We start from the raw sequence: 56087 nt of genomic DNA, 5'->3' as shown, positions 1-56087 counted from the left end.
GGTGACCACCAGGTCGGGCTCACCGGCCAGTCCGGCGTCGTGGACGGCGCCGCGTCCGCCCTCGCCGCGCACACCCAGTCCGTGCGCTTCGTCGACCACGAGCACCGCGTTCCGTCGCCGGCACACCGCGTAGAGCTCGGTCAGCGGGGCCAGATCTCCGTCCGCGCTGAACACCGAGTCGGTCACCACCAGTGCCCGCGTCTCAGTGCGTTCACGAAGAAGTCGATCGACGTGCTCTGGATCGCAGTGTCGTGCGACGACCACCCGCGCCCGAGACAGTCGGCACGCGTCGATCAGCGATGCGTGCGATGCGGCGTCCGAGACCACCAGCGCATCTCGGCCCGTCAGCGCCGTCACGATCCCGAGATTGGCGGTGTAGCCGGAGGAGAACACCAGCCCGGACTCGAACCCGAGGAAATCGGCGAGTTCTTCCTCGAGGCGCTCGTGCGCGGTTGTCGTCCCGGTGACCAGCCGCGATCCGGTGGACCCACCTCCCCACCGGCGGACGGCCGCGCAGGCCCCGTCGAGGACGGCCGGATGCCGAGCCAGACCGAGGTAGTCGTTCGACGCCAGATCGAGGACGGTGTCCCCGGCCCTCCGAGCAACGACGACGCGCTCGAGGCCCGCCGTGCGTCGGTCGTGCGCGGCGGCGTCGAGCCACTCCAGAGCGGTCATGCCAGCACCATACTTGAACAGTGTTCAAGTATGGTTCCGGGCCACCGCCACCATGGCCCCAGCGATAGCCGCCACATCGTCGGCGGTGCACACGTACGGCGGCATCGCATAGACGAGCCGACCGAACGGCCGCAGCCACACCCCTGCGTCGACGGCTGCAGCGGTCGCCCGTGCCATGTTCACCGGATCACGCATCTCGACCACACCGATGCCGCCGAGGACGCGAACGTCCGCGACTCCCGGCAGGGACCGGGCCGGTGCGAGGCCGTCGGCCAACCCCGATGCCAGACCGGCGACCTCGGCGCGCCACTCGCGCGAGAGCAACAGCTCCACCGAGGCCACCGCGATGGCGCATGCGAGCGGATTGCCCATGAACGTCGGCCCGTGCATCAGCCCGCCGGCCTCACCGCCCGACACCGTCTCCGCCACGTCGGTGGTGCACAGCGTCGCCGCCAGGGTCAGATAACCGCCGGTCAGCGCCTTCCCAACGCACATGATGTCCGGTGCAACCCCGGCATGGTCGGCGGCGAACAGCTCCCCGGTCCGGCCGAAGCCGGTCGCGATCTCGTCGAAGATCAGCAGGACGCCGTACTCGTCCGCCAGACGGCGTAGTTCCGTGAGATAGCGCGCGTCGTGAAACCGCATCCCTCCCGCACCCTGCACGATCGGCTCGACGATGATCGCCGCCAGTTCGCTCGCATGCTCGTTCAATATCGACTCGAAGTCGGCGACGTAGCCGGCGTCGAACTCCGCCGGCGGAGCCGGAGCGAACACCTGTTTCGCCAGCACATCGGTCCACAGCGCGTGCATGCCGCCGTCCGGATCGCACACGCTCATCGGCGCGAACGTGTCTCCGTGGTAACCCCCGCGCCAGGTCAACAACCGTGTGCGACGGCTCTCGCCGCGCGCACGCCAGTACTGCAGGGCCATCTTCACCGCTACCTCGACCGAGACCGATCCGGAATCGGCAAGAAACACCTTGTCGAGTCCCGCGGGGGTGATCTCGACCAACAGCTCCGCCAACCTGGCTGCCGGAGCGTGCGTCAGGCCGCCGAACATCACGTGACTCATGCGGCCCATCTGATCGTGGGCGGCGGCGTCGAGCACCGGGTGCCGGTAGCCGTGCACCGCAGCCCACCAGGAGCTCATGCCGTCGATGAGTTGCCTGCCGTCGGCCAGCGTCAGCCGCACCCCGGATGCACTGTCGACCACCAGCGCGGTCGCGCTCGCGGGAAACCGACTGTAGGGGTGCCACAGATGATCACGGTCGATTCGACGGATGTCCTCGGAAGTCAACACGCCACAGCACCCTGCCACAGCGACCCGGCGCTTCCGACTCTGTCGCCGCTCGAGGTGAAATGTCCGAATCCGTTAGCATCGCAGAATGATCATGCCGCGCACCAGGACGAGATTCGCAGTCGTTGCCCTGGTGGCAACCCTGGCACTCTCCGCCTGTGGCGGCACGGCCACAAGACCGACGACCACCACCTCGACACCCGACTTCGCCATCGACACGTCGACTCCTCTCGGCGCACTGAACGACCGGATCTTGCAGTGGATCAACAGCGACAGCGCGCCCGATGCAGCGGCCGTCGACGCCGTCACCGGCCCCGAACTCGCCGAGGCCGTCGCACCGCTGGGCGGACTCGTCGCTCCCCTCGAACAGCTGAGAGCAGGCGCGCCGAACGTGGCGACGGGCTTCGAATCCGGTGCCCAGACCGGCGTACTGAGCATCACCACAGGGGGTATACCCGCGACGATCTCGACATCGATCGACGCCGACGGCACGCTCAACGGCTTCCTGGCCAAGCCCGACACACCCCAGATCTCGTCGTTCGACGACCTCGACGCAGCACTGTCGAAGGTTGCTCCGACTTACTCCTACAGCGCGTCTCGTCTCAACGGCGGCGACTGCGAGGCCGTGTACTCCACCAATGCGGACTCGGTGCTTCCGTTGGGTTCGGTATTCAAGTTGTACGTCCTCGGCGCGCTCACCGACGAGATCGAGGCGGGCAGAGTCCGGTGGGACGATCGGCTCACCATCCGGGACGAGACCAAGAGTGCGCCGTCCGGCGAACTGCAGAATCTGCCCGACGGCACCGCGGTGTCGGTTCGCGAGGCCGCCGAGAAGATGATCTCGTTGTCCGACAACACCGCAACGGATCTGCTGATGGAACGCCTGGGCCACGACCGCATCGAACGCCAACTCGGCGTCATGGGCCATCACGACCCGTCGATCATGACGCCGATGATGGACACCCGGCAGTTCTTCGTCATCGGATTCGGCGATCCGAACCTGCGATCCGAATGGGCCGATGCGGACCCCGACGGACGCGAGAAGCTCCTCGAGCAAGCGGACGCACGGCCGCTCGAGATCGACTTCGAGAACTTCCTCGACAATCCGGCGTCCGCCAACGGTGTCGAATGGTTCGCAAATGCGCAGGACGTATGTGCCGCGATGGCATACCTGGCCTCGAGTTCGGCAGGGGAGGAGAACCGCCGGATCCTGGCGATCACCCCGGGCGTGCACCTCGATGCGGCGCAGTGGCCGTATTCGGGTTTCAAGGGCGGGAGTGCGCCCGGCGATCTGGCCGGCGCATTTCTGGCAACCGACGAGGCGGGTCAGGACTGGATCGTCACCGAGCAGTTCCAGAGCGGTGAAGCGATCGATCTGATCCCGTCCAGCTACGCGTTTCTCGTCGCCCAAGAGGCGTTCGCGCTCTTGAACTAGGTGTGATTTGTAACATCCGTGTTACCGCTGCATTACACTCGGCGTCGTGGAGGCACAACACGAACCAGCCCAGAACGCGTGGCCGTCGGGCTTCAAAGAGTTCCTGGTCAGCGAATTCACCGACTTCAGCCCCCTGGTCACCCGGGCGCTGGAGGACAACTGTGCGTCGCTGTTCCACGACGGTCCGTACGCGAAAACGGGCTTCTGGCGCTCGTGCAGAGCGGTGTTCAAAGAATTCCTCTGGCCGGTCTGACCTTCCGGCACTCACGCGCGGCGGCAAAAGGTTACCGTCGAGTATGGCAACCACAACTGATCACCTTCGGAACACTCTGGACGGCCGCTGGCGAGATGTGAAGAACCAAGCGCGTCAGCAACTTGCACGCGAAGAGTTCCGGCCGCACTACACGCCGAACACCGTTATCGCCCGCACCAAGGCCATGGAGCAGATGAAGCTGCTCGCCGCTGCCGGTGCTGCAGACAACGGCTTCAAGAAGGAACACGGCGGCACCGGCGACGTCGGCGCAGCGGTGACGATGATCGAGATGCTCGCGATGAGCGATCTGTCGCTGATGGTCAAGGCCGGCGTCCAGTGGGGGCTGTTCGGCGGTGCCATCGAGAACCTCGGCACCGAACGCCACCACGAGGCGTACGTCCCCAAGATCATCAACCTCGAACTGCTCGGCTGTTTCGCCATGACCGAAACCGGCCACGGCAGCGATGTGCAGTCGCTCGAGACCACGGCCACGTACGACCCGAAGACGGACGAGTTCGTCATCAACTCGCCGACGCCGTCCTCGCGTAAGGACTACATCGGCGGCGCCGCCGAAACCGCGACCGTTGCCGCGGTGTTCGCTCAGCTCATCACTGCGGGCCCGGGCGAGGAGCCCGAGAGCCACGGCGTGCACTGCTTCTTCGTTCCGCTGCGCGACGAGAACGGCGACGACCTGCCCGGTGTCACCACCTCGGACTGCCAGTACAAGGGCGGCTTGCCCGGAGTCGACAACGGTCGCCTGATGTTCGATCACGTCCGCATCCCGCGCGACAATCTGCTCAACAAGTACGCCGATGTGTCCGACGACGGTACGTACTCCTCCCCCATCGAGAACAAGTCTCGACGGTTCTTCACGATGCTCGGCACGCTGATCCGGGGCCGTGTCACGGTCGGCGGCAGTGCGGCCGCGGCGGCACGGGTCGCTCTCGACATCGCAACGCGATACGCATTGCAGCGCAGGCAGTTCGCCGCACCGGATTCCGATCAGGAAGTGCTGATCATGGACTACCTGGTGCATCAGCGTCGGCTGTTCCCCTTGATCGCCAAATCGTACGCCTTGCAGTTCGCGCAGAACGAACTCGTGTCCAAGATGCACGAGTTGCAGACCGCCGACAGCCCCGACGCCGAGGAGCAGCGCGAACTCGAGGCGCGTGCAGCCGGACTCAAGGCTGCGAACACCTGGCATGCGACCGCCGCGATTCAGGAAGCCCGGGAAGCATGCGGCGGCGCAGGCTATCTGGCCGAGAACCGGCTGATCTCACTCAAGGCCGACACCGACGTGTTCACCACGTTCGAGGGCGACAACCATGTGCTCACGCAGCTGGTGGCCAAGGAACTGCTCACCGCGTACGCCGACGACGTCAAGTCCATGAGCCCGGTCGAATGGGTCAAGTTCGCCGCCGACATGGTGGGCGATCGAGTGGTCAAACGCACTGCAGCACAGGCGATCATGCAGACCATCCTGGATCGCCGTCAGGACAACGAGGAAGAGGGTTCGCTGTTCAACCGCGGCACCCAGGTCAAGATGTTCGAGGATCGCGAGGAGTACCTGCTCTCCACGGTCGCTCGCCGCTTGCAGTCGAAGTCCAAGGAAACCAGCCCGTTCGAGGCGTTCAATGCTGTGCAGGATCACGTGCTGCACGCGGCGAGTGCGCACATCGATCGAATCATCTTCGAGGCCTTCATCGCAGGCATCGAATCGTGTGAGGATCCGGCCACCCAGGATCTGCTGCACGAGGTCTGCGACCTGTACGCCCTGTCGGTGATCGAGAAGGACAAGGCCTGGTTCATCGAACACCGGTACCTGTCCACCGAGCGGTCCAAGGCCGTCACTCGCGCGATCAACGAGCGGTGCCGCACACTGCGTCCGCACGCAGAGTTGCTCGTCGACGGTTTCGGGGTGCCCGACGCGTTGGTCGGGGCGGCAATGCTCGGCGAGCCGGGAGCGGGAACCGAGGAGGAGCCCGCCGCCAACCCCAGTCACGCGCACTGACACCAGTCGAGACGATCGATGAGGTGCGGGCCCCGACTCGGGGCCCGCACCTTCGTCAGTTCACGCCCGGTGTGACGAGCAGAACCTTGTCGTTCGATCCGTTGTCGGTGGTGACCAAGAATGCGCCGTCGTCGCCGAAGCTGGTGAGCGAGCGCAGTCGGCCGTACGTACCCACCAGGGCATCTGCCTCGTCGACGTATTCGGTGCCGTCATCGGACAGCTTCAGAAACAGCAGTTTCTCGCCCTGCTGACTCGAGATCACCGCGGCACCGTTCCACGAACCCCATCCCGCGCCGTCGGCAAAAGTGAGACCGGGTGTCGCGATGGCGGGGCTACCCGAGCTCCACACCGCCTCGATGGCACCCGGCACGCGGGTCGGATCGGTCATCGGTACCGACTCGTCGTAGATGAACGGGAGTCGATCGGGGCGGTACCCGTAGTTTCCGCCCGGCTCGAGCAGGTTCAGCTCGTCGTCCCGGCTGGTTCCCTGCTCCACCTCGTAGATCTGCCCGGTGCCCGGCCTGATCGCCAGGCCCTGCACGTTCCGATGGCCGAGGGTGAAAATGCGATCCGGCGAACCCGCAGCTGCCGAACCGTCGGCATCGATGTGCAGAACCTTGCCGCCCAGCGAGTTTCGACTCTGCGGAACGCTGGGTGACGCGGTGTCGCCCGTGCCGACGTACAGGGTGCCGTCGGGGTGGGCGAGAATTCGGCAGCCGCCGTGTCGTCCGCCGTCGGCAAAAGGGATGTCGTCGATGAGCGTGCCGGTACGCGTCAGAGCGGTCCACTCGGGGTCCACGGTCCACGACACGACGGCGATGTGGTTGTCGCTGCCACCGCCCCCGGCGCTCCCGGTCCCACCGCTACCGGTGCCTGCTCCGCCACCCTGCACGCCCTGGCACGTGTAGATCGTTCTGGAGGTGCGGAAATCCGTCGCCAGCTCGATGCCCATCAGACCGGTCTCGCCCGACGCATACAGATCGTCGAGGTCCGCGTCGAGCTCGCGGGTGGTCCCGTCGACGTCGCGGATGACGAACCTGCCCGATCGTTCTCCGGTCAGCACCGTTCCGTCCGGCGCGACCACCGCGTCCCACGGTTTCGCGAGCCCCTCGAGCACCGTGGTGACATTCAGGTTGGGTAGAGGATCGTCCTGCGCCGTCGCGGTCGTCGTACCCGCGAGCGTCAGGAAGACGCTGGCGGCAATGACTCCGGAACTGGACACCAGCTTGTTCATCCACTCTCCTGACGACGGTTCGCAACCGGATCGATATGACCGATATCACATGATCTTAATCACATGCAGGGGAGCCTCGCCCGACTCTAGTCGTGGCGAACTTTGCGTCAGCCGACCTCGGGCGTGACGAGCAGAACTTGATCGTCGGATCCGTTGTCGGTGGTGAGAAGGAACGCACCGTCCGTTCCGACGCTGGTGAGCGAGCGCAACCGGCCGTACGTGCCCTCCAACGCTTCCGCGTCGGCGACGTACTCGGTTCCGTCCTGCGAGAGCATGAGGAAGACCAGCTTCTCGCCCTGCTGACTCGAAATCACTGCGGCACCGTTCCACGAGCCCCATTGCTCACCGTCGACGAACGTGACGTCGGGGGTGGCGATGGTCGGATCACCCGAACTCCACACCGCGGGCAGGGCACCCGGTACCCGTTCGGGGTCGGTCATGGGCACCGATTCGTCGTAGACCGAAGGCCGTCGATCAGGGCTGTAGCCGTAGTTGCCGCCCGCCTCGAGCAGGTTCAGCTCGTCGTCGCGGCTCGTCCCCTGTTCCACCTCGTAGATCTGCCCGGTGTCGGGTCGGATCGCCAGGCCCTGCACGTTGCGATGGCCGAGCGTGAAGATGCGATCCGGCGCATCTGCCGCGGCGCTACCGTCGGCGTTGACATGTAACACCTTGCCGCCCAGGGAGTTTCGATCCTGCGGAACGGTGGGGCTCGCGGTGTCCCCGGTACCGATGTACAGCGTGCCGTCGGGGTGAGCCAGGATGCGGCACCCACCGTGACGCCCGCCGTCGGCGACGGGAATGTCGTCGACGAGCGTCCCGGTGCGTGAGAGCTGCGTCCATCCCGGATCGACGGTCCACGACATCACCGCGATGCGATTACCTGCGTCGCCGCGCACTCCCTGGCACGTGTAGACCGTCCTCGACGCAGCGAAGTCGGTGGCCAGCGCAATGCCCATCAGTCCGGTCTCGCCGGACGCGTAGAGATCGCCCAGGTCGGCATCGAGCTCACGCGTGTCGCCGCCGGGATCGCGGACGACGAATCGACCCGACCGCTCACCGGTCAACACCGTGCCGTCCGGTGCCATCACCGCGTCCCACGGCTTGTCGAGGCCGTCGATCAGGGTGGTGACGGACAGCGATGGCAGCGGTCCGGGTTCGGCGGATTCGGTGGGTTCGGTGCTCGCAGCGCTGGCACCGGCCGTGGATGCGCCCGTTTGCGGTGCCCCCGTCTGGGATGACTCGGCCTGCTGCACCGATTCGCCGGACGAACAGGCCGCCAGCACGCAGGCAGTCGCGGCAACGATTCCGACTGTGGACACCAACTTCACGAGCAACTCCTGACGGCGGGGACGAGCGGTCCGGTTTCTCCGGTATCTCCGTTTTACCCGGATCCGAACCACGCGCGCCGGCTACGACGCGAGGCGGTACCCAGCCTCTGTGACCGCGGCGTTCACCGTCGCGGTATCGAGCGCCGAATCGCTGGTCACCACAACCGAACCGGCGTCGACGTCGACATCGACCCCGGTGACCCCCGCGATCTCGGACACTTCTTCCCTCACCGATGCGGCGCAGTGTGCGCACGTCATGCCCTCGACCGAATATGTCGTCTGCATCGTCGACTCCTTCTCTGTCGTCAGGAGCGAACGAGGCGCGCAATGGCCTCGGACGCTTCTTTCACTTTCGCGTCTGCTTCCGGCCCGCCTTGCCGCGCGGCCTCGACCACACAGCCGGCGAGGTGAGCATCGAGCAGCTTCAGCGAGACGGACTGCAGCGCTTTCGTCACGGCGGAGACCTGGGTGAGAACGTCGATGCAGTAGCGGTCGTCGGCGACCATCCGGGAGATGCCGGCCACTTGGCCCTCGACACGACGCAATCGCTTCAGCAGGTCGTCCTGCTCGGCGCTGTAGCTGCTCATGTCGCCACCATACCCCTACCCGGTATGGGCTAGCTACCGTGTCCGGAGTCGGCGCACGCCGTCGACGGTCAGCAGACCCGCGACGGAGACGGCCAGGGCCGCCAACGCGATCCAGGACCCCGAGTAGAACGTCCCCGAATACGCCGGCGACACGTCGGGAACCGCAGGGAAGTCGGTGGTACGCACACCCGCGTTCCAGCACGCCACCGCTCCGATCACCGCCAACAACGCAGTCAGGAGCTCCGCCCAACCGAAATACCTCACAGGTACTCCCGCTTCGCCGTTTCCAGAGCCGCACGCAGCCCGTCGTCGTCCTTGGCCCACGCCTGCACCAGTCCACCGCCCACCAGCCGCAATCCGATGCCGTAGCGCTTGCGCGGCACCCCGGACAGCTCTCCGAGCACCCGCGCGGTCTCCCACTTCTTCGGTTCGTAGTCGCCGTCGGCGTACTCGGCGGGCGGCAGAATCTCGTCGATCTCGTCCAGGTCGACGGTCTCGGTTCCCTGACGCAGCCGCCGGTTGGTCAGTTCGACGCTCACGTGCATTCGGGCCGCACGGAGCTGTACGTACGTCAGACCGACGAGGATCAGCGAGAACAGCGCCAGGGCGAACCAATGAATCACCGGCCCCGATGCGAGCTCGACCGCGAGGACCACGAGGCAGAACACCGGGCCCCACGCCAACATGCGCCACCGACCACCGGGCTCGTGGAACAGTACGGTTTCCTCGACGGGCGTCTCACTGCTCACGATGGAACCACTCCCGCGTCGACGGCCGGTAGACGAGAACAGCCGCGACGACCAGCGCGATGGTGATCACCAACAGCACGAACGGAAACACCAGCGCAGCGAACGTCAACAGCAATGCCGCGGCCCCGGACAGCGCAACCAGGGCCCGCCGAAATCTCCGGTCTCCGTTGCGGACGGGGCCCGACATCAGGCCGATCACCAGGCCTACGACCCCGAAGATCACGCCGAGGCCGCGAAACACTGTCAAGAACGAATCGATCTGCTCGTCGGTCGCTCCGCCCGTGGTGAACGAGGCACGGATCTGTTCGGCGGGCAGCGTCAAGGCGATCATGCAGACGACGATCAAGAGAACGGCCGACACCAACCACAGCCAGTAGGCGGCCGAGACCACACTCGGACGGACGATCGGTGCGTCGGTGTCTGCGCTCACGCCAGACATCCTGCCACCGTGGGGTGGACGACGGTTCGGCCGGCAGAACTTCCGCTCCGACGCGGCGCAATCAGCCTGCAGAAATGCCCAATGCCATGATGGCGATTGCGGCCGAGACGGCGAGGAGCAGCCCGAGCAGCGCCCAACCGGGCCGGCCGCTCTCCTCGACACAGGGCTCGCGGCTCTCTGCCGATACGACTGCCGGCGGGGTGGCGCTCACTGCTGCAGGGGTGTTCTCTGCCATGTCAGATCCGATCACTCGAATAGATATCGAGAGTGATGCTAGTCACAGAGTTGGTTCGACAGCCGGGAACGCGCCCGAAATTACTGCTTTCTGGACGAGACGAAGTACTCGTTGGATTCCCGACGATGCATCAGGTAGATCGCGCCGGCGGCCAACACGCCTTGGCCGATACCGAGGACGCTCATGACGATGTTCATCGCGCCTGCGCTCGAGGCGATGGCGAACAGCTCGAGGATCGTGGTGAACACCGTGAACGACCCGATGACGGTCAGCAGCATCCGGGCCCACATCTTGCCCACGCGCATCCGTTCGACCCAGAACAAGAACAGCGCCCCGAAACCGATCACGACGAAGATGGTCACGACCAGCATCACCGTGACCATGGACTGAGTGGACTCGACGGTCATATCCGCTGCCGCATCCTGAGCGGCGAGCTCGTCGAGCAGAGACTGCGCGAACTCCGTGCGGGCCCCGAACAATGTCCACACCGAATACAGCGCCGACAGGGCCCCGATAAGCGCGACTCCCCACCACAGATGGCGAGCGGTCTCGACGTCGACAGGAGCCGGCCGCGGAGTCGGCTCGCGCTCCGGACCCGACTGCGGGAATCCGTGCTCGAGCTCCCAGCGCTGCCAATCCGGTTGCGAAGGTGGATTGTTGGGCATGTTGCTGTCCGGGTTGTTGCCCGGAGGAAAATCGTTCACAGCCAGCCCGCCACTTCGGTAGCCCAATAGGTCAGTACGACGTCTGCACCGGCGCGCCGAATACCGACGAGAGATTCCAGTATTGCCGCGTCACGATCGATCCACCCGTTCTGCGCGGCGGCCGTGATCATGGCATATTCCCCGGAGATCTGATACGCCGCAACCGGAACCGGTGACATCTCGGCAACATCGCGAAGAATGTCGAGATACGACATCGCCGGCTTGACCATCACCATGTCGGCGCCCTCGGCGAGATCGAGCTCCACCTCGTGGGTGGCCTCGCGGCGGTTGCGGGCGTCCTGCTGATACGTCCGGCGATCACCCTGCAGAGAGGACCCGACTGCTTCACGGAACGGACCGTAGAAGGCCGAGGCGTATTTCGCGGAGTACGCCAGCTGCCCCACCTCGACGTGGCCGGCGGCGTCGAGACCGGCGCGGATCGCACCGACCTGTCCGTCCATCATTCCGCTGGGCCCGAGCAGATGAGCGCCGGCCTCCGCTTGCGCGACGGCCATGTCGACGTAGCGCAGCAGGGTCGCGTCGTTGTCGATCGACCCGTTCTCGCCCAGGACACCGCAGTGGCCGTGAGAGGTGAACTCGTCCAGGCAGGTATCGGCCATGATGACCGTCGAATCCCCGAGGTCGGCCTTCAGACGGGCCAGGCCACGGTTGAGAATCCCGTTCGGATCGGTTGCGCCCGAACCGTTCTCGTCCTTGTCCTCGACCTTGGGGACACCGAACAGCATGATGCCCCCGACGCCTGCCGCGACGGCTTCGGTGGCCGCAGCGCTCAGCGAATCCAGCGTGTGCTGGAACACCCCGGGCATCGAGCTGATCTCCCGTGGCTCCGAGATGCCGTCGGCCACGAACATCGGTAGCACCAGATGCCGTGCCTCGAGCGAGGTCTCGGCTACGAGCCGACGCAGCGCCGGGGTGCGGCGCAGGCGTCGGGGACGGTCGGTGGGGAACAACGTCGAACCAGCCTCACTTCGTTCGTGTCGTGCGCGTTGTGCGTACCTCTGGCTACGCACAACGCGCACGAGGCGCGTCAGCGCCTACGTGACTTCTTGCGCGGCGGGGGCAGTGCACCCTCGGCACGCAAGCGAGCGGCGTGCTCGGCCAGCGCCTCGACCAGAGGTCCCACCTGGGCGGATTCGGGCTGCACGTCCACGCGCAGACCGAATTCGACGGCCGTCTCGGCGGTCTTGGGGCCGATGCATGCAACGAGTGTGCGAGCGTGCGGCTTGCCTGCGATGCCGACCAGGTTCCGGACGGTGGAGCTCGACGTGAAGCACACGGCGTCGAAGCCGCCGGTCTTGATCATCTCGCGGGTCTCGGCGGGGGGCGGCGCGGCCCGGACGGTGCGGTAGGCGGTGACGTCGTCGATCTCCCAGCCGCGCTCGCGCAGACCCTCGGCGAGCGTTTCGGTCGCGATGTCGGCACGCGGCAACAGAACTCGGTTGACCGGATCGAACACCTCGTCGTAGGGCGGGAAGTCCTCGAGCAGTCCGAGCGAGCTCTGCTCACCCGACGGAACGAGTTCGGGGTTGATGCCGAACGAGCGCACCTTCGCCGCGGTTGCCTCACCGACACACGCGATCTTGACGCCGGAGAACGCGCGAGCGTCCAGACCGAACTCCTCGAACTTCTCCCACACGGCGCGAACGGCATTGGTGGAGGTGAAGACGACCCACTGGTAGCGGCCGTCGACCAGGCCCTTGACGGAGCGTTCCATCTGGGCCGGGCTGCGCGGGGGCTCGACGGCGATCGTCGGAACCTCGATGGGGATAGCACCGTGCGTGACGAGGCGATCGCTCATCTCGCCTGCCTGATCCTTGGTGCGCGGCACCAGCACGGTCCAGCCGTACAGTGCGCGAGACTCCCACCAGGACATCTTGTTTCGGCCGGAGACGACCTTGCCCACGGTGACGACGAGAGATCCGACGAGCTCGGATCCCGCGTCGTTGAGGGTCGCGAGAGTGGCCTCGACGGTGCGCTGCTGACGAGTGGTCCCGCGGACGGTGATGGCTGCGGGCGTCTGCGGCGCCAGGCCGTGTTCGACGAGGGCGCTGGCGGTTTCGGCCAGGTGCCCCGAGGTCGCGTGCAGCACGAGCGGGCCGGGAGCAGCCGCGAGCGCCGACCAGTCGACCTCGCCGCGGACGTCGGCCTCGGTGTGACCCGAGCCCAGTGCCATGCCGGCGTAGCTGGGCACCGCGGATCCCGCGGGCAGGCCGGGGAGTACCTCGAACGGCACGTGCGTACGAGCGACGGCACTGACCTCTGCGATCACCGAATCGGTGGTGAGCGGGTCACCGGAGACGAGGCGAACCACGTCGTGGCCGTTCTTCGCCTCGGCGAGAAGGGTTTTGGCGACCTCGGCCGGTTCACCGAGTGCCGGACGGACCTCGACACCGTTCTCGCCCGTCTCGGCGTCCCGCGGGACGTCGGCACCGACGAGTGCGGTGACGCCCTTGTCGACGTCGGGGTCGGTGAAAGCGAGCTCGGCTGCTCCGAGCACTTCCCGTGCCCGGACCGTGAGCAGAGCCGGGTCACCGGGCCCGGATCCCACGAACAGGATCCGTCCGTTGGTGTTCTTGCGGACTGGGCTCATCGGTTGTTCTCCAGTGCTGTCTTGTGTGGGTACTGCAGTTCTATCGGGGTTGCCGCGCCCCGCTTCGGAATGAGTCGAGCGGTGGCGATCGACTCTCTTCGTACGACCGGACGGGTCGCCGTGCGTTTGGCGCGTCCGCGGACGGGTGCCGTTATGGCCCTAGACATGAGATCCACCCTGTACTGGTTCGGTGACTGAAACGAGTTCGCGAGCACCGAGATCGAGCAGTTCGCGGGCCAATTCTCGGCCCAGCTCCTCGGCGCGGTCGGGTGATCCGACGATGGACGCGCGGATGGTGTCGCTGCCGTCGATGGCGGCGACGCAACCACGCAACGACAGTTCGTCGAAGATGCGGCCGTCCTCGTCGATGGACTCGACGACCTCCGCGATCGCGCCGACCGGAGCGGTGCAGCCGGCCTCGAGCTCGGCCAGCAGTCCGCGCTCGGCTGCCACCGAGGCGCGTGCGTGTGCGTCGTCGAGGGTGGCGATGGCCGCCGCGAGATCGGTGTCACCGACACGACATTCGACGGCGAGCGCGCCCTGGGCGGGTGCCGGCAGCAACTGCACCGGGTCGAGTGCTTCGGTGACGACGTCGAGTCGGCCGATACGGGACAGTCCGGCCCGGGCGACGATGACTGCATCGAGCTCGCCCGAAGCCACCTTTCCGATCCTGGTGTCGAGGTTGCCTCGCAGCGGTCGGACGTCCAATCCCTGTCCGAGAGCACGTAATTGAGCGATACGGCGGGGCGCGGAGGTACCGACCTTCGCGTCCGCAGGCAGTTCGCCGAGTACCAGTCCGTCGCGAGCAACCAGGGCGTCACGCGGATCCTCGCGGACTGGAATCGCTGCGATGACGAATCGTTCGTCGGCTGCCGTCGGTAGATCCTTGTACGAGTGCACGGCGATGTCGACGGTGCCGTCGGCCAACGCCTCACGCAGCGCTGCCGTGAAGACACCGACTCCGATGGTCTGGACCGGTGCGGCAGACAGATCACCCGCCGTCTTGACGATCACCAGTTCCGCTTCCACTCCTGCTGCAGCAAGGGCCACGCGGACTGTGTCGGCCTGGGTGGTCGCGAGAAGACTTCCGCGAGTGCCGATCTTGACGACGCCGGTCATTCCTTGTCCCCCTCCGCAGTGGTGCCGGGACGACGATCGGTACGGCTTGCCGTGAAGTCGTCGACCAACTCCAGGGAGCCGATCTCCATCGGGGTCGCAACGGCCTCGACCGAGCCGGGGCTGAGCTCGAACAACTCGCGCAGCGCAGCTGCGTAGGAGTCTCCACCGGGCGTGCTGGCGAGCTGCTTGACCCGCACGGTGGGCGAGTGCAGCAGCTTGTCCACGACGCGGCGCACGGTGCGCGCCACCTCGTCGCGCTGCGGCGAATCGAGACCGGGGAGCCGCGATTCGAGACGCAGCAGTTCCCCCTCGACCACCTCGGCAGCGCGCTGACGCAGTGCCGTGACGGTCGGGGTGACCTCGGCAAGTCGTTGTCCCGCAAGGTAACCCGAGAGCTCACTGGAGACGATCTCGCGAGCGGCCGACGCGTCGTCGGCGGCAGCACCGGCAGCAGGATCGCGCTGGAGCGATTCCATGTCGAACACGGTGATGCCCGGTAGTTGCGCTACCGCGGCATCGACGTCACGGGGCAGTCCGAGGTCGCAGATCACCAGGGGGTGCTCGGCGTCGCGGCCGACGAGGGCGAGGTGTGCATCGGCAATGGAGACCACGGCCCCCACCGCACCGGTACAGGTGACGAGGATGTCGCACTCGGCCACCGCGTCGGACAGATTCTCGAGGGCGACCGAGGTTGCCGTGATGCCGTTGGAGACGGCGTTCTCGGCCAAGTGGTCGGCGCGTTCGCGGGTGCGGTTGACGACGGTCAGCTCGCCGATGCCTGCGCGGCCGAGATGAGCGACGGCGAGGCCGCCCATGGCTCCGGCTCCCAGGACGACGGCCTTGCGACCGGCGAGGGAGCCGCTGAACATGTCGGCTGCGCGATCGAGGGCCACCGAGACCACCGAGGCCCCGGCGGCGTCGATTCCGGTTTCGCTGTGCACACGCTTGCCGACGCGCAGGGCCTGCTGGGCCAGTTCGTGCATCACCCGGCCCGATGCCTGCTGACCGTCCGAAGCGGCGTAGGCCGAACGAATCTGGCCCAGGATCTGCTGCTCGCCGATGACCATGGAGTCCAGGCCGCTGGCCACTGCGAAGAGATGCTCGACGGCAGCCTCGCTGTATCGGACGTAGGCGTGCTTGGTGAGATCCGCGATCTCGAGTCCGGAGTGTTCTCCGAGGACCTCGCCGACAGCGGTCAACGCGCCGTGGAAGGCGTCCACGACGGCGTAGATCTCGACGCGGTTGCATGTGGACACCACCATGACCTCGGAGATGTTTCCGCTGGCCATCAGTTTGTCGGTCAGTTTCGGGCGATCGGTGTCCGTGATGGCGACACGCTCGAGGACTGCGACGGGAGCGCTACGGTGCGATATCCCGACGAGAAGGACACTCACGGTGCAATCACCGATCCGTTTCTTGTCGAACTGTTGACTGGGCTTGGATTACCGGCGATGCGAGGGCCGTGACTGCGGCCGAGACGCGCCGTGGACGTGAGCGGCGGCGAGACCGGAGACGGCACCGGAGCCGTCACGATCGTCGGACCGGACACGTTGCGCGAGCTGTTGAAGGAGAGCACCTGCATCTCGACGGCCAGGTCCACACGGCGTACCTCGACGTGATCGGGGACGTCGAGCACCATCGGCGAGAAGCTGAGGATGCATTCGACTCCGCCGGCGACGAGCTTTTCGGCGACGACGTGCACCGCGTCGTCGGGGGTGGCGATGACGCCGATCGTCGCTTCCAGTTCGCGGCAGGCCCTGTCCAGCTCGTCGACGTGCCGGACGGTCAGTCCGTCGACGTCGGTGCCCACTCGCGCCGGGTCGCGGTCGAAGAGGCCGACCATCGTGAAGCCGCGACGAGCGAATCCGCCGTACCCGGCCAGCGCCTGGCCCAGATTGCCCACTCCGGCGAGCACGACGCGGTGGCCGCGATCGAGTCCGAGGGCGCTCTCGATCTTCGCGCGCAGGCGAGCGACGTCGTAGCCGACTCCGCGAACGCCGTTGGGCCCGAGGAAGGAAAGATCCTTACGTAATTTGGCCGATCCGACGCCCGCTGCGGTGGCCAACTCTTCACTGGACACGATCAGAACGCCCTCGTCCGCGAGGATGGAGAGGACCCGCAGGTACGTCGCCAGACGGGTGACCGTAGCCTGAGGGATGACCCGCTCTACGCCGCTGGGCGACGGGCGCTCTTCGGTCACGTCTGGGGCTCCTCGTCCGAACGGCGTCGATGCCGGTCTTCACGCTGATCCTGCGTTCGTGTCTATTTCACGAATGCTGTTCACACCACGGTAACCGCTTGTGAACGAATGAACAAAGTTGCGCAGACAGGCCCTCACCTGCACACGGAGACGAATCACACGTTCTTAGGGTGCCCTGCCCGAGCGAGATCGGCCCGTAACCGAGGCACGTCGACCTCCCAGTAACTGTGCTCGATGCCGTCGAGCAGTACCACCGGTACTCGGTCCCCGTACTCCGCACGCAGGTCAGGCGATTCCGCTGCCGCCTCGTCGACGTCGACGACCGTGACGGCCACCTCGAATTCGCTGCACACCCGGTTCAACACGTCGAGCGCGTGGGTGCACGAATGGCATCCTGCGCGGGTGAGAAGAGCCACGCCGGGAAGAGTCGTCTGCATTCGTCCACTCTGGCACGGCCAAGATCGAGACGAACGTCACAGACCGGCCCCACCGAGCCGCCGTCTCGACCGGCTTCGCTCGTCCCCCGCCGTCTCTGTCGGACCCACGGCTAGGCTGACGGAGTGACCGGCGGGGCTGCACGAGGTAACCGATCGGGCAGAATTCGGTACTCGAGCAGGCTGCTCTCGGTATCCGAGCGGGCTGTGACGGGTACTCGACTGGGAGGTGGACGTAAGTGAGCGACGGGGGAACCGACCTGCCGATCGAGGACTCGCCCGATATCGACATGGTCGATACCGAGGATCCGAGCGAGGACAAGCAGTTCAAGCGGCGAATTCGCAGGATTCGCAATCCCTTCGGTCCGTCCGATGCCGAGGTACGCGCCAACGTGGCCGGCCAGGCCAGCGCCGACGCCGCTCTTGCGCTGCAGGCCGAGTCCGAGGGTGCCATTCCGCGGGACCTCACCGCTGCGGCGTTCTTCGACGTGGACAACACCATGGTGCAGGGCGCATCGATCATTCACTTCGCTCGCGGGCTGGCTGCCCGCAAATACTTCACCAGCGGCGATCTGGCCCAATTCGCTTGGCAGCAAGTCAAATTCAGGGTGAGCGGCAAGGAGAACAGCGAGGACGTCGCCAGCGGCCGCGAGAAAGCGCTCTCGTTCATCAAGGGCCGTCCCACCTCCGAGCTGACTGCGCTCGGCGAGGAGATCTACGACGAGGTCATCGCCGACAAGATCTGGGCAGGCACTCGCGCTCTCGCCCAGATGCACCTCGACGCCGGCCAGCAAGTGTGGCTCGTGACCGCCACTCCCCTCGAACTGGCCCAGATCATCGCCAAGAAGCTCGGGCTCACCGGCGCTCTCGGTACCGTCGCCGAGAGTACGGACGGGGTGTTCACCGGCCGTCTCGTCGGCGACATTCTGCACGGCCTCGGCAAGGCGCACGCGGTGCGTTCGCTGGCCGTGCGTGAAGGCCTCAATCTCAAGCGTTGCACCGCCTATTCGGACAGCCACAACGATGTTCCGATGCTCTCGCTCGTCGGCACGGCCGTGGCGATCAATCCCGATCCCGATCTACGTGAGCTGGCGAAGAACCGAGGCTGGGAAATACGGGACTACCGCACCGGACGCAAGGCCGCCAAGATCGGTGTTCCGACTGCGCTGGCGTTGGGCGCAGTGGGTGGCGGACTTGCCGCGGTGATCGGCCGCCGCAAGGAGTGACCTGCCTGACGGCTCACAGCGTGAGCTGCATCAGGGTCAGGTCCAGCCATCGACCGAACTTCACCCCCACCTCCGGCATCTGCCCGACGGTCACGAAGCCGAATTTCTCGTGCAGCGCGATCGACGTGGTGTTCTCGGATTCGATGAACCCCACCAACACGTGCACGTCGCCGGCCCTGGCCCGCTCGATCAGCTCGCTCAGCAGCGCACTGGCCAGGCCTCGCCGATAGAAGTCGCGGTGGATGTACACCGAGTGCTCCACCGAGTGTCGGTAACCGCTCTTGACCCGCCACTGCCCGTACGACGCGTAGCCGGCGACCCGGCCGTCCACCTCGGCGGTGAGGACGGGGTAGCCGGCAGCGAGGCGACCGTCGAACCAGGCCGTGCGGTCGGCGAGGTCGACCGCTTCCTCGTCCCAGATGGCGGTGGTGTTGGCAACGGCATCGTTGTGGATTTCGAGAATTTCGGGCAGGTCTTCGGTGGTGGTGTCGCGAATGTGCACGGGCACAGGGTAACCCGTGCGGTCACCCAAGGAAGACGTTGCGCCTCTTGGCCAGGAGTCGATACAGCGTGTGCTGAATGGTCTCGCGAACGTGGTCGGTCAACTCGAAGAGCACCATCGGATCCTCGAACGCGGTGGCGTCGTACGAGTCGGTATGAATCGGCTTACCGAATTCGATGTACCACTTGGACGGCAACGGGATCAGACCCAGCGGGCCGAAGTGTGGAAAGAGCGGCGTGACCGGAAAGTAGGGCATGCCCATCAGACGTGCGAGTGGGGCGATGTCGCCGATCTTGGGGTAGATCTCCTCGGAGCCGACGATGGAGCAGGGGATGATCGGCGCCCCCGTCCGCAGTGCTGCCGACACGAACCCGCCGCGGCCGAATCGCTGCAATTTGTAGCGCTCGCTGAACGGCTTGCCGATGCCTTTGAACCCCTCCGGAAACACCGCTGCCAGTTCGCCGGTGCGCAGGAGCCGCTCTGCATCGGGGTTGCACGCCAGCGTGTGCCCGGCCTTGCGGGCGATGGTACCGACGCCCGGCATCTCGAATGCCATGTCGGCAGCCAACATTCGCAGCGGTCGGTGGGCCGGATGGTGATCTCGTACCGCAACCGACGTCATCAGTGCGTCGACGGGTACGACGCCTGCGTGGTTGGCGACGACCAGCGCCCCGCCATCGGACGGGATGTTCTCGATGCCCTTGACTTCGACGCGGAACCACTTCTCGAACAGCGGCCGCAGCAACGGAAGCCAGACGGCGTCGGCGAAGTGCGGGTCGTAACCGAACTCGTCGACGGTGTAGTCGCCGGCCAGCCGTCTGCGCACGAACTCGGAGACGGCGGAGATCTGATCGACGACGGCGGTCTTGGTGTCGTCGATCATCGACAACAACGGAGTCGGGATCGCTGCCGCCGGTGCCACGGTGGGGGTCGGGTCGAGCAGCGGCGTCGGCTCTCGTGGCTCGGTGTAGGCGGAGGGATGCCGTTCGCGTGAACCCTGCGCTGCACGGACCGAGCGGCCACCGTGCAGCGGAATCACTTTGGCCACTTCACTCACCCGTCCCTCCCGAACTTCGCCCTGTTTGCGATGTGACTGTTTCCGACGTGACCGGTTCCGAACTGCGTAGTGCGGCCAGTGTGCGCGCAGCGGACGCACCGGTGTCGACGGCCGACAGCAGACGATCCTCGATGCTGTCCACCCACTCGGTCCTGATCACCGGGCGCAACGCAGCACCACGGACGAAGTCGTCGAATGCCTGAACCGTAGTCCACCGCGGCTCGAAGCCCAGGACCGAACGCATGCGGGTGGTGTCGAGGCCGCAGCCGAAGTGGAAGTAATCGAGCTGTTCGGTGGTGAATTCGCGCATCATGCCGCCCATGAGGGCGCGCCCGACGCTCTTGAACAACGGGAACGGGACCGGCACCTGGACGCGTCCGGCACGGCGTATCGCCTGCGACAGCATGATCGTGCCGTCGGCTCCGATGTTGAACGTGCCGGCCGGACCACCGATGGTTGCGCGCTCGAGCGCGGCGAGGGCGTCTTCCTCGTGGAGCAACTGCATGCGCGCGTCGCGACCGACGATGCTCGGGATCAGCGGCGAGGTCATGTATCGCGAGATGGTGCCGTTCAATCGCGGACCGATCAGCGGTGCCATCCGCAGAATCGAGACGGCGATGTCCTGTCGTCGACGGCCCAGACCGCGGATGTATCCCTCGATGTCGATGGTGTCTCGTGCATACGCGCCACTCGGAGGGCGTCGCGCACTCATCTCCTCGGTGAACTTGACGGGGTCCTTCGCGCTGCAGCCGTACACCGAGGACGACGAGCGCAGTACCACCTTCTCCACCGTCGGCGACTTCTGGCACACCGCGAACAGCTGCATCGCGCCGATGACGTTGAGGTCTTTCATCGTGGCGCGGCCACCGGATCTGGGGGGCTTGGCCACGGTGGCGGCATGCACGACGGTGTCCACGCCGGCATTGCGAATCACTTTGCCGATCAGCGGGTTTCGGATGTCCGCGCGCACGAATTCGGCGCGGCCCATGCGTCGAAGCAGATCCTTGCTCGGCGACTTCGCATCGACGGCGATGACCCGTTCGATCTGCGGGTTCTGAGCCAACCTGGTGACGAGGTATCCGCCGAGAAATCGACTGGCTCCGGTCACCAGGACCACTCGGGGCGCGGCAACACCACGATCGCTCGGACTCACTGCGCACCCCCACCTTCGGCTCCGCTGCAAAGCCTACTGGATCGGTGCACTTACGCGAGGGCGAGAAGCAAAGCCCGCGCTCTCACGCCGGCAGGCCCGCCACCGATGGTGACGGGCCTGCTGGTGAAAACTGTGTCGGCAGAATTACTTACCGAGTTTCCTGCGCTGCACGCGGGTACGACGAAGCAGCTTGCGGTGCTTCTTCTTCGACATGCGCTTGCGACGCTTCTTGATCACTGAACCCATGCGGGTGTCCTCACGTTCTTCTCTGGCGTTTTCGCGCACGCCGTTTGCGTGCGCCTACCTGACAACCGAGCCCTGAGGCTGCGGTCACCGAGCTGGCGCTGGGGCCGCGTACTCGCCCACGGCTGCACACCGGCTGGCTGGCACGACGAGCGCCAATCCTACCGGTCCGAACCGGCACTTACGAAACCGGCCCCGCGTGCACTACTAGCCTGCGTCGAAGTACGAGGTCTCGAGATAGTCGTGGACCGCCTTGGCGTGCACACGAAAAGATCGACCCACTCGTACAGCGGGCAATTCTCCGCCGTGCACCAGCCGGTACACGGTCATTTTCGAAACCCTCATCAGCGTCGCCACTTCGGCGACCGTGAGGAACTGCGTTCCGGCCAGAGCCGGTTGACCATCCGGGGACGAACCCTTGGACGGCTTGTTTATAGACGCCATCAATCCACATACCTCCGGCACGTCTCATGCGGCAGGCTTCCCCTCCTGCCGAACAGACACGCACGTGCTGCCCCCGAGCCTATAGGGACAGATGGGGTTACTGCGACGGGAGTGGGGAAAAGATTTTTCAATCTGCTGTGATGCCCATCTCAATCGATCGGGCGTTGGCAGCACCAAGAGCATCGAAAAACGCTGCTCGGAGGCCATTTCGTTCCAATTCTCGCACTGCTGCGGCCGTAGTACCGCCGGGCGAGGTCACGGCATACCGAAGTTCGGTGGCGCTCTCGTCGGACCGATCCAGCATCGCCCCGGCTCCCACCATCGTCTGATTCACGAGCGCCGACGCCACGTCCCGAGACAGTCCCAGGCCCACTCCCGCGTCGATCATGGCCTCGGCCACCAGGAAGAAATAGGCCGGACCGGACCCGGAGACGGCGGTCACCGCATCGAGCTGATTCTCCTTGACCACGACGACCTTGCCGACGGACGACAGGATCGAGCGGACCAGTTCGAGGTGCTCGGCGCGGGCGTACTTCCCCGGGGCCAGCACGCTGATCCCCTCACCCACGAGCATCGGGGTGTTGGGCATGACCCGTACGACGGGGAAACCGGCGGGAAGCTTGGGCTCGAACTTGGTGGTGGGCACGCCTGCGGCGAGCGAGACGATGAGTTGTTCGCGGTCGCCGTCGAGCTCGACCTTGGTGATCTGACCCAATGCGCCCTCGACGTCGGCCGGCTTGACGGCCAGCACGATGACGTCGGCTCCCTCGGCTGCGTCGGCGACCGTGGCGGTGAGCACCCCGAACTCTTTCGCGATCTCTTTCGCGCGCGGCTCGGACTTCTCGGCGACCACGAGGTCGCGTACGGCATGGCCGGCCTCGAGGAGGCCTGCAATCAATGCCTCGCCGATCCGTCCGCCGCCGATCACTGCAATTCTCGTCATGGTTGCAAAGCCTGCCATGTCAGTTCGAGCGCGGCACCATCGCCAACTGTCGACTCTGCGCCACCACGGCACCGGTCGAGTCCAGCACCACGTGGTCTTCCTCGAACCACGCGCTGCCGATGACGGAGCTGGTCGCCGCCACGCGCAGCCACCCAGGGGCCGGGCGACGGCGCAGGTACGTCGTCAACTGCACCGTCGGGGCCCAGCCGAACATTCCACGGTTCATCGTCACCGGAGCGGAGATGTCACCGGTCATCAGCGCGAACAGCACAGCGGTGTCGATGTCGGCCTCGTCGGCGGCGAACGGACGCACCCACAGTCTGATCTCGGCCTCGCCCTGCGCACCGGTGAGGAACGACGCCGACGACTCGTCGATACGCATCTCGCAGCCCTTCGCGACGTGCACGATCGACGCCATCGGATGATCACCCGCCACCGCGAGCGTCTCGGCGGGAGGCTCGACGGTCATCGACGACGCGGCGGTGGGGCTCTCGTGCTGCGGCGCGTCGGATTCGAGGCGACCGAGAGTCACCACGGCTCGCACGGCCACCCGGCCGGCCTGGGTGAGTTCGACGTCGACGTGGCATACCTGGCGACCGCGCTTGCGCACGATGGTCGTCAGCGCCACCTCACCGGGATCGGGTGCGGCCAGGTAGCTGACGCTGACCGCCAGCGGTTGCATCTCGGCCTGGTTCGGGTCGGTCCGGATGATCTGCTGGCGCGCTGCCGCGGCACACACCGCAAGCATTGCCCCGCCGTGCACCTTGGGGCCGATGGTCCAGGTGGAGTCGATTGCGCCGGCGAACGACGCGGTGTCGGCGGTGACATCGAGCGGGGTCAGGGTGGTGGCGGCCTGGAACGGGCCGGGGCTGGTGGAACTCATTCCGGAGAACTTACCGGCGGTCTCAGGACAGGTGCGCGCGGGCGAACTGGAGTGCCTGCGCGAGCATCGACGAACGCTCGGGCACGGTCCGTGCGTTCTGAGTGTTGATCTCGATCACCGCCTGGCCGTCGAACCCGCGACGGACCAGCTCGGTGCACACCTCCACGCAGGGCTGACTGCCGTGCCCTGGGATCAGATGCTCGTCGACGGACGCGCCTCGGCCGTCGGCCAGATGCAGGTGGGCGATGCCCTCGCCCATCCGATCGAGCATCTCGAGGGCGTCGGAACCCGCAGTTGCCGTGTGCGAGAGATCGAGGGTGTAGTGACCGTGACCGACGTCGGTGGGGTCGTACGACGGCGAGAACGCCGACAGGGCGGCACCCGGGCCACCCCGTCGTTCCAGCCGCCGCGCCGACGTCTCCTTGCGTCCGAAAAATCTGTCGGCGCGCATCGGGAACATGTTCTCGACTGCGACCACCACGTGCGAGTTCGCTTCCAGTTCCGCTACCTGGTCGGCGAATCCTTCGCTGTACTTGCGCTGCCAGCGAAAGGGCGGATGCACGACGACCGTAGCCGAACCCAGTTTCTCGGCCACCTCCACCGATCGGGCCAACTTGGCGATCGGGTCCGATCCCCACACCCGCTGCGAGATGAGCAGACACGGCGCGTGGATGGCCTGGACCGGTATCGAGTACTCCCGCGAGAGTGCGGCCACGGCGTCGACGTGCTGGCTGACCGACTCCGCCCACACCATCAGCTCGACGCCGTCGTAGCCCAGATCGGCTGCATAACGAAACGCGGCCTCCGTGTTCTGCGGGTAGACCGAGGCCGTGGACAGTCCGACTCGTATTCGCTGCGGCGCCATGGTCGTGTCGGCTCAGCCGGTACTGAGCTGGAAGGCGAGCGGACCGAGCGTGACGAACACACCGACGGCGATCGCGATGACGATCGATATCAGATCATCGGTGCGCCGCAGAATCCTCACCACGGCGACGAGGCCGACGATCACCAGCACCGACAGCACCAGGGCGACCCACGGCAGCACGTCCCACAGTTGCTCGAACCCCTTGAACAGCAGTGCGCCGACGACGACGGCCACCACTGCCTGCCCGACGAGCGCCAGCCACTGCCGAACAGCTCCGCCCTTGCCCTTGGCGGACGAACCACGACGACCGGCTCGAGTGGCCTTGCTCGTACCGCTCGCTTCGATGTCGGTGGCGTCGCCCGACGCGTCGTCCTCGGCCGTCGTGTTCGTCTTCACGAGATCGACGGTTTCGGTGGCAGCGGTTGTGTCCGCCTTGTCCTTCGGGGCGGTCTTGTCCTTCGCTGCCGTCTTGCTACTGGGGGCCTTGTTCTTCGAGGCCGAGTCCGTGTCGTCGGCGCGTGCGATGCGCGGAGACACCGCCGTCTTGGCGACGTCGTCGACATCGATGTGCGCTGCCCGTGGGGTGACATCGGTGTCGGTCTCTGCCACCTCGACCTGGCGCGGCGCGGTGAAGCCTGCCGGCTTGCGGTTTCGTCCCTGTTCGGACGCGGTGGATCCGTACGGCGGGCGATTCGAAGACGTCGTGGGGGCAGCCGGGCGCTGACCGCGCTCGGTGTCGTCGTGCGACCGGTTCAGCAGGTCACCGGCCACCGTGGTGGAGCCGGACAGCAGTTCGGGCTCGGGCTGCTGTTTCTCCCGCCTACCCGCCGGTTGGATCGGGGCCGGGCGAGCGTTCTGCGGCCGTGCCGGTTGTGGGCGTGAGGGCTGGGGCGCGGGCGCGTCGTCGGCCTCGACTGGATCCGGAGCGGACGTCTCGCGGCCGGGTCGGCTCGGCGCGGCCGACTCGACCACTGGGGCTGTGCGGTTGCCGGGCTCGTCGCGGACAACCGGGATTTCACCGGTGAGTTCGGCCACGGAGATGCCGCCCTTGACGCCTCGGCGACGACGGCCACCGCTGCTGAGATTCGCCTGCTGACCGTTCCTGGCCAGCAATTCCGCAACCGAGATCTGACCGGTGTCTTCCGGATTGTTCTCGCTCAACTCGAACTCCTCACCAGATCGCCGCCGGTTTCGGTGTCCAGCTTCTTCACAATCGAACCTTCCCTCAGCGCCCACGGGCCTATCGCGACCGACTTCACCGACAGTGCCCGCATGCTCGCCTCCGCTACCAATGCCCCGGTCGCCGGTTGTGGCGGCCTGTCGGCACTGATGCCTTTCAATTCTGCACGGTCGGCACCGGCCACCCGCGATACGACGGCAGTGAGTCGCGCCGAGCTACTCGCGTCGAGCGTCCCTCTGAGATCTGATGTGCAGGGCACCGGACCTGATGTGCAGGGCACCGGACCTGTCGAGCGAACCAACGAACGACGTGTCTTCGACGTTCCCGCAGATCGATCGGCGTCATCGGCCGCGAACGGTGTCGCCCTCTTGCTACCGATGTCGAGCAACCCTGATCGCACATGCCCACGGTACTGGGTCTAGCGTCGTGGTTTGTGACAGCAGGTCGTGAGCAGCAGTCATTCGCTGCAGAGGTCGAGATGGATTTTCCCCGCGAATGGGTGGAATTCCCCGATCCGGACAATCCCGAACATCTCATCGCTGCGGATCTGACGTGGCTGTTGTCCAACTGGACCTGCGTGTTCGGCACTCCTGCATGCCAGGGAACCGTCGAGGGCAGACCCGATGACGGGTGCTGTTCGCACGGCGCATTCCTGTCCGACGAGGACGACAAACGCAAGCTCGACGAGTCGGTGAAGTTGCTCACCCCACAGGACTGGCAGCTCATGGACAAGGGACTGGGCAAGAAGGGGTACGTCGAATACGACGACCTCGACGACGAGCAGTCACTGCGCACTCGGCGCTACAAGGGTGCGTGCATCTTTCAGAACCGTCCCGGGTTCGAGGGCGGGATCGGCTGCGCCCTGCACTCGATGGCGCTGCGCAAGGGCATCGAGCCGCTCGAGGTCAAGCCCGACGTGTGCTGGCAGTTGCCGATCAGGCGCACGCAGGACTGGGTGACGCGGCCCGACGGCTCCGAGATCCTCAAGACCACGATCGGCGAATACGACCGACGCGGCTGGGGCGAAGGCGGACTGGATCTGCACTGGTACTGCTCGGGCTCCCCCGACGCCCACGTCGGCGCCAAGCAGGTGTTCGAGTCGTACAAGCCCGAGCTGACCGAGTTGCTCGGCACAGCTGCGTACGAGGAGCTCGCGTCCCTGTGCAAGCGTCGTCGGGGCCTCGGTTTGATTGCAGTACATCCGGCCACCCGTGAGGCTCAGCGCCGGTAAGTGCCTTCGGCAGTGGTGTGGTTAAGTGCCGCAGGGGGCACTCAACCACGCCACTGCGCGCAGCGCACTACCCCTCGAGCTTGTAGCCCAACCCGCGCACCGTGACGAGGTGTTCCGGCTTGGCCGGGTCGGCCTCGATCTTCGAGCGCAGTCGCTTCACGTGGACGTCGAGTGTCTTGGTGTCGCCCACGTAGTCGGCTCCCCAGACCCGGTCGATCAACTGTCCGCGCGTGAGCACCCGTCCGGAGTTGCGCAGCAGGTATTCGAGCAGATCGAATTCCTTGAGCGGCAACGTGATCTGCTCGGATCCGACCATCACCACATGGCGTTCGACGTCCATTCGCACCGGCCCGGCCTCGAGCACTCCGGTGTCGACTCCGCCGTCGACCTCGGCGTCGGACCCCCGGCGCAGAACCGCGCGTATGCGGGCGATGAGTTCGCGTGCCGAGTACGGCTTGGTGACGTAGTCGTCGGCACCGAGTTCGAGGCCGACCACCTTGTCTATTTCACTGTCGCGGGCGGTCACCATGATGACGGGAACGCCTGAGCGCGAACGCAACTGCTTGCACACATCGGTACCGCTCATGCCGGGGAGCATGAGGTCGAGCAGCACGATGTCCGCGCCTGCACGATCGAACTCCGCGAGCGCCGACGGTCCGTCGCCGACGACGGTGGCCTCGAAACCTTCCTTACGGAGCAGGAAGGCCAATGGATCGGCCAACGACTCTTCGTCTTCCACGATCAGAACGTTGGTCACTGATTCTCTCTTTCTGTAACCGAATCGTCGTCTTCTTCTTCGAAGTACGCGGGGATCTGGAGGGTGAAGGTGGATCCGGTGCCCAGCTTGCTCCACAGCGAGATGCCGCCGTTGTGGTTGGCTGCGACGTGTTTGGCGATGGCCAGGCCCAGGCCTGTGCCGCCGGTGGCCCGCGACCGAGCTTTGTCGACGCGGAAGAATCTCTCGAAGACGCGTTCCTGGTCTTCCTTGGCGATGCCGATGCCGCGGTCGGTGACGGCGAACGCCACGTTCTGCCCGCGCAAGGCCCGGCTCACCGAGACCGGCGCACCGTCGGAGGAGTAGGCGATGGCGTTCTGAATGAGGTTGGCCAGGGCCGTCACGAGCAGCGCCTGATCGCCCAGAACTTCGAGCCCGCTCGGGTGGTCGGTGGTGACGGAGATGCCGGCGTTCTCGGCGGCGAGCTTGGATCGATCCATCGCCTCGTTGACGACCGTGTCGACGTCGACGACATCGAGGTCCGGGAGCTTCTCGGCCCCTTGCAATCGGGAGAGTGCGATCAGTTCGGTCACCATGTTGCCGAGCCGCTTCGATTCCGCGACGACCTTGCCGCCGAAGTGCCGGACGGAGTCGGGATCATCGGCCGACTCGAGCAGAGCCTCGGCCAACAGACTCATTGCGCCGACGGGCGTCTTCAGTTCGTGACTGACGTTGGCCACGAAGTCCCGACGAGTGGCCTCCATCCGCACCTGCTCGGAATCGTCGTCGGCGAACAACACCACGAACCGCTTGTCTTCCTTGCTGAGCAGACGCGCCACACAGCGGACGGCGATCTTGTCCCGTCCGGTTCTCGGGTTCTTCGAGCTGAGGTCGACTTCGACGGGATTGCCGTCGGACAGCACTTTGGTGGCCGCCGCCCACGCTCGCTCGTCGATGGAACGGTTACGCACCAGACCGAGCTCCTCGGCCCGTGGATTCGACAGCACGACGTCGTGAAACTGATCGACGACGGCGATGCCGCTCTCCGACGCGAGCACGATCAAGTCCAGTACTTGCGACATCGTCAATCCGGATGTCGCGCGGCGACGCTCCGAGTGTCGAGTGTTGAGGTACGGGATCAGAACACCGCCGACGAGGTATCCCACTAAGGCCGTGGCGATAGCCAGTAGTACGGCCGATGCAACACTCACATCGGAATCGTACGTTCGATGGACAGCTCACATACGCAGGGTGCAGGCATTTCCCTGGTCGTCATAGTCCTCGTCGGCAGTGTTCTTCGATCGTTCACCTGCAGTTCCGACAAACTGCCGGTTTGCGCGTGGCGGGGCTACTTACCGCCCTGGTTCGCCACTGCAGCAGCACCCGCAGCCGCGGCTTCGGGATCGAGGTAGGTACCGCCCGGATTGGTCGGCTCGAGCCGTCCGTCGACTTCGGCGAGGTCGTACTGCAGCGGGATGCCGGTGGGAATGTTCAGTCCGGCGATATCCTCGTCGGAGATCTTGTCGAGGTACTTCACCAGTGCGCGCAGCGAATTGCCATGGGCAGCGACCAGCACCGTCTTGCCGGCCTTCAGATCGGCGACGATCGTCTCCTCGAAGTACGGGATGAGCCGTTCGACGACGTCGGCGAGGCATTCGGTCAGCGGAACACTGTCCAACTCCGCGTAACGGGGATCGGCATCCTGGCTGTACTCGCTGCCGACCTCGATCGCGGGCGGCGGGGTGTCGTAGCTACGACGCCACAGCATGAACTGCTCGTCGCCGTACTTGTCCTTGGTCTCCGCCTTGTTCAGGCCCTGCAGTGCGCCGTAGTGCCGCTCGTTCAGACGCCAATCGCGTACGACGGGGATCCAGTGCCGCTCGGCCGCGTCGAGGGCAAGATTTGCGGTGCTGATGGCGCGGCGCAACAGCGAGGTGTACAGCAGGTCGGGCAGGACGCCCGCCTCGGCGAGGAGCTGGCCGGCGCGCTTGCCCTCGGCTTCGCCCTTCTCGGTCAGTTTCACGTCGACCCAGCCGGTGAACTGGTTGGACGCGTTCCATTCGCTCTCGCCGTGACGAAGCAGAATCAGGGTTCCGATACTCATGCGGTCAGTTTCTCATGCTCTTCACGTGTTGGCCCGCGTGCGACCAGGACCGCGACGACGACGACCATGACGACTGCGGTGAGGGTGATCGGGACGGGGATGATCGGGTCGAGCAACACGAGCAGGGCACCGGCCGGAACCGCGATGTTGACGACGCGGTCGGCGTGGGCGCGGATAGCAATGAGCCAGACTCCAAGCACGAACACCGCGATCGGGATCGTCACCGTGAACGACGCGGCGACGTCGCCGAGTTTGCTGTGTTCGGTGAGCACATCGATCTCGACCTCGATGCCGGCCGAGAACGCGCCCGCGGCCGCGAAGATGAAGTAGTGCGCGTATCCGTAGACGAGGGAATTGCCGAGGTTTCCGATTGCGCGATGATGCGGCGGCCAGAAGTAGATCCACCACAGGCTCGCGGTGACGACGAGGGTGAGTACGGAGATCGAGATCAACGGGGCCAGGGCCGTCTCGTCGTGCAGCGCTTCGATGATGGCGTTGGCCGACGCGAGCAGGCTTTCGCCGAGCAGGATCAGGGTGAACAGCCCGTAGCGTTCGGTGATGTGGTGCGGGTGCCAGGGGGTCGCGCCGTAGCGTTCGGCGATCAGGGGAACAGACATCTCCGCTGCGGCCAGTACGAAGAACACGATGACGGCGGCCGTGCCGTCGAACAACACCAGCCAGAGAATCCAGAGAACCTGCACTCCCGCGATGCCCGTCGCGTACGTCAGTGCGGTCTTCTTGTATTCGCTCGACCGTGATGCTCGGACCCATTGCGTCACCATGGCCACGCGCATCAGGACGTAGCCGAGCACCACGATGGTGAAATTGTGGTCGTTGAAGGCTGTTTCGACGCCCGCTGCCAGTACGAGCACACCGGCCATCTGCACGACGGTCAACGTTCGGTACAGCCAGTCGTCGGTGTCGAACGACGTGGCGAACCACGTGAAGTTCATCCACGCCCACCAGATCGCGAAGAACACGAGCGTGTAACTGAGCAGACCGTCGGCGACGTGGTTCTCGGTGAGCGCGTGATGGAGCTGCACCGCGGCGATACTCACGGCCACCACGAACACGAGGTCGAAGAACAATTCGAGTGGACTCGCCGAGCGATGCGGTTCGTTCGGGTCGCGCGGTCGCATCGGAACCAAACGGGCAACAGGGAGATTCACGAACGCAGACTAAGTCATGCGGGGCGGGAAATTGCGGCAACCTCACACCCTTTGTGCCAACCGCGCGCCCGTGATCACGGAAGTTGTCAACCTGTCTGAGACAGATTGGTGTTGATCCCGGTGGGTCCGGGGAGGTCGGGGGCTGTCGGTCGCGACCGATAGCGTTCGGGGTGGTTGACGTACGCGCGGTCGAGTGCACGCTGGCGTCGATGTTGAGTGTCAGCGGCGATCCCGGTGTGCACCTCGTGCGGGGTGTGCCGGCCGAGACCGCTGTGGCGGTGCTCAGTGGCGTAGCGGTGCAGGAATTCTGTTGTCCACGTGCGCGCGTGGTCGATGTCGACGAAGTGGTGTGGGCAGTTGAGGTCGTATTTGATGGTTTTGAACAGCGACTCCGAGAATGGGTTGTCGTCGCTGACTCGGGGCCGTGAGTAGGTAGGCACGATGTTCTTTTCGACCAATGATGTGACGAGGGCATCCGATCGCATCACCGCGCCGTTGTCTGCATGCACTCCTCTCGGTGCGCCGAATTGTTCGACTGCGCGGGCGAACATCTCGACCGCCAAGTCGGAGCTTTCGTTGTATTCAATACGCCAGCCGACCGGGTAGCGGGAGAACACGTCGATTGCCAAGTACAGCCTGTATCGGTCTTGTGTCCTCGGGCCGCGGAGTTCTGTGACATCCCAGGACCACAATTCACCGACGTCGCCGGCGTGCACGATCGGCTTGCTGCGGTGCTGAACGAGGCCGCCCAGTTTGCTGCGTCGCCGATCGCCCACTAAACCCTGTGAGGCGGCGATCCGGTAGAAGGTACGTTCACTGCAGTCGACTTTCTCGGAGTCGAAAGCGCGCCAATATGTTTGCACCACAGACAGATCGGCGTACTCGTCCTCTTCCAGTACCGACACAACCGTCGTACGTTCAGGTGCGGTGAGCGCGGCCGGCTGGTGTCGATTGTTGTGTGGAGTCGGATTCGTCACCGGACGGTAGTGGTTGTAATCGTGGGCTATCCGGTAGTAGGTCGAGCGCGGGATGCCGACAAGTTCGCATCCGTTTCCGACCCCGACGTCGGCTGCGACGAGTTCGCCGACGAGTGCTATCAGGACAGTTTGTTGCGCTCTAGCCACAGTGCGTATTCGCTCGCGCTCAGTAGTGTTACCGGAATCTCGGTGGGGTCCTCGTCCGGCGAGCTCGTGGTGATTCCCTCCAAGAGCTCGTACGCTTTTCCCAAAATTTCTTGCACCGCCTCACTTTGGGCGAGTTTGCGTTTGAGTTCTCGATTTTCTTTGCGCAACTTGTCGAACTCAGCGCGGTCGAAATTCTCCATGCGGCGAAGCGACCTCTCCTCTGCTGCCGATGCCATCTGCGCTTTGTATTCTCCCGCATCTCGACTACGGAGCCAGTTCCGCACGGTCGACTTGGCGAGGTTGTGCTCACGGAGCAGTCGAACCTTTGCCCCATGATCGGTGCACAGGTCCCACTGCTCGACGAACGCGATCCGAAACGCAACCGGAAACGTCCGGCCGCCAGTAGTGGTTCGTCCGATCTCGATGTCGATCACAAGCATCTCGATTCCCCACGCCCAGGCCAGGACGTGTCTCACGATCATCCTGGCAAAGAACGAGAACAGGGACGCGCGGTCAGGAAAAAGAGTGTGAGGTTCCACCACGCGCCGGAACCACAACACCCCGCCCCACACAGTGTGGGACGGGGTGTTCCCGTGTAACAGAGTCCTACTTACCGGCCTCCGCGGCCCGCAGGTCCTTGCGCAGAATCTTGCCTGCCGCAGACTTCGGCACGGTGTCGATGAACTCGACGCGTCGTACCTTCTTGTGCGGCGACACGCGCTCGGAGACGAAGGCGATGATGCCTTCCTCGTCGATCGTGGCCCCCTGCTGGCGGACGACGAATGCCTTGGGGATTTCCTCGCCCTCGTCGTCGAGCACACCGATGACGGCGGCGTCGGCGACCTGGTCGTGCGTGAGCAGCAGTGCTTCGAGCTCGGCCGGGGGCACCTGGTAACCCTTGTACTTGATCAGTTCCTTGAGGCGGTCGACGATGTAGACGACGCCCTCGTGGTCCGCCACGGCGATGTCACCGGTGTGCAGGTAACCGTCGGAGTCCAGGGTTTCCGCGGTGGCGGAGGGATTGTTGAGGTACCCCGCCATCACGTTCGGTCCCTTGACCCACAGCTCGCCCGGCTCGCTCAATCCCTCTGTGGGAAGCTCGATTTCGTTGCCGGTGCCGGGGTCGACGAGCTTGTTCTCGGTGTTCGCCAGTGGCAGGCCGACCGAGCTGAGCGGCATGTCGTCGCGGTCGAACGGGATGGCGTGGCTGACGGGGCTGAGCTCGCTCATGCCGTAGCCCTGACGCACCCGTGTGTTCAGACGCTTCGCGACGGCCTTCCCGAGTTCCTCGTCCAGCGGCGCGGCACCCGAGAAGATGGTGTGCACGCTGGACAGGTCGTACTGATCGATCATCGGGTGCTTGGCGAGCGCGACGGCCACCGGCGGTGCGATGAACAGGTAGGTCAGCTTCTGGTCCTGGATGATCCGAAGGAACTCGACGAGGTCGAACTTCGGCATCGTCACCAGGTGCGCACGCAGCTTCAGCGCGATGTTGAGCAGCACTGTGAGGCCGTAGATGTGGAAGAACGGCAGCAGCGCCAGGATGGCGTCGTCGCTGTCGATACCCACGCGCGGTTCCATCTGTGCCACGTTCGCGACGAGGTTGCGGTGAGTGAGGATGACGCCCTTCGGCACACCCGTCGTACCGGAGGAGTACGGCAGCACTGCGACGTGCGTGGCCGGATCGAACGAGACCTCGGGGGCAGGTGCGCCCTGAGTGAGCAGGTCGCGCAGGTTCGGATGCCCCTCGGCACCGTCCAGAACGATGACGTGGTCCGCGTCGATGCCGACCTTCTCCGCGGCGGCCTTGGCCTGCGGGTACAGCGGCGAGACGGTGAACAGGAACTTCGCGCCCGAGCCGGTGAGCTGCTTGGCGATGTCCTCGGCGGTGTACAGGGCATTGATCGTCGTCGCGGTTCCGCCGGCGCGGAGAATGCCGTGCAGCACCGACGCGAACGCGGGCACGTTGGGCGAGTGCAGTCCGACGACGTCGCCCACTGCGAGTCCGCGCGCAGCGAGAGCTCCTGCGATGGCGTCGATCTGACCGATCAGGGTCTTGTACGTGGTCACGTCGCCCGACGTGCCGTCGATCAGTGCCGGCTTGTCGAGGTCCGACTCGGCGATGGAACCGAACAGGAAGTCGTAGACGCTGAGCTCTGGAATCTCGACATCGGGAAAGGGACTGCGGAAACTCATGGCTCTCCTTCGAAGAACTGCGGCAACAATGAATCGAACCCTACAGTGAAAGCGGTCACAACGGACAAGGACCCTACCGCCGAGTCAGATGGCGAAACCGTCAACTTCGGGACGCGTAGGGTTTGCCTGCAGCGGCCGGTCCTCGCACGTGTCCCACCAGCCCGGCCACCGCGAAAATAGTGACCACATACGGCAGCATCAGCATGAATTCGCTGGGTACCGGCGACCCGATGATGCCGAGCACGTTCTGCAGATTCGAGGCGAATCCGAACAGCAGTGCAGCCAGCGTCGCGCGTACCGGATCCCAGCGGCCGAAGATGACCGCGGCGAGAGCGATGTAGCCGGCACCGGCTGTCATCTCCTTGCCGAACGCTCCGACGGAACCGAGCGTGAAGTAGGCACCACCGAGTCCGGCGATGGCACCGGCGAGGCAGACGTTCCAGAACCGGGTGCGTGCGACGTTGATTCCGACGGTGTCCGCAGCTTGCGGATGTTCGCCGACGGCGCGCAGTCGCAGACCCCACTTGGTGTGGAACAGCCCGAAGAAGACGAGCGCGACGGCGATGTACATCAGGTAGACGATGAGTGTCTGCCGAAACAGCACCGGCCCGAGAATCGGAATCTGCGAGAGCACCGGAATGTCGATGCGCGCGAAGCGCGGTGGCGAGTTGAGTGTCTCCGCGTTCTTGGTGAGCACCACCGAATACAGGAAACTCGTCAGTCCGACGACCAGGACATTGAGCACCACACCCACGATGACCTGGTTGACGAAGTAGCGGATGGAGAACACCGCCAGCAGTGATGCGGTCAGCGCACCCGCAACCAGCGCAGCGAGCAGCGCGACGTACGGAGAACCGGTGATCGACGCGACGACGGCGCTGACGAACGCGCCTGCGAGCAGCTGGCCCTCGATGGCGATGTTGATGACGCCGACACGCTCGGAGATCACCCCGCCCATCGCGCCGAAGATCAGCGGCGTGCTGAGAGCGACTGCGCCGATGAGCAACCCGGGCACCGGAATGGTCTCACCGTCGGCTGCCCAGGCCAGGAATCCGAACACGAACAGGACTGCGAACACCGCCGACAGCCACAGCGGCGTCGAGCGGTACTGCGAGGCGAGCATCGCCGTGTACGCGGTGATGACGGCCAGCGCCGCGACCACGACCAGGCCGGTGCCGAACGACGGCACGCTCACTTCCGGCAACGCGAAGAAATCGCCCTCCGACGCGAGCGCGAATGTGCTTGTCCCCGAGCCTCGATTGACGACGAACAGCACCAGCGCGAGCAGTGTCACGACCCCGAGGATCGACGGCACCTTCCAGCTCCGCCCCAGTCCCGTCCCGGCGGGAGCATCAGTAGAGGTAGCGGTGGTCACAGTGCTCCCACCTTCGCGGTCTCGGCTTTCGCGAGCTGCTCTTCACCCGGTTTGGGCAGTCGGAACACCGCTCGAACCAGTGGCGGTGCGGCGATGAACAACACGATCACCGACTGCACGACGAGCACGATGTCGATGGGGATGCCTTCGGCTGCCTGCATGGCGAACCCGCCGGCCTTGAACGCGCCGAACAGGATTCCCGCAACGAACACACCCCAGGGTTTCGACCGCCCGAGCAGTGCGACGGTGATGGCGTCGAATCCGATTCCGGCGTCGATGTCAGCACTGAAACCGGTGGTGACGGTACCCAACACCTGGGCAACTCCGGCGAGGCCGACCAAAGCACCCGACAGAATCATCGCGTACAGATAGATTCGGTTGACGTTCATACCGGCGACGCGCGAGGCGTGCGGATTCTCGCCGACGGCGCGGAAGCGGAATCCGAGACTCGATCGCTCGAGCAGCCACCACACCGCGACGGTCACGAGGATCACCAGCACGAATCCGAGGTGCAGGCTGTATCGGTCGCCGAAGAGCTTGGGAAACACCGCAGTCGACGCGATGGGAGCGGTCTTGGGGTTGTTCGATCCCGGTGCCTGCAGCGCACCGGGTGTGCGCAGCAGGTAGGAGATGAGATAGAAAGCGATGTAGTTGAGCATGATGGTGACGATCACTTCGTGAGCGCCGGTGCGCGCCTTGAGGAATCCGGCGATACCGCCCCACACCGCGCCGCCCAGCACACCGGCGAGGACGGCAACCAGCAGGTGCAGTCCGGCCGGCAGATTCACACCGAATCCCACCCAGCCTGCGCACGCTGCGGCGATGAGCATCTGGCCTCGGCCACCGATGTTGAACATTCCGACTCGGAATGCAAGTGCCACACCGAGTCCCGCGACGATCAACGGAGTGGCGAACGTCAGCGTCTCCATGAGCGGACGAATGCCGTTCTCGAATCCCGGCCGCCGAAAGTTGTACACCGAACCCTGGAACAGCGATGAATACGCTCCCGACACGGAATCCCAGATCGCCGTCAACATGTCCGAGGGACGAGAGAAGAAGTAGCCCGCCGACTCCTGAACACCGTCGTCGGTAGCGGCGATGAGCACGGCACCGACCACCAATGCGAGCAGTACCGCAAGAACCGAGATGATGGCGCTGCCGGTGAAGATCTGCCGAAGCACCACATGAGACTTCGAGGGTTGCTCGGCACTATTCACCGCGTTCACCACCCATCATCAATCCGAGTGTTTCGCGGGACGTATCCCCGGGGACGATTCCCACGATTGCTCCTCGATACATGACGGCGATGCGGTCGGCCAGTGCGGCAACCTCATCGAGTTCGCTCGACACCACGATGACCGGGATCCCCGAGTCACGGGTGGCGACGATGCGCTTGTGCACGAATTCGATAGATCCGACGTCGATTCCGCGAGTCGGCTGGGCGGCGACGAACAGTCGCAGATCGCGACTCAGTTCCCGCGCGAGCACGACCTTCTGCTGGTTACCACCGGACAGGCGTCCGACGGCGGTGGCGATTCCAGGTGCCCGCACGTCGAACTCGGTCAGCTTCTCCGAGGCGAACGCGTCCAGATAGTCGCGCTGCACCGCTCCGCGCCTGACGAACGGCATGCTGTTCGAGCGATCGAGCATCAGGTTCTCGGCGATGGAGAATTCGCCCACCAGGCCATCGGAGGTGCGGTCTTCGGGTACGAAGCCGACGCCTGCGTCGAGTACGTCCTGCACCGTCGACCCCACGAGCGAGTTGCCGTCGAGACTGATCGAGCCGGATACGTTGTCCTGCAACCCGAGCAGCGCCTCGACGAATTCGGTCTGACCATTGCCCTGCACCCCGGCGATGGCCAGGATCTCGCCCGCCGCGACCTCGAGGCTGACGTCGTCGACGGTCTTGTTGCCCTGGGAGTCGAACACCGACAGGTTCTCGATCACCAGTGCCGCGTCGCCAGGCGTGGCCGGTTCCTTCGAAACGGTCAGCTGCACATCGCGTCCCACCATCAGTGCAGCGAGCTCGGTGTTGCTGGCGGTCGGCTCCGCTTCTCCGACGACCTTGCCGAGGCGGATGACGGTGATCTTGTCGGCTACTTCGCGGACTTCGCGCAACTTGTGGGTGATGAAGACGATCGTGGTGCCCGACGCCGCGAGTTCCCGCATGATCCGCATCAGATCGTCGGTTTCCTGCGGCGTCAGGACGGCCGTCGGCTCGTCGAACACCAGCACCTTGGCCTCACGGGAGAGCGCTTTGACGATCTCGACCCGCTGCTGCACGCCGACCGGAAGATCGTCGACGAGAGCATCGGGATCGAGGTCGAAGCCGAACCTCGCGGAAATCTCTCGTACCAGCTTTCGTGCTGCCACGAGATCGAGTCGTCCACCGAGCGAGGTGGTTTCGTTACCGAGCACGATGTTCTCGGCCACGGTGAACACCGGAATCAGCATGAAGTGCTGATGCACCATGCCGATGCCGGCGGTCATCGCCTCGCCCGGTCCGGCGAAATTCTGCTCGACGTCGTCGAGCAGAATCTGGCCCTCCTCGGCGCGATACAGGCCGCTGAGCACGTTCATCAACGTGGATTTGCCTGCACCGTTCTCGCCGAGGAGACAGTGGATCTCGCCGGATTCGACGCTCAGATCAATGTGGTCGTTGGCGATCAACGAACCGAATCGTTTGGTGATACCGCGAAGTTCGAGCTTCATGAACTAGTTGGGTGCGGACGGCGACTCGACGGTGATGGACCCGTCGATGATGCCCGCCTTGATCGTGTCCAACTCGCCCTGCAACGCGGGATCGACCTCGGACTCGAAGTCGTGGAACGGTGCGATACCCACCCCGTCGTTCTCCAACGTGCCCACGTACGGGGTGTTGTCGAACGCATCGGCGCCGGAGTTGGCCACGACCTCGTCGACGCTGGTCTTGAGGCCCTTGGTCACCGACGTGAGCAGCAGGTCGCCGACCGAGGGGTCGGATTCGAATACGTCGGCGTCGGCACCGATCAGGGCGACCGGACGCGAGGAATCCCGAATGGCCTGCGCCGCACTCTGATAGATGGGTCCACCGACCGGGAAGATGACGTCGGCGTTCTGGTCGATCAGACCCTGAGCGGTGTTCTTTGCAACCTCGTTGGCGGTGAACCCGCCGGTGAACGAGCCGTTCTGCGAGGGCACGTCCCAGCCGATGACTCGAACCTGCTCGCCCTTCTGCTCGTTGAAGTAGTTCACGCCGTCGGCGAAACCGTCCATGAAGATGGTGACGGTGGGCAGCTGGGAGCCGCCGAACGTGCCGACCACTCCCGTGGTGCTGTAGCTCGCGGCGGCATAGCCGGCGAGGAATGCGGACTGCGACGCGTCGTAGGTCAACGGTTTGACGTTCGGCAGGTCGATCGTCGAGTCGTCGATGATCGCGAAGTCGATGTCGGAGTTGGCCTCGGCGGCAACCTTGGTGGCGTCGGCCAGATCGAATCCGACGGTGACGATGAGGTTGCAGCCCTGATCGACGAGGTTGTTGATGTTGGGGCCGTAGTCGGTGGGCGAGGCGGACTCGACGGTGCGGGGCTCGACGCCGAGCTCCTCGGATGCCTCGGTCAATCCCTCGAATCCGAGCTGGTTGAACGACTTGTCGTCGAACCCGCCGCTGTCGGAGACCATGCAGGGCAGGAAGTCACTCGACCCGCCACCGCCCGAGGCCTCGTCTTCGGGAGCAGATCCACAGCCTGCGATCAGGGCGATGGCACCGAGCGACGCGACGCCGCCGAGTGCTGCCTTCCGCGTACTCGTGCGGGTAACGAATGACAAGATGTCCTCCAATTTAGATGTACTTCGTCTGGTTCGGGACGCTACTCGCGCGGGCGAGGGTGCGCAGGATTTCACTCAGGCCTTCTTGTCGGGCAAGCTTCCGCCTTCACGGAGCACTTTCGCTTCGTCCTCACGCACCATCACTGCCGGCCCCGCTGCCACCACCGATGGGTTCGGTGGCGTACCGGGCTTGAATACGTTGAAGAATACGTTGAGCACCACCGCCACGATGCTGGCGGCACTGATTCCGGAGTGGAAGATGGTGACGAACCAGTCCGGGAATTCGTCCCAGAAGTCGCTCGCTACAACGGGAATGAGGCCGAATGCCAAGGTCACGGCCACGATGACCACGTTGGAGTTGTTGTCGTAGTTCACCTTGCCGAGGGTGCGGATTCCGCTGGCGGCGACCGTTCCGAACAGTGCGATGCCTGCACCTCCCAGAACCGGCAGCGGGACGACCCCCACGACGGCCGCGAGAACGGGCGAAAGCCCCAGCAGCGCAAGCACGCCGCCACCCACGGCGACGACGAACCGGCTCTTGATGCCCGTCATCGCCACCAGTCCCACGTTCTGCGCGAACGCTGTGGCCGGGAATGTGTTGAAGATCGGGGCGACGGCCGAGGACACCATGTCGGCGCGCAGACCGTCGCCGACGCGCTTGGAGTCGACGTCGGTTCCGACGACCTCACCGACGGCGAGGATGTCTGCGGTGGTCTCGACCATGATCACCAGGATCACGATGGTCATCGACAGGATCGCGCCGACGGCGAAGATCGGTGACCCGAACGCGAACGGCGTCGGTACGGCCACCACGGACGCCTCACCGACACCGCCGAAGTCCGTCTTGCCGACGATCAGCGCCGCGATGGTCCCCACGACGAGTCCGAGCAGGATCGACAATCGCGACAGCCCGGGAATCTTGGTCATCACCAGCACCGCGAGGAGGGTGAACATCGCCAACCCGATGTTGGCCGGGTCGAGGTAGTTCGGGTTCGGGGCCCCGCCCACCATTTCCTGGCCGGTGATCCACCGCGCCGCGACCGGCATCAAAGACAGACCGATCACGGTGATGATGCTGCCGGTCACCAGCGGCGGAAAGAAGCGGATGACCTTCGAGAAGAACGGCGCGATGGCCAAACCGATCAGCGCGGCCACCAGCACGGCACCGAGAACGGTGCGCAAACCGGTTCGTCCGTCTTCGGCACTGCCGATGATCGTCAGCACAGTCGAGACGGAAGCGAACGAAATTCCCTGTACGAGTGGCAATTGCGAGCCGAAGAACGGAATGCCGACGGTCTGCAATACCGTGGCCAGGCCGCTGACGAACAGGGCGCACGAGATCAACAGCGCTTGGTCGGCTCCGGACAATCCGGCTGCTCCACCGACAATGATGGGGACGGCGATGACGCCGCCGAACATGGAGAGAATGTACTGCAGGCCGTAACCGAACATCTGCAGCACCGGCGGGCGAGCGTCTTCAGGCCTGGTCATGGATGTCAGGCTAGGAACCGGACGTTACGGGCGGCGACCCCGACCCATTTCGAGCGAGTTACGCTTGCTCGGCCTTGTCTGCTTCCACCAGATGCTCGAACGCCTTCAGGTTCGCCAACGATTCGCCGCGCGAGACCCGCCAGGCCCATTCACGTTTGATGGACTCCGCGAACCCCAGCTCGAGCAGCACGTTGAAGTCGCCGTCGGCGGCCTCGAGGGTCTGCCCGAAGATGCGATCCAGTTCGTCACCGTCGACAGCGCGCAACGACATTCGGCCAACGAGATAGATGTCGCCGACCTTGTCGATCGTGTAATGCACCCCGTAGAGACGACGGTTTCGACGCAGCAGGTACTTGTAGACGCCCTCGAAGTTCTCGTCGGGCTTGCGGCAGACGAACGCTTCGATGCGCACCCCGTGATGCCCGACGGTCAGCATCGTCGTCGTCTTCAGTTTGCGTTCCCCGGGCAGTTCGACGGTGAACACCTCACCGCGCCGCGTGAAGTCCAGTTCGCGATCCTTCAGGACCCGGTCGATCAGTTCGGCGGTCTCGCTCATGCAGTCACTGCTCCCGATCTGCGTAGTTTCGACAATCCTCGGACGCGTCGCGGCGAGAACTCGCTCGGTGCCTCGCCGCGATCGAAGTGGAATTCGGCCTGGCGGTAACTCTCGATGAGGCCGTCCGCGGTGTGCTCCCACGAGAAGTTCTCCGCATGCCGCGGTGCAGCACTTGCCATGTCCGCCAACGCAACTCGATCCGAGAGCATGGACGCGAGCGCATCGGCCCAATCCTCAATGCGATGGCCCTGCACCAGCCGACCGGTCTCACCCGATCGCACGGCCACACCGAGACCGCCGACATCGGCTGCCAACACCGGCGTTCCGCAGGCCTGTGCCTCGATCGCGACCAGACCGAACGATTCGTTGTAACTCGGCACCGCAACGACATCCGCGGCGCGGTAGATCTGTGCCAGCTTCGACGACGGTTGCGGCGGCATGAACGTCACCCGCGCAGCGATACCGAGGCTGTCGGCCAGATCGATGAGGCTGTCGGGCCGATCCAACCCGCTGCCCGACGGCCCGCCGACGATGAGTACCCGAAGCGGCGACGAGGGCTCTCGCTGTAGCACTTCGGCCGCGGCCGCAATGAGCACGTCCGGAGCCTTGAGCGGTTGGATGCGTCCGACGAATGCGACGATCGACTCGTCGGGGTTCAGACCCAACTCGGCGCGAGCCGCGAGCTTGTTCCCCGGATTGTATTGCGCCAGATCGGCTCCCGGCGCAACCACGTCGATCGAGTCTTGCGAGGCCCCGTAGATCTCGACGAGGGATTTCGCTTCTTCGGTGGTGTTGGCGATCAGCCGGTCTGCCTCGGCCACCACTTGCTGCTCGCCGATCTGGCGCGCCGCGGGCTCCGGTGAGTCGCCGTGCGCCAGGGACGCGTTCTTCACGGCGGCGAGAGTGTGCGCGGTGTGTACCAGCGGCACTCCCCACCGATCGCGAGCGAGCCAGCCCACTTGCCCCGAGAGCCAGTAGTGCGAATGCACCAGGTCGTAGTAGCCCGGCTCGTGCCGCGCTTCCTCACGCAACACCCCGGCCGCGAACGCGCACAGTTGGGTGGGCAGATCGTGTTTGTCCAGCCCCTCGAACGGACCTGCGACGATGTTGCGCACCAGCACTCCCGGCGCGGCCTCGACCACAGGGGCATCGGTCGACGACGTCGCCCGGGTGAAAATCTCGACCTCGACACCCCGCTTGGCCAGCTCTTTGGCACTCTGCAACACGTAGACGTTCATTCCGCCGGCGTCACCCGTTCCAGGTTGCGCGAGGGGGGAGGTATGCAAGGACAACACAGCGACCCTGCTCAGCTGGTGTCCAGTCACTCCTTCAGTGTGCACTCCTCCACATTACGTCTCGATAACTACCCCTTCAGACGACCGGGCAGGCTCAGACCGTCCACGAACTTGCTGACCTCGGTGAAGAACCTCTCCGGATCTGCGACGAAAGGCCCGTGATTTACGCCTTCCCAGTACGACGCCACGGCAGCGGGAATCAGCTCCGCCGCGTGACGGCCGGCGGAGACGTCGACGACGGTGTCCTCGGTTCCGTGCAGTACCAACGCCGGCACGTCGAGGGTGCGAAGCAGGTCGTCGTGCCCGACGGCCCGATCGAACAAGGCAGCGCGCACTCGGGGCCGGGTGGACAGCGTCAACCCGAACAGGGCCTGCGCCTCGGTACCTTTCCCCTCCGTGGGGCCGGTAAGAGCATGCCCGAAGCTACCGAGCGCTTTGATGGCGACGCGGGGCTCCTCGGCCATCGCACCGGGGATCGCCGCCCGCATTGCCGTCCCCACGCGTCCGCCTGCTTCTCCCCTACCGATGCTGGTGATCGCGCCGACCAGCACGATGCCCGCCACTGCGTCGGACCCGTGTTCGGCGAGGTAGTCACAGATCACCAAGCCGCCGTAAGACCAGGCCAGCAACACCGCCCCGGCGGTGATGCCCTCGGCAGCGAGCACCGCGTCGACGTCTCCGGCCCAGATCTTCGAGTCGTCGTACCCGGCGGCCGGCGCATCGGAGTAACCGTGACCCCGCAGGTCGACGGCGATGACGCGATAGCGCTCGGCCAGGTTCGCCAACAGCCCCTCGCCCCAGCACGCCGAGCTCTGCGCCCATCCGTGCAACAGGATCAGCGGCCTCGCCGCGGGGTCACCGCTGACGCGGTAGACGATATTGGCTCCATCGATGCCGTCGGCCTGACGAATCGGTCCTGCTGCAGGGGTGGTCGTATCGGGCTTGCTCATAGTTGGTGAACCTACGCGGCAGCCCTGCGTATCGACGCGAGCGGATCCGAGTAGAGCGAGCTCAGAGACACCACCGTCGCGGCGTACTCCTGCACCCTGTCGCCGAATCCGGTGACGCGAATATCCCGGCGCGGCAGGGTCGAACGCGCAGTGAATGCCTCTCCCACGTAGGGGATTCCGGCCGGGTACGCGGTGAACGCCTGACCCCCGAGTACGACGCGATCCGGGTTGAACATGTCGCGCAGCAGCGCCACCGTCCGGCCCAGTATTCGAGCGCGTTCGACAAGCAGTTCGTGAGCCGCCGCCGAACCGTCCTGTGCTGCCTGATACACCGCAGCGATGGTCGGACGTGCTTGCGCTGTAACGATTCTGCGGTCGAGAGCAGCAGCGACGACGGCTCGATCGCTGATCGAGGCCTCGAGGCAACCCCTGTTGCCGCATCCGCACAGTGCCGACGATCCGGTGGGCAGGTGTGCGATGGACCCGGGTCCGCTCGCCGGGGTGTGCACGCGGCCGTCGATCGTCAGCGCCATGCCGGCGGTTTCGCGTGCGTAGAAGTAGAGGGAAGTTCCGCTCGCGTTCTGCGCTGCCGCGCCGTCGGACAACCGAGGTGCGAGCAACAACTCCGAGGCCGCCATTGCCTCGACGTGCCCGGAAACCGAGATGGGCAGCCCCAATCCGCCGCCGACGATGCCGGCGACCCGGCCGTTCTCCCACCCCAGTCGCGGGTGACCGACTGTGCCGCTGGAGGTGTCGACGCGGCCGCCGATAGCCACCCCGACCCACAGCGGCGTGCGGCGATGCCACCGCCTCGCGAAGGCACCGGCACTACGCGTGATCGAGGCCAACGCCGACTCGGAAGATCCATTGGGCGTCGGGATTTCGACAGCGCCGACGATCCCTCCACGTAGATCGCTGACGGTGATGCCGGTGACGACGGCACCGATGTGGATGCCGATCGTCGAGAACGGTTCGTGGTTCACCTCGAACGGCACGCGGGGCCGCCCGATCGCCCCCGATGCCGTCAGATCCGCACGCTCGCGCAGCAGACCGACACCGAGCAGGGCCGATACCTGACGATTGACCGTGGCGATGCTCAATCCTGTTGTGCGGGCGGCACTGTCGCGCGATATCGGGCCGTCGACGCAGGCCACCCGCAGGACCGAGGCAGCAGGACTTTCGACGATCCTGAGATCGGGCGGAATCAGCTGAACGCGTGGTCGTGGCCCCGCGAGAGACCGCAGGGAGGTGGAACCGGAGAGGTGGTGCAGTGTGGTTACGGACATCGGTCGTGAATCCTCAGCAGTGGAGACCGTCGTCGCGAGACGAACAACGAGGACGGCGCGAAGTGATGCAGGTCAAGGGGCGGGCACAGTGGTCAGCGAAGACCACGACACGCGAATCGACTGTCCGTAGCTGGATGAAGCTAGAGACAGGTTCCTTGGCCGAGACAACACAGTTCCCGAGGACGCGGCAAGCGAGCACCGAGGGACGCGGTCACATAGGTGACCCGCATCGCGGTGGTCTCGCTGGCGGACATGAACCCAAAATTAGCACCCTCGCGTTCGATGTCCAATCGGGCCCAGGAAGGCACAGGGCACGTCGGGCATAGAATTTCGCCATGACCTCGTCCGAACAGATTTCCCCCGATGCCCGAATCGCCGTCGTCACCGGAGCGAGCTCCGGCATCGGCGCGGCCACCGCCCGCCAACTCGCCGCCGACGGATTTCACGTCGTGATCGGTGCCCGCCGACTCGACCGGCTCGAGGAGTTGGCGTCGGAGATCGGTGGTACTGCTCTGGAACTCGATGTGACGGACGAGGATTCGGTCGCTGCCTTCACCGCGGTCGTTCCCCGCGTCGATGTGTTGATCAACAATGCCGGCGGAGCGAAAGGCCTGGCCCCGGTGATCGATGCCGACCTCGACGACTGGCGCTGGATGTGGGAATCCAACGTGCTCGGTACATTGCGGGTGACAAAGTCGTTGCTGCCCAAGCTGATCGACTCCGGTGACGGCCTGATCGTGACCATCACCTCCGTCGCCGCGTTCGAGGCCTACGACAACGGTTCGGGCTACACCTCCGCCAAACATGCTCAGGCAGTGCTGCATCGGACGTTGCGCGGCGAGCTGCTGGGCAAGCCGGTGCGGTTGACCGAGGTTGCGCCGGGTGCCGTCGAAACCGAGTTCTCGCTCGTCCGGTTCGACGGTGACGCTGCCAAGGCCGACGCGGTCTATCAAGGCATCACACCATTGGTCGCGAGCGACATCGCCGAGGTGATCGGCTTCGTCGCGTCGCGTCCGTCACACGTCAACCTGGATCAGATCATCATCAAGCCGCGCGATCAGGCGGGTCCGGGGCGCTTCTCCCGCAAGTAAATGCCTTCGGCAGTGGTGCGGTTAAGTGCCCCCTGGGGTACATAACCACGCCACTGCGGCTACGCCGCACTCATCGACTCCCACGTCGGCCAGTCGATGGCCCAGTCGTACAGGTCACCGTCTGCCGCCGAGAGGTCGATGCGAGTTCCGGTGACCTCGACGGGGTCGCCGTACATCGCCGTCTGGAAGTACTGCTGCGCGTCGGCGTCGGAGAGGTTGATGCAGCCGTTGGTGACGTTGGACGCGCCCTGCACGCCGGTGGTCAGCGGATTGGCGTGGATGAATTCTCCGTTGTTGGAGATCCGCACCGCCCAGCGCTCGCGGACGTTCTCGTAGAACGGCGGGTTGGACATCAGGAAGTCCTCGTGCTTTTCGGTGACGACATGGATGCCGCTGCGGGTGACGTTGCGGTCCTCGTTCCCTTCGCCGTAGCTGACGGGAATGTCCATGATCGTCGCGCCGTCGCGGACCACCTGCATGCGGTGGCTGGTGGCGTCGGCGATGACGACCTGGCTGCGTCCGATACTGAAGTCGAGAGTGACGTCGTCGGCTCCGTATGCGCCGTCTCCGTAGTTCACGCCGTACAGGTTCGCCTGAACGTTCACAGTGGTTCCGGGAGCCCAATAGTTGGTGGGCCGCCAGTGGATGCGTGAGCCGTTGTCGTCGGGGAACCAGGCCCATGCGCCGGGCGTCGGCGGGTTGGTGGTCACCGTCAACGCCTTCTCGACGGCTGCCTTGTCCGCGATGGCCGAGTCGAACTGCAGGATGATCGGGGCGGCGATCCCGACTTCCTGGCCGTCGCCGATGTTGGTGCTCACCGAGGTTCGGCTGTCGGGTTCGACGGTGGTGAAGGCACCGGTGATGTCGACGGCCTTGTTGTCGCTGCCCAGGGCCGAACCGGACCAGGTGTACTGCACTCCGTACCCGAGCGGTTCGGTGATGGCGTACGAGGTCTTGTCGGGCGAGAGCGCGCCCTGGACGACCTTGCCGTCGGGGTTGGTCAACGCCACCTGGGTGAGCGTTCCGTCGGCCACGGAGACCGAAATCGGCGCGACGGGGCTGACGTCGACTGCACCTGCGACCGGGCTCTCGGTGACCTGCGCGACCGGAGCAGCCTCGGTGGTGGGGGCTGCGGCACCCGAGCCGCCCTCGCCCGATCCGACAGTGCAGCCTGCCACGAGTGCTACCAAGGCGACGAGCACGGCGATCAACCACACCGCACGCGTCCGTTTTGTCTGTTCTACCTGCTCATGCACGTTGTCCAACGTACCTGCGTCTGCGAACTACCCCACTTTTCGGAGAGGTTTTGCGGGCAGTTTCACAGCAAACCGCCGAACGAGTCAGATCTTCTGCGAGCGCAGCTCGTGCCCCTTCGAGGTGAGGCAGCGACCGGTTTCCAGGTTCCAGTCCCAACCATGAAGGTTGCAGGTGAGCTTCTTGCCCTCGACGATGCCGAACTTCGTCAGATCGGCCTTCAGGTGCGGGCACCGACGCTGTATCTCGTAGCCGCCCATCGTGATGGTGGCGGTGTCGTCGTGCGCCTCGGAGAACCAGCCGTCGGCGTACGCGATGCGTTCATCGGTGAGGCACTTGAAGAACGTGTAGAGGAACTCGTTGTATCCACCGACGCGTCGGGCGCGGAAACGGGTGGACAGGAAGATCGAGTTGACCCAGTCCGGCTCTTGATCTCGCACCGCGGTGCGTACCAATTCTGCCGGAATCGTGAAGCTGTACCGGAACTTCTCGTTCGAAATCGTTTCGCGCACTATTCGTTTCGGAAAATCGAGCACAACGGTTTCGTCACCCATGGTGATACCGACCGGATATCCGATGCCATCGCAGATGAGGTCGGTCTGCGCCATGATCGGCTCGAACAGGCCCCGCAACGGACCCAGCAGCGGCTCGCCCTCGGCCGGAGCCCACGCTGCCTTCTCCGCGGCGATCACCGACTCCTGACGCTGGGCGTAGGCCTCGATGTAGTCGGCCTTGCCGGTGGTGAAGATGGCCTCCACCTCGGCCGTCGGGATCGGGTGCTCGTGCGAGAGCAGTTCGGAACCGTCGAAGGTGGCGGCGGTGCCCGGCATCATCAGCAGACCCTTGTCGTGCCCGTGCAGACGCATCTGTTCGAGAAACACCATCTGGTCCGGGAACACGTTGGCCGGGTCGCCGTAGACGTCGTTGAGCGAGCGCAGGTCGTCGTCGAGAAAACACGGCGGGCCTGCCGACGGAATGACCCAGGTGGAGCCGACCTGCTCGATGTACTGCCGTGCTCGATCCATCTGCCGCTGACGCTTCTGGATACCGAAGTTCTTCTTCGCGCGCGAGACCATGTCGTAGACCATCGGGTACCAGATGGCACCCGAGTACTGCAGCATGTGCACGTCCACGGGACCGAACTGCTCGGTCATCATGTCCAGATCCACCGGCCGCGCGTCGTTCATGTTGAACGCGACGGTCTTGCCGTCGGAGACCACGAGACCCGAGTCGCCGATCGGACCGTCTGCCGGTGCGCGCAACGCGATGATCATGATGTCGAGATCGCCCTTGGGTCCCGAGATCGTGTGCTTGACCGAGTCCGTCGTCTCGTAGAACTTGTGGAAGCCCAGCTTCTCGAGCTCGTGCTTGAGGTCCGGCACGGGGTAGTCCGGCAGCAGAACTGTGGCGTCCTTGTTGACGTGCTCGGCCAGATTCTTCGGATCGAAGTGATCCTTGTGCAGGTGCGAGACGTAGAGATAGTCGCAATCACCGAGTGCGTCCCAGTCCAGGCCGGAGTTGTCCGGGAACGGGAACCACGATGCGTAGAACGACGGGTTCACCCACGGATCGCACAGGATGCTCCCGGCGTCGGTCCGAATATGGAATCCCGCATGTCCCACGCTGGTGACCTGCACTGATTTACCTCCTACGAGCTCTTACTTGCAAAGCTCCATCGTATGCGCCGTTTCGGGCGGAACTAACCCAGTGCGCAGTTGACGAGGTCACACTCGGGCGTCAACGTGACCCCGAACTTCTCTCGTACACCGTCTCGGACGTGCGCGGCGAGGGCCATGATGTCCGACGCTGTGGCCCCGCCCCGGTTGGTGATCGCCAGTACGTGCTTGGTCGACAGGGCAGCGGTACCGCGGCCGAACTCGGTGCCGTAACCCCGCGGGAATCCGGAGTTCTGAATGAGCCAGGCGGCCGGAATCTTCGTACCGGCGGGGTCGGGAAAGCTGGGCGCATGGGCGGCCTGCTCGGGCACGTCCGGCAATACGGGATTGAGAAAGAACGAACCGACGCTCCACGTGTCGTGATCGGCCGCGTCGAGCACCATCCCGCGCTCGCCGCGCAGAGCCAGTACGGCTGCGCGTACATCCGGCACCGGCACGACGTCACCGATCTGAACATCGAGTCGCTCCGACAACGCCGCATAGCGCACCGGCAGCGATTCGGTGGTCTTCTTCAACGCGAACGTCACATCCAGAATCACGTAACGCGAGGAACGCTTGAACACCGACGACCGATGCGTTCCGAAGCCGCACTGTTCCGGCGTCCACACCGCCGTCGCTTCGGTTTCCCGGTCGTACACGGTGAGGCTGTGCAGCAATTCCGACGTCGACGCGCCGTAGGCTCCCACGTTCTGAATCGGCGTCGCGCCGGTCGTGCCAGGGATTCCGGACAGCGCCTCCATCCCGGACAGGCCCGCATCGATCGTCGCCTGTACGACGGCATCCCACTCGACGCCCGCGTCGACCGTCACGATCTCACCGTCGATGTCCAGCCGCGAGCCGGTCACCTGGATCACCCGGCCGTCGAACCCGTCGTCACCGACGACCAGATTCGATCCGCCGCCGACCACTAGCACGTCCGTTCCGGCGCGATCGGCGTCGCGCACCAGCGACACCAACTCGTCGCCGGTTGCCGCGACACAGAATTCACGAGCCGGGCCACCCACCCGAATGGTGGTGAGCTCCGAAATTGCAGTAGGCACGGAGTTCCACGCTACCGGTCGCGCACAAGCGCGGCAGCCACCCGGTAACCTGCGGGGATGCCTCGCCCCATTGAGCACAGCTCGACTGTGCCCGCCTCCGCCGACAAGGTCCACGCCGCACTGACATCAGAGCAGTACTGGAAGGACCGCATCGAGCAGATCGGCGGCCCCGGTGCCAGCGTGAAGAGCATCACCGTCGGCGACGGCACCATCGACGTAGTCCTGATCCAGTCGGTCCCCGAGGAAGAGCTGCCGTCCGCGGTCACCGCCTTCAAGAAGGGCGACCTCATCATCGAACGCACCGAAAGTTGGGGACCGTTCGACGGCACCCACGCCGACGGCAGATTCGGAGCCACCGTCGAGGGTGCGCCGGCGCGTATCACCGGCACCACCACACTCGACGGCGTGGGCGAGACGACGATCGTCGCCCTGGCCGGCACCACCGAAGTCAAGGTCCCCATCTTCGGCGGCAAGATCGAGGCGATGATCAGCGAGCAGGTCCTCGCCCTCATCGACAACGAACAGGACTTCACCGGTAACTGGATCGCCGCCAACACGAACGGCTAATCTGGCGCACTATGGCTCGCCGAATGAACTACTCAGCCCGGTTCACCCACTCGACGCAGCAGGTCTACGCAGCGCTGTCCAGTCGCGATCACTGGGACGCGCGCATCGAGGAGATGCGTAAGTACTCGGAGAACGAGCTGAAGAGCTTCGAGGTGTCCGACGTCGGAATCGACATCGTCATGCACCACGTCATCCCGCGTACCGAACTGCCCGACATCGCGCAGACGGTGATGAAGAAAGACATGGTCATCACCCGCAACGTGCATTTCGACGCGTACGGGGAAACCACCGCGGGTCACTACGACGCGTCGATTCCGGCCGGGCCCGGCTCACTCAAGGGCACCACCTCGCTGTTCCCCACCAACGGTGGCTCGACCCTGCGCACGTCCTCGGAGGCCAAGGTGTTCCTGCCGTTCATCGGCGGCAAGCTCGAGCAGCTGATGTTGGTCAACCTCATCGACCTGTGGCGCGGTGAAGGCGAAGTGACCGCCGACTGGCTCGAGAAGAACGCCTAGCCCTGAGCAAGGCCCTGAACAAGCCCGAAGGCGTCATCACCCGCGGCACCACCGGCATCAACCGATTGCGTCGCAGCGACCGTTGGTTGATGCACGACCCCGATGTTCGAAGCGTCCTGCTGGGGTCACCGGATCCCCTCGTCGTCGACCTCGGCTACGGAGCGATGCCGAACACGACGCTCGAACTGGCCGGTCGATTGCGCACGATCCGGCCAGATCTTCGCGTGACCGGCCTCGAGATCGACCCTGCCCGCGTCGTCCCTGGGAGTGCCGGCGTGGAGTTCGCCCGCGGCGGTTTCGAGTTGGCGGGTCTTCGCCCGAACCTGGTGCGGGCCTTCAATGTATTGCGCCAATATCCGGAGGATGCGGTGCCCGGTGCCTGGCAGCGAATACTGTCGGGCCTGGCACCCGGCGGCCTGTTGGTGGACGGTACCTGCGACGAGTTGGGTCGACGCTGCGCCTGGGTGCTGCTCGACGCCGACGGGCCGCGGTCGCTGACTTTGGCCTGGGATCCGTTCGATGTCGAGACGCCGTCGGACATCGCCGAGCGGCTTCCGAAGGTGTTGATACACCGCAACATCGAGGGCGAGCTGATCCACGATCTACTGCAGCGCGCCGATCGAGCGTGGTCGGTGTCGGCTCCCCTCGCGCCCTTCGGACCCCGACTGCGCTGGCGCGCTGCTGTGAACATCCTTGCCGAACAGGGTCTTCCGATCACTCTCCCCCGCCGCCGGATGCGTGACAACGTGCTCACGGTGCCCTGGTCGACGGTCGCCCCCGCAACGTGAATCGGGTGCACCTGACCGCGCTGAGCGCGGTCGGCTGCACCCGATTTCGCGCCTACGTACAGGCGGACAGTGCCAGTTCGACGCGTTCGGCCACTCGATCGGTGTTGCTGCCGGCCTCGGAGTAGAGCGCCTGCGGGTCGACTCGGCCGATGGCGACCGCGTCGCACACCACTTCGTCCAGGGTGATCTGCGAGATGCCGCCCGCAGCGAGGTCGAGCACCGTCCGCACGGGCGTGGTGATGTTGAACGTCCCGGCCGATTCGACGTCACGAGGCTCGAGTCGCAGGCGATGGACTGCGAGACGGGTGTCGGTCAGTCTCAGGTCGCCGAATGCGCAGACGTGCACGAACTGCGGGTGCAGATGGCCGAATCCGTGTAGCTCGGCGGCGCTCTGGTGCGAGATCACTGCCTCGCCGCCGAACCACGCGCACCACATGGCGAACACTTCGAGTTCGCTGCGCGGCCACTGGCCGAGTCGGAACAGGTTCCGCTCGACGCGTGTCCACGTATCGGTTGCCAGGTTGACGCGCACCATCGCCGAGTCGAAGCCGAGCTCTGCGGCCTGCTCGGCTGTGAAGTAGCCGTCCTGACGAGTGGCGAGCGAGTGCAGTTCCTGCACACTCGGTCCTGTCGTACCCATGGAACAAGCGTACGTCACTGTGTGTTACACATCACAAAGTTTGGACTCGAATCCACATACCCGGCGAGTTTCACAGAGCTTGCTCAGAATTGTCAGGAAGACTGCCGGGAATGTCATCCACAGCCAAGCGCAGCACCGTGCCGTTGATCGCAGTCTCCGTCGTCGTGGTCCTTCTCCTCGCTGTCATCGGTGGCGAGTTGTTCGTGCGTCAGCAGATCAAGTCGTGCCTCGCCGGACAGCTCGAATCCGAGCTCGGTAGCCAGGTCGAGGTCGGCCTCGGCCTCAAGCCGGTACTGCTCTCACTGGTGGACAAGAAGGTCTCCTCTGTCACCGTCGACAGCGACGATGCGCGATTCGGACCCGCCGAGGGAATGGTCGTCCATGCCGAGGTGGAAGACGTGAATCTGACACGGACCGCCGACTCCGGCGGCACCATCGGCAGTTCGAGCGCGGATATCTCGTGGTCCACCGACGGCATCACCCGCACCCTGCAGAGTCAGGGCATCGGCGCGATCGTCTCGGGCGTCACCTCGGACGCCTCCGCGGGCACCCTCGAGTTCGCCGTCGGCGCGCTCGCGAACCTGACCGTCAAGCCGCAGGTCGCCGACGGCCGGGTCGATTTTCAGACCGTCGACGCGTCGATCCTCGGTCTGGGCATCCCCACCGATCTGGTCGACTCCGTTGTCGGAGTGCTGACCGACAGCTTGCAGGCCTACCCGTTGGACATGACTCCGACGTCGCTGACCGTCACCGATTCGGGCATCGAACTCGCACTCGAGGGCGGGCAGTACACCATTCCGGCGACGCAGCAGAACCAGAATCAGCCGACCTCCGAGGGTTGCTCGCTGGTCGCATGACCCTCTACTGCAGCCCGTCCAACACCGCGCGCGTTCCCGAGAGTCCCAATCGCGTTGCGCCCGCGTCGATCATGGCCAGGGCGGCCTCCGTCGTACGGATGCCGCCGCTGGCCTTGACGCCCAGTCGGCCGCCGACGGTGTCCGCCATCAATCGCACGGCCTCGACGCTCGCGCCGCCGGCCGGGTGGAATCCGGTGGAGGTCTTGACGAAGTCGGCACCGGCCTTCTCGGCGGCGCGGCAGACCTCGACGATGGCCTCGTCGGACAGGGCTGCGGATTCGATGATCACCTTCAGCACAGCGCTCCCGGCGATGCCCTCGCGAACGGTGACGATGTCGGCCAGCACCGCGTTGTAGTCCCCCGCGATGGCCGCTCCCACGTCGATCACCATGTCGACCTCGTCGGCACCCTGCTGCACCGCGAGGCGCGCCTCGGATCCCTTGATCAACGAATGATGCTTGCCCGACGGGAATCCGGCGACGACGGCGGTGAGCATTCCCTCGGCGCGAATGGGCAACATCGACGGGGAGACGCACACGGCGAGCACTCCGAGCTCGCGGCCCTCCTCGATGAGGGCGGCGACGTCGGCCTCGGTCGCTTCGGGCTTGAGCAGTGTGTGGTCGACCATTCCGGCGAGGGCGGCGCGGGTGAGTGTCATGCCGTCGAGCTTTTCACAGCTCTGCCCTTCGTCACCTCGCCGGACTACGATTTTCGTCCATGACCGCCGCCTCGCTCGCCGCGACCTTCAATGCCACCAGCAGGGAATTCGACACTCTGACGCCTCAGGTCTGGGGACCTGCCGGGCAGTCGCTCGCCTTCGCGCTCGAGTTGGCAACCGGCGACGTCGTGCTGGACGTGTGCTCCGGTACCGGGGCGTCGGCACTCCCTGCGGCGGCCGCAGTCGGTCCCGACGGCATCGTGCACGCCATCGACCTCGCCGACGACCTGTTGGAGGTGGGCCGGCTGAAGGCAACCGATCGGGCCCTGCGCAACATCGACTTCGTCGTCGCCGACGCCACCGAGTGGCAACCGCCGTCGACAGTTCCCGACGCCGGATACGACGCGCTGGTGTGCTCGTACGGCATCTTCTTTCTCCCCGATCCGGAGGCCGATTTCGCGCGGATGGTGTCTCTGGTTCGTCCGGGCGGTCGCGTCGGGGTGACGGTGTGGCGCAAGGGTGCGATCGAGGCATTCGCGGGCACGTTCTTCGAGGTGATCGCTGCCCACTCGGGGCCGAGCGAGCACGACGGGCCACTCGCGCAGGACGGGTACGACAAGCATCCGATCCGGCGGATGGAGACGGCGGATCTCCTCGAGGCCTGGCTCGCGGCCGCCGGCGCGTCCGATGTGCGGGTCGTAGAGCTGTCCAATCACGTACCGGCGACGGAATCGTTCGTGTGGGATCTGGTGCTGGGCAGTGCGATGCGGGGCGCATTGGACCCGTTCGACGACGCAGCCCGCGCGCAGATCCGGAGGGAGTTCGCCGCGCTGCTCACCGAGCGCGGCATTGATTCGATCGATCTCGGGACACTGGTGGCAACCGGAGTTCGCACGCCCTGAGAGAATCCTCGGCATGAGTTCTTCCGTGTCCGAGGATCGCCGCTACGTTCTGTCCCTCGGTTGCCCCGACAAGACGGGCATCGTCGCCCGCATCTCGACCTTCCTCGCCGACGTCGGCGGTTGGATCGTCGAGGCCGCCTATCACGCCGATCCCGACACCGGTTGGTTCTTCACCCGGCAGGCAGTGCGCGCATCGTCGGTGAGCCTGAGCGTCGAGGATCTGCGTGCACGGTTCGCCGAGGTGGCCGCCGAGCTGGGGCCGGAAACCGAATGGGCGCTGCACGATTCGGGCGAACCCAAGCGCGTGGTTCTGCTCGTCAGCAAGGAAGCGCATTGCTTGCACGACCTGCTCGGACGCGCCGCGGGCGGCGAACTGCCCGCCCAGATCTCCGCGGTGATCGGCAACCACAAGTCACTCGAACCGATCGCTGCCGCACACGGCACACCGTTCCATCACGTCGAGTTCGCGAAAGATCCGGCCGAGCGCGGGCCCGCCTTCGAGAAGGTGCGCTCACTGGTCGACTCCTACGACCCCCACGCGGTGGTGCTGGCCCGCTTCATGCAGGTACTTCCGGAGTCCTTGTGCACCCACTGGGCAGGCCGGGCGATCAACATCCACCACAGCTTCCTGCCGTCGTTCGTCGGCGCGCGCCCGTACCATCAGGCGTTCGCTCGGGGCGTCAAACTGATCGGTGCTACGTGCCACTACGTGACGGCCGAGCTCGACGCAGGTCCGATCATCGAGCAGGACGTCATCCGCGTCGATCATTCCGACGAGATCACCGACATGGTGCGTCAGGGCCGCGACATCGAGAAGCTGGTGCTCTCCCGTGGTCTGCGATGGCACCTGGAGGACCGAGTGCTGGTGCACGGCCGCAAGACCGTGGTGTTCAGCTAGCTGTTCTTCCCGGGGAGGTTGTGGACGGTGAGTCGCTCGATGGGTGACTTACCGCCGATGCCTGTGTGGGGTCGGTGGTGATTGTAGTGATGGATC

The 56087-nt window shown here is 65.2% G+C and carries 60 protein-coding genes and 1 pseudogene (1 of these 61 running past the window's edge); 12 read left to right on the top strand and 49 right to left on the bottom strand.

Features of this window, described 5'->3' with window-relative positions; all coding sequences use genetic code 11:
* Positions 1-675, bottom strand: partial view of an 8-amino-7-oxononanoate synthase gene (locus ACIGGF_RS08625; protein WP_397520958.1) — the 5' portion only. The gene continues 444 nt to the left of window position 1, outside the view; the window shows 675 of its 1119 coding nt (coding positions 1-675); it begins with the start codon at positions 673-675; its stop codon lies off the left edge, out of view.
* A gap of 24 nt (positions 676-699) precedes the next feature.
* Complete coding sequence (locus tag ACIGGF_RS08620) at positions 700-1974, bottom strand: adenosylmethionine--8-amino-7-oxononanoate transaminase (protein WP_397520957.1); 1275 nt, start codon at positions 1972-1974, stop codon at positions 700-702.
* Positions 1975-2059: 85 nt separating this feature from the next.
* On the opposite strand from ACIGGF_RS08620, the gene ACIGGF_RS08615 reads away from it, so the two are divergent.
* Genes ACIGGF_RS08615 through ACIGGF_RS08605 form a run of 3 tightly spaced genes read left to right on the top strand, consistent with a single transcriptional unit; the run spans position 2060 to position 5670 of the window.
* Positions 2060-3406 carry a serine hydrolase gene (locus ACIGGF_RS08615; RefSeq protein WP_397520956.1) on the top strand — a complete coding sequence of 449 codons (1347 nt, stop codon included), beginning with the start codon at positions 2060-2062 and terminating at the stop codon, positions 3404-3406.
* Between the two features lie 46 nt (positions 3407-3452).
* Entirely contained in the window at positions 3453-3659 is a 207-nt protein-coding gene (locus ACIGGF_RS08610; RefSeq protein WP_397520955.1) for an inositol 2-dehydrogenase, read from the top strand.
* A 43-nt stretch (positions 3660-3702) separates the two neighbouring features.
* A complete protein-coding gene (locus ACIGGF_RS08605) occupies positions 3703-5670 on the top strand; it encodes an acyl-CoA dehydrogenase (protein WP_397520954.1) in 1968 nt (655 codons plus the stop codon).
* A 55-nt stretch (positions 5671-5725) separates the two neighbouring features.
* Here ACIGGF_RS08605 and ACIGGF_RS08600 read toward each other — a convergent pair whose 3' ends face one another.
* From ACIGGF_RS08600 to ACIGGF_RS08530, 15 genes are all read right to left on the bottom strand, one after another.
* The gene (locus tag ACIGGF_RS08600; protein WP_397520953.1) at positions 5726-6904 is read right to left on the bottom strand and encodes a PQQ-dependent sugar dehydrogenase; all 1179 of its coding nucleotides are present in this window, start codon (positions 6902-6904) and stop codon (positions 5726-5728) included.
* A gap of 107 nt (positions 6905-7011) precedes the next feature.
* Positions 7012-8232 (bottom strand): PQQ-dependent sugar dehydrogenase, encoded by a 1221-nt coding sequence (locus tag ACIGGF_RS08595; RefSeq protein WP_397520952.1) that lies wholly within the window; start codon positions 8230-8232, stop codon positions 7012-7014.
* Between the two features lie 81 nt (positions 8233-8313).
* Positions 8314-8517 (bottom strand): heavy-metal-associated domain-containing protein, encoded by a 204-nt coding sequence (locus tag ACIGGF_RS08590; RefSeq protein ID WP_397520951.1) that lies wholly within the window; start codon positions 8515-8517, stop codon positions 8314-8316.
* 20 nt (positions 8518-8537) lie between these two features.
* A complete protein-coding gene (locus ACIGGF_RS08585; protein ID WP_397520950.1) occupies positions 8538-8819 on the bottom strand; it encodes a metal-sensitive transcriptional regulator in 282 nt (93 codons plus the stop codon).
* Between the two features lie 33 nt (positions 8820-8852).
* Positions 8853-9083: a hypothetical protein gene (locus ACIGGF_RS08580; protein ID WP_397520949.1), complete on the bottom strand. Its 231-nt coding sequence runs from the start codon at positions 9081-9083 to the stop codon at positions 8853-8855.
* Positions 9080-9505 carry a hypothetical protein gene (locus ACIGGF_RS08575; RefSeq protein ID WP_397521103.1) on the bottom strand — a complete coding sequence of 142 codons (426 nt, stop codon included), beginning with the start codon at positions 9503-9505 and terminating at the stop codon, positions 9080-9082. Before ACIGGF_RS08575 ends, ACIGGF_RS08580 begins: the two co-directional genes overlap by 4 nt.
* A 52-nt stretch (positions 9506-9557) precedes the next feature.
* Positions 9558-9998 carry a hypothetical protein gene (locus ACIGGF_RS08570; protein ID WP_397520948.1) on the bottom strand — a complete coding sequence of 147 codons (441 nt, stop codon included), beginning with the start codon at positions 9996-9998 and terminating at the stop codon, positions 9558-9560.
* A 70-nt stretch (positions 9999-10068) separates the two neighbouring features.
* The gene (locus ACIGGF_RS08565) at positions 10069-10242 is read right to left on the bottom strand and encodes a hypothetical protein (RefSeq protein ID WP_397520947.1); all 174 of its coding nucleotides are present in this window, start codon (positions 10240-10242) and stop codon (positions 10069-10071) included.
* 80 nt (positions 10243-10322) lie between these two features.
* Positions 10323-10946, bottom strand: coding sequence for a hypothetical protein (locus ACIGGF_RS08560; protein WP_397520946.1), 624 nt, complete (start codon positions 10944-10946; stop codon positions 10323-10325).
* Complete coding sequence (gene hemB / locus ACIGGF_RS08555) at positions 10943-11917, bottom strand: porphobilinogen synthase (RefSeq protein WP_397520945.1); 975 nt, start codon at positions 11915-11917, stop codon at positions 10943-10945. The genes ACIGGF_RS08560 and hemB overlap by 4 nt, the downstream gene beginning before the upstream one ends.
* Positions 11918-11994: 77 nt before the next feature.
* Positions 11995-13557: a uroporphyrinogen-III synthase gene (locus tag ACIGGF_RS08550; protein ID WP_397520944.1), complete on the bottom strand. Its 1563-nt coding sequence runs from the start codon at positions 13555-13557 to the stop codon at positions 11995-11997.
* A 159-nt stretch (positions 13558-13716) separates the two neighbouring features.
* Positions 13717-14676, bottom strand: a complete 960-nt coding sequence (gene hemC / locus ACIGGF_RS08545) for a hydroxymethylbilane synthase (RefSeq protein WP_397520943.1) — start codon at positions 14674-14676, stop codon at positions 13717-13719.
* A complete protein-coding gene (locus tag ACIGGF_RS08540) occupies positions 14673-16070 on the bottom strand; it encodes a glutamyl-tRNA reductase (RefSeq protein ID WP_397520942.1) in 1398 nt (465 codons plus the stop codon). Before ACIGGF_RS08540 ends, hemC begins: the two co-directional genes overlap by 4 nt.
* Positions 16067-16876, bottom strand: a complete 810-nt coding sequence (locus ACIGGF_RS08535) for a redox-sensing transcriptional repressor Rex (protein ID WP_397520941.1) — start codon at positions 16874-16876, stop codon at positions 16067-16069. The genes ACIGGF_RS08540 and ACIGGF_RS08535 overlap by 4 nt, the downstream gene beginning before the upstream one ends.
* 155 nt (positions 16877-17031) lie before the next feature.
* On the bottom strand, positions 17032-17313 hold the full coding sequence (locus tag ACIGGF_RS08530) for a glutaredoxin family protein (protein ID WP_397520940.1): 282 nt from the start codon (positions 17311-17313) through the stop codon (positions 17032-17034).
* Positions 17314-17600: 287 nt separating this feature from the next.
* On the opposite strand from ACIGGF_RS08530, the gene ACIGGF_RS08525 reads away from it, so the two are divergent.
* Positions 17601-18536 carry an HAD family hydrolase gene (locus tag ACIGGF_RS08525; RefSeq protein ID WP_397521102.1) on the top strand — a complete coding sequence of 312 codons (936 nt, stop codon included), beginning with the start codon at positions 17601-17603 and terminating at the stop codon, positions 18534-18536.
* 13 nt (positions 18537-18549) lie between these two features.
* Here the strand turns inward: ACIGGF_RS08525 and ACIGGF_RS08520 are convergent, their stop codons facing one another.
* The 10 genes from ACIGGF_RS08520 to ACIGGF_RS08475 all read right to left on the bottom strand — a co-directional run bounded on the left by ACIGGF_RS08520 (position 18550) and on the right by ACIGGF_RS08475 (position 26086).
* Positions 18550-19038 (bottom strand): GNAT family N-acetyltransferase, encoded by a 489-nt coding sequence (locus tag ACIGGF_RS08520; RefSeq protein WP_397520939.1) that lies wholly within the window; start codon positions 19036-19038, stop codon positions 18550-18552.
* Positions 19039-19060: 22 nt separating this feature from the next.
* Positions 19061-20095, bottom strand: coding sequence for a lysophospholipid acyltransferase family protein (locus ACIGGF_RS08515; protein ID WP_397520938.1), 1035 nt, complete (start codon positions 20093-20095; stop codon positions 19061-19063).
* The gene (locus tag ACIGGF_RS08510; RefSeq protein WP_397520937.1) at positions 20088-21248 is read right to left on the bottom strand and encodes an NAD-dependent epimerase/dehydratase family protein; all 1161 of its coding nucleotides are present in this window, start codon (positions 21246-21248) and stop codon (positions 20088-20090) included. The genes ACIGGF_RS08515 and ACIGGF_RS08510 overlap by 8 nt, the downstream gene beginning before the upstream one ends.
* Before the next feature lie 144 nt (positions 21249-21392).
* Complete coding sequence (locus ACIGGF_RS08505) at positions 21393-21494, bottom strand: 30S ribosomal protein bS22 (protein WP_003402602.1); 102 nt, start codon at positions 21492-21494, stop codon at positions 21393-21395.
* A gap of 204 nt (positions 21495-21698) precedes the next feature.
* The gene (locus ACIGGF_RS08500) at positions 21699-21935 is read right to left on the bottom strand and encodes a helix-turn-helix domain-containing protein (RefSeq protein WP_008713658.1); all 237 of its coding nucleotides are present in this window, start codon (positions 21933-21935) and stop codon (positions 21699-21701) included.
* A gap of 127 nt (positions 21936-22062) precedes the next feature.
* Complete coding sequence (gene proC, locus ACIGGF_RS08495; protein ID WP_397520936.1) at positions 22063-22878, bottom strand: pyrroline-5-carboxylate reductase; 816 nt, start codon at positions 22876-22878, stop codon at positions 22063-22065.
* A gap of 19 nt (positions 22879-22897) precedes the next feature.
* The gene (locus tag ACIGGF_RS08490; protein ID WP_397520935.1) at positions 22898-23761 is read right to left on the bottom strand and encodes a thioesterase family protein; all 864 of its coding nucleotides are present in this window, start codon (positions 23759-23761) and stop codon (positions 22898-22900) included.
* A 22-nt stretch (positions 23762-23783) separates the two neighbouring features.
* Entirely contained in the window at positions 23784-24626 is an 843-nt protein-coding gene (locus ACIGGF_RS08485) for a sugar phosphate isomerase/epimerase family protein (RefSeq protein WP_397520934.1), read from the bottom strand.
* 12 nt (positions 24627-24638) lie between these two features.
* Positions 24639-25787, bottom strand: a complete 1149-nt coding sequence (locus tag ACIGGF_RS08480) for a hypothetical protein (RefSeq protein ID WP_397520933.1) — start codon at positions 25785-25787, stop codon at positions 24639-24641.
* Positions 25784-26086: a hypothetical protein gene (locus ACIGGF_RS08475; RefSeq protein ID WP_397521101.1), complete on the bottom strand. Its 303-nt coding sequence runs from the start codon at positions 26084-26086 to the stop codon at positions 25784-25786. Before ACIGGF_RS08475 ends, ACIGGF_RS08480 begins: the two co-directional genes overlap by 4 nt.
* Positions 26087-26284: 198 nt before the next feature.
* Here ACIGGF_RS08475 and ACIGGF_RS08470 point away from each other — a divergent pair, with 198 nt between their 5' ends.
* Entirely contained in the window at positions 26285-27037 is a 753-nt protein-coding gene (locus ACIGGF_RS08470) for a hypothetical protein (protein ID WP_397521100.1), read from the top strand.
* Positions 27038-27104: 67 nt separating this feature from the next.
* Here ACIGGF_RS08470 and ACIGGF_RS08465 read toward each other — a convergent pair whose 3' ends face one another.
* The 16 genes from ACIGGF_RS08465 to ACIGGF_RS08390 all read right to left on the bottom strand — a co-directional run bounded on the left by ACIGGF_RS08465 (position 27105) and on the right by ACIGGF_RS08390 (position 45105).
* Positions 27105-27794, bottom strand: coding sequence for a response regulator transcription factor (locus ACIGGF_RS08465; protein ID WP_032380369.1), 690 nt, complete (start codon positions 27792-27794; stop codon positions 27105-27107).
* Positions 27791-28963, bottom strand: coding sequence for a sensor histidine kinase (locus tag ACIGGF_RS08460; protein WP_397520932.1), 1173 nt, complete (start codon positions 28961-28963; stop codon positions 27791-27793). Before ACIGGF_RS08460 ends, ACIGGF_RS08465 begins: the two co-directional genes overlap by 4 nt.
* A 137-nt stretch (positions 28964-29100) precedes the next feature.
* Positions 29101-29856, bottom strand: a complete 756-nt coding sequence (locus ACIGGF_RS08455) for a phosphoglyceromutase (protein WP_397520931.1) — start codon at positions 29854-29856, stop codon at positions 29101-29103.
* Complete coding sequence (locus tag ACIGGF_RS08450; protein ID WP_397521099.1) at positions 29853-30995, bottom strand: low temperature requirement protein A; 1143 nt, start codon at positions 30993-30995, stop codon at positions 29853-29855. Before ACIGGF_RS08450 ends, ACIGGF_RS08455 begins: the two co-directional genes overlap by 4 nt.
* A gap of 116 nt (positions 30996-31111) precedes the next feature.
* Positions 31112-32149: a transposase gene (locus tag ACIGGF_RS08445; protein WP_397520930.1), complete on the bottom strand. Its 1038-nt coding sequence runs from the start codon at positions 32147-32149 to the stop codon at positions 31112-31114.
* Positions 32122-32625, bottom strand: coding sequence for a hypothetical protein (locus ACIGGF_RS08440; protein ID WP_397520929.1), 504 nt, complete (start codon positions 32623-32625; stop codon positions 32122-32124). The genes ACIGGF_RS08445 and ACIGGF_RS08440 overlap by 28 nt, the downstream gene beginning before the upstream one ends.
* Positions 32626-32755: 130 nt before the next feature.
* Complete coding sequence (locus tag ACIGGF_RS08435) at positions 32756-34345, bottom strand: AMP-binding protein (RefSeq protein ID WP_397520928.1); 1590 nt, start codon at positions 34343-34345, stop codon at positions 32756-32758.
* Between the two features lie 100 nt (positions 34346-34445).
* Entirely contained in the window at positions 34446-35720 is a 1275-nt protein-coding gene (locus ACIGGF_RS08430) for an ABC transporter permease (RefSeq protein ID WP_397520927.1), read from the bottom strand.
* Complete coding sequence (locus ACIGGF_RS08425) at positions 35717-36946, bottom strand: ABC transporter permease (protein WP_397520926.1); 1230 nt, start codon at positions 36944-36946, stop codon at positions 35717-35719. The genes ACIGGF_RS08430 and ACIGGF_RS08425 overlap by 4 nt, the downstream gene beginning before the upstream one ends.
* Positions 36930-38432, bottom strand: coding sequence for an ABC transporter ATP-binding protein (locus ACIGGF_RS08420; RefSeq protein WP_397520925.1), 1503 nt, complete (start codon positions 38430-38432; stop codon positions 36930-36932). The genes ACIGGF_RS08425 and ACIGGF_RS08420 overlap by 17 nt, the downstream gene beginning before the upstream one ends.
* Before the next feature lie 3 nt (positions 38433-38435).
* Entirely contained in the window at positions 38436-39527 is a 1092-nt protein-coding gene (locus ACIGGF_RS08415) for a BMP family protein (RefSeq protein WP_397520924.1), read from the bottom strand.
* A gap of 75 nt (positions 39528-39602) precedes the next feature.
* Positions 39603-41018 carry a nucleobase:cation symporter-2 family protein gene (locus ACIGGF_RS08410; RefSeq protein ID WP_397520923.1) on the bottom strand — a complete coding sequence of 472 codons (1416 nt, stop codon included), beginning with the start codon at positions 41016-41018 and terminating at the stop codon, positions 39603-39605.
* A gap of 58 nt (positions 41019-41076) precedes the next feature.
* Positions 41077-41574 carry a YbjN domain-containing protein gene (locus ACIGGF_RS08405; protein ID WP_397520922.1) on the bottom strand — a complete coding sequence of 166 codons (498 nt, stop codon included), beginning with the start codon at positions 41572-41574 and terminating at the stop codon, positions 41077-41079.
* The gene (gene mshA / locus ACIGGF_RS08400; RefSeq protein ID WP_397520921.1) at positions 41571-42899 is read right to left on the bottom strand and encodes a D-inositol-3-phosphate glycosyltransferase; all 1329 of its coding nucleotides are present in this window, start codon (positions 42897-42899) and stop codon (positions 41571-41573) included. The genes ACIGGF_RS08405 and mshA overlap by 4 nt, the downstream gene beginning before the upstream one ends.
* Before the next feature lie 38 nt (positions 42900-42937).
* Positions 42938-43819 (bottom strand): alpha/beta fold hydrolase, encoded by an 882-nt coding sequence (locus ACIGGF_RS08395; protein WP_397520920.1) that lies wholly within the window; start codon positions 43817-43819, stop codon positions 42938-42940.
* 11 nt (positions 43820-43830) lie between these two features.
* Entirely contained in the window at positions 43831-45105 is a 1275-nt protein-coding gene (locus ACIGGF_RS08390) for an ROK family protein (RefSeq protein WP_397520919.1), read from the bottom strand.
* A 335-nt stretch (positions 45106-45440) separates the two neighbouring features.
* Here ACIGGF_RS08390 and ACIGGF_RS08385 point away from each other — a divergent pair, with 335 nt between their 5' ends.
* Positions 45441-46196 (top strand): SDR family NAD(P)-dependent oxidoreductase, encoded by a 756-nt coding sequence (locus tag ACIGGF_RS08385; protein ID WP_397520918.1) that lies wholly within the window; start codon positions 45441-45443, stop codon positions 46194-46196.
* A gap of 59 nt (positions 46197-46255) precedes the next feature.
* Here ACIGGF_RS08385 and ACIGGF_RS08380 read toward each other — a convergent pair whose 3' ends face one another.
* From ACIGGF_RS08380 to ACIGGF_RS08370, 3 genes are all read right to left on the bottom strand, one after another.
* The gene (locus ACIGGF_RS08380; RefSeq protein WP_397520917.1) at positions 46256-47452 is read right to left on the bottom strand and encodes an Ig-like domain-containing protein; all 1197 of its coding nucleotides are present in this window, start codon (positions 47450-47452) and stop codon (positions 46256-46258) included.
* An 84-nt stretch (positions 47453-47536) separates the two neighbouring features.
* On the bottom strand, positions 47537-49087 hold the full coding sequence (locus ACIGGF_RS08375; protein ID WP_397520916.1) for a Rieske 2Fe-2S domain-containing protein: 1551 nt from the start codon (positions 49085-49087) through the stop codon (positions 47537-47539).
* A gap of 62 nt (positions 49088-49149) precedes the next feature.
* Positions 49150-50166, bottom strand: a complete 1017-nt coding sequence (locus ACIGGF_RS08370; protein ID WP_397520915.1) for a UDP-N-acetylmuramate dehydrogenase — start codon at positions 50164-50166, stop codon at positions 49150-49152.
* Positions 50167-50223: 57 nt separating this feature from the next.
* Between ACIGGF_RS08370 and ACIGGF_RS08365 the strand changes: the two genes are divergently transcribed.
* From ACIGGF_RS08365 to ACIGGF_RS08355, 3 genes are all read left to right on the top strand, one after another.
* On the top strand, positions 50224-50733 hold the full coding sequence (locus ACIGGF_RS08365) for a DUF2505 domain-containing protein (protein ID WP_397520914.1): 510 nt from the start codon (positions 50224-50226) through the stop codon (positions 50731-50733).
* Between the two features lie 11 nt (positions 50734-50744).
* Positions 50745-51248: a DUF2505 domain-containing protein gene (locus ACIGGF_RS08360; protein ID WP_397520913.1), complete on the top strand. Its 504-nt coding sequence runs from the start codon at positions 50745-50747 to the stop codon at positions 51246-51248.
* Between the two features lie 89 nt (positions 51249-51337).
* The gene (locus tag ACIGGF_RS08355; RefSeq protein ID WP_397520912.1) at positions 51338-52036 is read left to right on the top strand and encodes a class I SAM-dependent methyltransferase; all 699 of its coding nucleotides are present in this window, start codon (positions 51338-51340) and stop codon (positions 52034-52036) included.
* Between the two features lie 52 nt (positions 52037-52088).
* On the opposite strand, the gene ACIGGF_RS08350 is transcribed toward ACIGGF_RS08355, so the two are convergent.
* On the bottom strand, positions 52089-52676 hold the full coding sequence (locus ACIGGF_RS08350) for a hypothetical protein (protein WP_397520911.1): 588 nt from the start codon (positions 52674-52676) through the stop codon (positions 52089-52091).
* A 110-nt stretch (positions 52677-52786) separates the two neighbouring features.
* Between ACIGGF_RS08350 and ACIGGF_RS08345 the strand changes: the two genes are divergently transcribed.
* Positions 52787-53533, top strand: coding sequence for a DUF2993 domain-containing protein (locus ACIGGF_RS08345; RefSeq protein WP_397520910.1), 747 nt, complete (start codon positions 52787-52789; stop codon positions 53531-53533).
* A 4-nt stretch (positions 53534-53537) separates the two neighbouring features.
* Here ACIGGF_RS08345 and deoC read toward each other — a convergent pair whose 3' ends face one another.
* Complete coding sequence (gene deoC, locus ACIGGF_RS08340) at positions 53538-54191, bottom strand: deoxyribose-phosphate aldolase (RefSeq protein ID WP_397520909.1); 654 nt, start codon at positions 54189-54191, stop codon at positions 53538-53540.
* 59 nt (positions 54192-54250) lie between these two features.
* On the opposite strand from deoC, the gene ACIGGF_RS08335 reads away from it, so the two are divergent.
* Entirely contained in the window at positions 54251-55093 is an 843-nt protein-coding gene (locus ACIGGF_RS08335) for a class I SAM-dependent methyltransferase (RefSeq protein ID WP_397520908.1), read from the top strand.
* Positions 55094-55106: 13 nt separating this feature from the next.
* Positions 55107-55991, top strand: a complete 885-nt coding sequence (gene purU, locus ACIGGF_RS08330) for a formyltetrahydrofolate deformylase (RefSeq protein WP_397520907.1) — start codon at positions 55107-55109, stop codon at positions 55989-55991.
* On the opposite strand, the pseudogene ACIGGF_RS08325 reads toward purU, so the two are convergent.
* Positions 55988-56087 (bottom strand): annotated as a pseudogene (locus ACIGGF_RS08325) (IS481 family transposase); the annotation flags it as partial. The gene purU and the pseudogene ACIGGF_RS08325 sit on opposite strands and share 4 nt — an antisense overlap.

It is taken from the genome of Rhodococcus sp. NPDC078407 (assembly GCF_044542515.1).
In the GTDB taxonomy this organism is placed as follows: domain Bacteria; phylum Actinomycetota; class Actinomycetes; order Mycobacteriales; family Mycobacteriaceae; genus Rhodococcoides.
This window is presented reverse-complemented; position numbering and strand designations above follow the sequence as displayed.

Excerpts from the sequence above, each read along its gene's own strand:
- ACIGGF_RS08395 (WP_397520920.1), bottom strand. The coding sequence starts at position 43,819 with ATGAGCAAGCCCGATACGACCACCCCTGCAGCAGGACCGATTCGTCAG.
- ACIGGF_RS08525 (WP_397521102.1), top strand. The coding sequence starts at position 17,601 with ATGGTCGATACCGAGGATCCGAGCGAGGACAAGCAGTTCAAGCGGCGA.
- ACIGGF_RS08585 (WP_397520950.1), bottom strand. The coding sequence starts at position 8,819 with ATGAGCAGCTACAGCGCCGAGCAGGACGACCTGCTGAAGCGATTGCGT.
- ACIGGF_RS08600 (WP_397520953.1), bottom strand. The coding sequence starts at position 6,904 with ATGAACAAGCTGGTGTCCAGTTCCGGAGTCATTGCCGCCAGCGTCTTC.
- ACIGGF_RS08565 (WP_397520947.1), bottom strand. The coding sequence starts at position 10,242 with ATGGCAGAGAACACCCCTGCAGCAGTGAGCGCCACCCCGCCGGCAGTC.
- ACIGGF_RS08365 (WP_397520914.1), top strand. The coding sequence starts at position 50,224 with ATGCCTCGCCCCATTGAGCACAGCTCGACTGTGCCCGCCTCCGCCGAC.
- ACIGGF_RS08335 (WP_397520908.1), top strand. The coding sequence starts at position 54,251 with ATGACCGCCGCCTCGCTCGCCGCGACCTTCAATGCCACCAGCAGGGAA.
- ACIGGF_RS08385 (WP_397520918.1), top strand. The coding sequence starts at position 45,441 with ATGACCTCGTCCGAACAGATTTCCCCCGATGCCCGAATCGCCGTCGTC.
- ACIGGF_RS08575 (WP_397521103.1), bottom strand. The coding sequence starts at position 9,505 with ATGTTGGCGTGGGGCCCGGTGTTCTGCCTCGTGGTCCTCGCGGTCGAG.
- ACIGGF_RS08530 (WP_397520940.1), bottom strand. The coding sequence starts at position 17,313 with ATGCAGACGACTCTTCCCGGCGTGGCTCTTCTCACCCGCGCAGGATGC.
- ACIGGF_RS08390 (WP_397520919.1), bottom strand. The coding sequence starts at position 45,105 with ATGTCCGTAACCACACTGCACCACCTCTCCGGTTCCACCTCCCTGCGG.
- ACIGGF_RS08605 (WP_397520954.1), top strand. The coding sequence starts at position 3,703 with ATGGCAACCACAACTGATCACCTTCGGAACACTCTGGACGGCCGCTGG.
- deoC (WP_397520909.1), bottom strand. The coding sequence starts at position 54,191 with ATGACACTCACCCGCGCCGCCCTCGCCGGAATGGTCGACCACACACTG.
- ACIGGF_RS08470 (WP_397521100.1), top strand. The coding sequence starts at position 26,285 with ATGGATTTTCCCCGCGAATGGGTGGAATTCCCCGATCCGGACAATCCC.
- ACIGGF_RS08420 (WP_397520925.1), bottom strand. The coding sequence starts at position 38,432 with ATGAAGCTCGAACTTCGCGGTATCACCAAACGATTCGGTTCGTTGATC.
- ACIGGF_RS08615 (WP_397520956.1), top strand. The coding sequence starts at position 2,060 with ATGATCATGCCGCGCACCAGGACGAGATTCGCAGTCGTTGCCCTGGTG.
- ACIGGF_RS08435 (WP_397520928.1), bottom strand. The coding sequence starts at position 34,345 with ATGAGTTTCCGCAGTCCCTTTCCCGATGTCGAGATTCCAGAGCTCAGC.
- ACIGGF_RS08505 (WP_003402602.1), bottom strand. The coding sequence starts at position 21,494 with ATGGGTTCAGTGATCAAGAAGCGTCGCAAGCGCATGTCGAAGAAGAAG.
- ACIGGF_RS08590 (WP_397520951.1), bottom strand. The coding sequence starts at position 8,517 with ATGCAGACGACATATTCGGTCGAGGGCATGACGTGCGCACACTGCGCC.
- hemC (WP_397520943.1), bottom strand. The coding sequence starts at position 14,676 with ATGACCGGCGTCGTCAAGATCGGCACTCGCGGAAGTCTTCTCGCGACC.
- purU (WP_397520907.1), top strand. The coding sequence starts at position 55,107 with ATGAGTTCTTCCGTGTCCGAGGATCGCCGCTACGTTCTGTCCCTCGGT.
- ACIGGF_RS08350 (WP_397520911.1), bottom strand. The coding sequence starts at position 52,676 with ATGGGTACGACAGGACCGAGTGTGCAGGAACTGCACTCGCTCGCCACT.
- proC (WP_397520936.1), bottom strand. The coding sequence starts at position 22,878 with ATGACGAGAATTGCAGTGATCGGCGGCGGACGGATCGGCGAGGCATTG.
- ACIGGF_RS08490 (WP_397520935.1), bottom strand. The coding sequence starts at position 23,761 with ATGAGTTCCACCAGCCCCGGCCCGTTCCAGGCCGCCACCACCCTGACC.
- ACIGGF_RS08485 (WP_397520934.1), bottom strand. The coding sequence starts at position 24,626 with ATGGCGCCGCAGCGAATACGAGTCGGACTGTCCACGGCCTCGGTCTAC.
- ACIGGF_RS08500 (WP_008713658.1), bottom strand. The coding sequence starts at position 21,935 with ATGGCGTCTATAAACAAGCCGTCCAAGGGTTCGTCCCCGGATGGTCAA.
- ACIGGF_RS08410 (WP_397520923.1), bottom strand. The coding sequence starts at position 41,018 with ATGACCAGGCCTGAAGACGCTCGCCCGCCGGTGCTGCAGATGTTCGGT.
- ACIGGF_RS08450 (WP_397521099.1), bottom strand. The coding sequence starts at position 30,995 with ATGCGACCGCGCGACCCGAACGAACCGCATCGCTCGGCGAGTCCACTC.
- ACIGGF_RS08455 (WP_397520931.1), bottom strand. The coding sequence starts at position 29,856 with ATGAGTATCGGAACCCTGATTCTGCTTCGTCACGGCGAGAGCGAATGG.
- ACIGGF_RS08550 (WP_397520944.1), bottom strand. The coding sequence starts at position 13,557 with ATGAGCCCAGTCCGCAAGAACACCAACGGACGGATCCTGTTCGTGGGA.
- ACIGGF_RS08405 (WP_397520922.1), bottom strand. The coding sequence starts at position 41,574 with ATGAGCGAGACCGCCGAACTGATCGACCGGGTCCTGAAGGATCGCGAA.
- ACIGGF_RS08355 (WP_397520912.1), top strand. The coding sequence starts at position 51,338 with ATGCACGACCCCGATGTTCGAAGCGTCCTGCTGGGGTCACCGGATCCC.
- ACIGGF_RS08360 (WP_397520913.1), top strand. The coding sequence starts at position 50,745 with ATGGCTCGCCGAATGAACTACTCAGCCCGGTTCACCCACTCGACGCAG.
- ACIGGF_RS08345 (WP_397520910.1), top strand. The coding sequence starts at position 52,787 with ATGTCATCCACAGCCAAGCGCAGCACCGTGCCGTTGATCGCAGTCTCC.